A 57135-nucleotide genomic window follows, 5' to 3' on the forward strand; every position below is an offset into this window, starting at 1 on the left:
AGGGAAGGTGCGAGTTTGAAGTTGTACAGGTCACCGATACCACCCTGAGAGGCCGGGGTGTTGATCAGGATACGCGCAGTTTTCATCATCTGACCGAAGTAAGCAACGCGTTCTGGCTGGTTATCCTGGTCAGTGTACAGGCAGGAGGTGTGACCGATACCGCCCATAGCGACCAGTTTTTCTGCTTTTTCTACCGCTTCTTCGAAATCTTTCGCACGATACATCGCCAGAGTCGGAGACAGTTTTTCGTGTGCGAACGGTTCGCTTTCGTCAACGACTGTAACTTCACCGATCAGAATTTTGGTGGTTTCTGGTACGGAGAAGCCTGCCAGTTCAGCGATTTTGTAGGCTGGCTGACCGACTATAGCGGCGTTCAGAGCGCCATTTTTCAGGATAACGTTTTGAACCGCTTTCAGCTCCTGGCCCTGCAGCATGTAGCCGCCGTGGCTGGCGAAACGTTCGCGAACGGCATCATAGACGGAATCAACAACGACAACAGACTGTTCAGAAGCACAGATTACGCCGTTATCGAAGGTTTTAGACATCAGAACAGACGCCACAGCGCGTTTGATATCCGCGGTTTCATCAATAACAACCGGGGTGTTGCCTGCGCCTACGCCGATAGCAGGTTTACCGGAGCTGTATGCTGCTTTAACCATGCCTGGACCACCTGTCGCAAGGATCAGGTTAATATCCGGGTGGTGCATCAGCGCATTAGACAGTTCTACGGAAGGTTGATCGATCCAGCCAATCAGATCTTTCGGCGCGCCGGCAGCGATAGCCGCTTGCAGAACGATGTCTGCCGCTTTGTTGGTTGCTTCTTTAGCGCGCGGATGCGGAGAAAAGATGATGGCGTTACGGGTCTTCAGGCTAATCAGCGATTTGAAGATTGCGGTAGAGGTTGGGTTAGTGGTTGGAACGATACCGCAAATAATGCCGATAGGTTCAGCAATGGTGATGGTTCCGAAGGTGTCGTCCTCAGACAGCACGCCGCAGGTTTTTTCATCTTTATAGGCATTGTAAATATATTCAGAAGCGAAGTGGTTTTTAATCACTTTGTCTTCCACGATACCCATACCGGATTCGGCGACGGCCATTTTGGCCAGCGGAATGCGGGCATCAGCGGCGGCCAGAGCGGCGGCGCGGAAGATTTTGTCGACCTGTTCTTGAGTGAAACTGGCATATTCACGCTGGGCTTTTTTTACACGCTCTACGAGTGCGTTAAGTTCAGCGACATTAGTAACAGCCATAATGCTCTCCTGATAATGTTAAACTTTTTTAGTAAATCATCTGCGCGATACGTGAGTATAGACAGATCGACGATACTTTGTATAAATGCCTGAAATTCAGGTGGTTACTTAACGTCCGTTTCGCTCTGATTTACTAAAAGAGCTTCTGCGTTAGTATCATTTAACTCTAACGCGTTACGTCCAGGTGGCGTAAGCAAGATTACTCACTTCTGAGTAGCGATTGTGTGATCTAAATCAAGATTACGCAAAGCTGACACCTTTCAGCAGGCCATTTTAGCCTTTTATGTAAATTGTTAAGAAATCGTTGTCATGAAGAGTGAGTGGATTAGCATAACGAGTACATATAAATAACAGCGATGAATGGATGAAATTACGTGTAGATAAGAGGTGAACTATGCGAATAAAAGGCGTATCTTCTGCGCGTTTTGATCATTAACGAACATTGACTTCATCCGGCTAACGCTTCGGAGCTAACCGTGATTCAACCGCTTTTTGATTTTCCTGTTTACTTTAAGTTCTTTATCGGGCTCTTTGCGCTGGTTAACCCGGTGGGGATTATCCCCGTTTTCATCAGCATGACCAGCTACCAGACGGCCACGGCGCGTAATAAAACTAACCTCACCGCGAATCTGTCGGTTGCGATTATCTTGTGGAGTTCCTTATTCCTCGGCGATGGCATCCTGCAGCTGTTTGGTATTTCTATTGACTCGTTCAGAATTGCGGGCGGTATCCTGGTTGTCACCATTGCAATGTCGATGATCAGCGGGAAGCTGGGGGAAGATAAACAAAACAAGCAAGAAAAGTCAGAGACGGCCATACGCGAGAGCATTGGCGTTGTGCCGTTAGCGCTACCGTTAATGGCGGGGCCAGGGGCGATTAGCTCCACTATCGTCTGGGGGACGCGTTATCACAGCATCGCGCATTTGCTTGGTTTTTCAGTTGCCATTGCGCTTTTTGCGCTTTGCTGCTGGGGCGTGTTCCGTATGGCGCCGTGGCTGGTTCGTTTGCTGGGGCAAACCGGTATCAACGTTATTACCCGAATCATGGGGTTGTTGTTAATGGCGCTCGGCATCGAATTTATTGTCACAGGAATAAAAGGCATTTTCCCCGGCTTGCTCAACTAAACTCCCACCTGTTGATTTACAGGCGGCGCCCTAAGGGGGCCGCCTTGTGACATTCCCAGTGACATTCCCACGTAACACTTCTTACTTTGATAAGCATTCAGTGTTTTAATGATAAAAAATACTAATATAATCTAACGCTATTTATTTTTATTAATCAAACTATTATCAACATTACTGAGTCCGTGAGAAGCGGTAGGTCTGTTATTTTATTCACACCATACTCTGGGGCTTGATGAAGGATTATTGAAATGTTATTAGTTGTTTCAGCTCCATCGTAGATGAATGTGCTAAATAATGAGCATTTGTTAAATTTGTGTGTGTTTTATGGCGAAGGCATAACCTACGATGTGACAGAGAGATATTTTTCTTTCAACTTGTTGATTATAAATAATAAATTAAAATTTTTTAACATTCTTTAACTGTTTTTCTGGGCAGGAAATTTTCCATAAAAGAGAATTGGTTAACAAAATTGTAAAATGAATTGGCGGTTCAGAAACGCATTTGATACTTTTCGGCCAAACATTTTGCAGAAGATTTCACATTGTTGATAACTATTTTCATTTACATGGTTGTCAGAAATAACGTGCGACGTGGGCAGGTACGTCGTATACCGAATCGACGAAAGGCGATCGAACGAATCGTCAGAATAAATAAAGTCGGTGATAGCAAAAGCAGTGACAGACCTGGCAGTACACCACCAGTGCTGTACAGGAACCCTGACGGGATTAAACAGGCTGGTAAAAACCAGTAATTATAATGAGTGGAGTACAAACACAATGTCTAACATCACGAAAAAAAGTTTAATTGCAGTGGGAATACTCACTGCGCTCATCGCCGCCAGCGCCGCGACTGCGGCAGACGTGCCCGCCGGTGTTCAGTTAGCCGACAAGCAAACGTTGGTACGTAATAATGGATCAGAAGTGCAGTCTCTCGACCCGCATAAAATTGAAGGCGTGCCGGAATCGAACGTCAGCCGTGATCTCTTTGAAGGCTTATTAATTAGTGATGTCGAGGGGCATCCTTCACCGGGCGTCGCGGAAAAATGGGAAAATAAAGATTTTAAAGTCTGGACATTCCATCTACGTGAAAATGCGAAATGGTCAGATGGTACGCCCGTCACCGCCCATGATTTCGTTTATAGCTGGCAACGCCTGGCCGATCCTAATACGGCATCGCCGTACGCCAGCTATCTGCAATACGGTCATATCGCTAATATCGATGACATTATCGCCGGTAAAAAACCCGCCACCGATCTGGGGGTAAAAGCGCTTGATGATCACACCTTTGAAGTGACCTTAAGTGAGCCGGTGCCTTATTTCTACAAATTGTTGGTCCACCCTTCAGTGTCTCCTGTACCGAAATCGGCGGTCGAAAAATTTGGCGATAAATGGACACAACCGGCCAATATTGTCACTAACGGCGCTTATAAGTTAAAAAACTGGGTGGTGAACGAACGTATCGTGCTGGAGCGTAACCCGCAATACTGGGATAACGACAAAACCGTCATCAATCAGGTAACTTATTTGCCTATCTCTTCGGAGGTGACGGATGTTAACCGCTACCGCAGCGGCGAGATCGATATGACTTATAACAATATGCCGATCGAATTATTCCAGAAACTGAAAAAAGAGATCCCGAATGAAGTCCGCGTAGACCCTTATTTGTGTACCTATTATTACGAAATTAATAATCAAAAAGCGCCATTTAACGATGTCCGCGTGCGTACCGCGCTGAAACTGGCGTTAGATCGCGACATTATTGTTAATAAGGTTAAAAATCAGGGCGATTTACCCGCTTATAGCTACACGCCGCCGTATACCGATGGCGCAAAACTGGTAGAGCCTGAGTGGTTCAAATGGTCCCAGCAAAAGCGTAATGAAGAAGCGAAGAAATTGTTGGCTGAAGCCGGCTTTACGGCGGATAAGCCCTTAACATTCGACCTGCTGTATAACACCTCCGATCTACATAAAAAACTGGCCATTGCCGTGGCGTCTATCTGGAAGAAAAATCTGGGCGTCAATGTGAATCTGGAGAATCAGGAATGGAAGACCTTCCTGGATACCCGTCATCAGGGCACCTTTGATGTCGCCAGAGCCGGGTGGTGCGCAGATTATAATGAACCGACCTCATTCCTGAATACTATGTTGTCCGACAGTTCAAATAACACCGCGCATTATAAGAGCCCGGCGTTTGATAAGCTGATTGCTGACACGCTGAAAGTGGCGGACGATACGCAGCGCAGCGAACTCTACGCTAAAGCGGAGCAGCAGTTAGATAAAGACTCGGCTATTGTGCCGGTGTATTACTACGTTAACGCGCGCTTGGTGAAACCTTGGGTGGGCGGGTATACCGGTAAAGACCCGCTGGATAATATTTATGTGAAAAACTTATATATTATCAAACATTAATGGCAAGACATGGGACAACTGCGGTTGTCCCATGGTGTCTTTTTTCATCGCACTATAACTTTCCCTGGCGGATCTTTTGTCACATCCGGGAAGTAAAGGCACAGGCCAGAAGGTACGGGCAATGTTGAAATTTATTTTACGCCGCTGTCTGGAAGCGATTCCGACGCTGTTTATTCTTATTACCATCTCTTTCTTTATGATGCGCCTCGCGCCGGGTAGCCCTTTTACCGGCGAGCGCGCATTGCCGCCGGAAGTGCTGGCCAATATTGAAGCAAAATATCATCTGAACGATCCCATCATGACGCAGTACTTCAGCTACCTGAAACAGCTGGCGCATGGCGATTTTGGACCATCGTTTAAATACAAAGATTACACGGTCAACGATCTGGTTGCCGCCAGCTTCCCCGTTTCGGCGAAACTTGGCGCCGCCGCTTTTTTGCTGGCGGTCATTATTGGTGTCAGCGCTGGCGTGATTGCCGCGCTAAAGCAAAATACGCGATGGGATTATACGGTGATGGGATTTGCCATGACCGGCGTCGTTATCCCCAGTTTTGTGGTGGCGCCGTTACTGGTGATGGTCTTTGCGATAACCTTGCAATGGCTGCCTGGCGGCGGCTGGAACGGCGGGGCGTTAAAATTTATGATCCTGCCGATGGTCGCGCTTTCACTGGCCTATATTGCCAGCATCGCTCGTATTACGCGCGGCTCAATGATTGAAGTTCTGCATTCGAACTTTATTCGTACCGCGCGGGCAAAAGGATTACCGATGCGCAGAATCATCTTCCGCCATGCGTTAAAACCTGCGCTGCTGCCGGTTTTATCCTATATGGGGCCAGCCTTTGTCGGCATTATTACCGGCTCAATGGTGATTGAAACGATTTATGGCTTACCGGGCATTGGGCAGCTTTTCGTTAATGGCGCGCTCAACCGCGATTACTCGCTGGTGTTAAGTTTGACCATTTTAGTCGGGGCGCTGACCATATTGTTTAACGCCATTGTCGATGTGCTCTATGCCGTTATCGACCCGAAAATTCGCTATTGATACTGGAGCTCGCGATGATGTTAAGTAAGAAAAACAGCGAGACGCTGGAAAATTTCAGTGAAAAGCTGGAGGTGGAAGGTCGCAGCCTTTGGCAAGATGCCCGTCGGCGCTTTATGCATAACCGTGCGGCGGTGGCCAGTCTTATTGTCCTGTTTCTGATAGCCCTATTCGTGACAGTGGCGCCTATGCTGTCGCAATTTACCTATTTCGATACCGACTGGGGCATGATGTCCAGCGCGCCGGATATGGCGTCCGGCCACTATTTCGGCACTGACTCTTCCGGGCGCGATCTGTTGGTGCGCGTTGCCATCGGCGGGCGTATCTCATTAATGGTCGGGATTGCCGCCGCGCTGGTGGCGGTCATTGTCGGAACGCTGTATGGCTCGCTGTCCGGCTATCTGGGCGGCAAAATTGATTCTGTGATGATGCGGTTGTTGGAGATCCTCAACTCGTTCCCGTTTATGTTCTTTGTGATTTTGCTGGTGACGTTTTTTGGGCAGAACATTCTGTTGATTTTCGTCGCCATCGGCATGGTCTCCTGGCTTGATATGGCGCGTATCGTGCGTGGCCAAACCCTAAGTCTTAAACGTAAAGAGTTCATCGAAGCCGCGCAGGTGGGAGGTGTGTCGACCGCCAGCATTGTGATCCGCCATATTGTGCCTAACGTCCTGGGCGTAGTGGTAGTGTATGCATCGTTGCTGGTGCCCAGCATGATTCTGTTTGAGTCTTTCCTCAGTTTCCTGGGGCTTGGGACGCAGGAACCGTTAAGCAGTTGGGGAGCGTTGTTGAGCGATGGCGCAAATTCAATGGAAGTCTCACCGTGGCTGCTGCTGTTTCCGGCTGGCTTTCTCGTGGTGACGTTATTCTGTTTTAACTTTATTGGCGATGGCCTGCGTGATGCCCTCGACCCGAAAGATCGTTAAGGAGTACAGCCATGAGCTTATCAGAAACCGCAACTCAGGCGCCGCAACCGGCGAATGTACTGCTGGAGGTAAATGATCTTCGTGTTACGTTCGCTACGCCTGATGGCGATGTGACGGCGGTCAACGATCTGAACTTTACGCTTCGCGCTGGAGAAACGTTAGGCATTGTTGGCGAGTCTGGATCGGGGAAATCGCAAACGGCGTTCGCATTAATGGGACTGCTGGCGACGAATGGTCGAATCGGCGGTTCCGCGACCTTTAACGGACGTGAAATTCTTAATCTACCTGAGCGCGAACTGAATACGCTGCGCGCAGAACAGATTTCGATGATTTTTCAGGACCCGATGACCTCGCTAAATCCTTATATGCGCGTTGGGGAGCAGTTAATGGAAGTCCTGATGCTGCATAAAGGGATGAGCAAAGCGGAAGCTTTTGAAGAGTCCGTCAGAATGCTGGATGCCGTAAAAATGCCGGAAGCGCGCAAACGGATGAAAATGTACCCGCACGAATTTTCCGGCGGAATGCGTCAACGTGTGATGATTGCGATGGCGCTGTTGTGCAGGCCGAAACTGCTTATTGCCGATGAGCCTACCACCGCGCTTGATGTTACCGTGCAGGCGCAGATTATGACCTTGCTTAATGAGCTAAAGCGCGAATTTAATACCGCCATTATCATGATTACCCACGATCTGGGCGTGGTCGCGGGTATTTGCGATAAGGTCCTGGTAATGTATGCCGGGCGTACCATGGAATACGGTAAGGCGCGCGATGTTTTTTATCAGCCCGTCCATCCGTATTCGATAGGACTGCTTAATGCGGTGCCGCGTCTGGATAGCGAGGGGGCGGAAATGCTGACGATTCCGGGCAATCCTCCCAATTTATTGCGTTTGCCTAAAGGTTGTCCATTCCAGCCGCGTTGTCCTCATGCGATGGAGATCTGCAATAATGCGCCGCCACTTGAAGCGTTCAGTCCTGGTCGCTTGCGCGCCTGTTTTAAACCGGTGGAGGAACTGCTATGAATGCTGTGATTGAACAACGTAAAGTTCTCCTCGAAATCGCCGATCTGAAAGTACATTTTGATATCAAAGAAGGGAAGCAGTGGTTCTGGCAACCGCCGAAAACTGTGAAAGCGGTGGACGGCGTTACGCTACGCCTGTATGAAGGCGAAACGCTGGGCGTGGTGGGCGAATCCGGCTGCGGCAAGTCGACGTTTGCGCGCGCCATTATTGGTCTGGTGAAGGCGACAGACGGTAAAGTCGCCTGGCTGGGAAAAGATCTGTTGGGCATGAAAGCGGATGAGTGGCGCGAGGTGCGCAGCGATATCCAGATGATTTTCCAGGACCCGCTGGCGTCACTCAATCCGCGAATGACGATTGGCGAAATTATCGCTGAACCGCTGCGCACTTATCATCCTAAACTTTCGCGCCAGGACGTGCGTGACCGCGTGAAAGCCATGATGCTGAAAGTGGGGCTGCTGCCGAATCTCATCAACCGTTATCCCCATGAATTTTCCGGGGGGCAGTGCCAGCGCATCGGTATCGCCCGGGCATTGATCCTGGAACCTAAGCTCATTATTTGCGATGAGCCGGTGTCGGCGCTGGACGTTTCTATTCAGGCGCAGGTGGTGAATTTGCTCCAGCAGTTACAGCGAGAGATGGGGCTGTCGTTGATTTTTATTGCGCACGATCTGGCGGTCGTAAAGCACATATCCGATCGTGTCCTGGTGATGTATCTCGGTCATGCAGTAGAATTGGGCACCTATGATGAGGTGTACCATAATCCACTGCATCCTTATACCAAAGCGCTGATGTCGGCGGTACCGATTCCCGATCCCGATCTGGAGCGAAATAAGAAGATACAATTGCTGGAGGGCGAATTACCTTCGCCCATTAACCCGCCTTCCGGCTGCGTGTTCCGTACACGCTGTCCGCTAGCCGGGCCAGAATGCGCGCAAACGCGACCGGTGCTGGAAGGGAGTTTTCGCCATGCCGTTTCCTGCCTTAAAGTAGACCCGTTATAATCGCAAGGGCTGACAATTCGTCAGCCCTTCTTTTAGGTGAGGTTACCGTGTCACTTTCTTTGTCGTCGGTTCGCCGTCGTCTTTATCATAATCTGTTCGATTTGACTACGCGCTCAGGTCGCCGTTTTGAAGGGTTATGCGCGCTGTTTGCGCTGCTTAGCGTACTGGTCATTTTTGTTGAATCAGGCGTAGGAACGGAATATCACCTGACATTTGATGAATGGCATATTTTTGTCTGGCTGGAGCTCTGCGTTACCCTGATATTTACCGGTGAATACTTGCTCAGACTGTTTAGCTGGCCCGAACCGGCAAAATACGTTTTTAGTTTCTGGGGATTTATTGATCTGGTGACGATTTTGCCGCTGTACGTCATGTGGCTGTGGCCGGAAATTAGCCTGAACTATATGTTTGCCTGGCGCGCAATGCGAGCGATTCGCGTGCTGCGTATTCTTAAACTGCTACGCTTTATGCCATCTCTGCGGGTATTCTGGAGCGCCATTATTAGCGCGCGTCATCAGCTTATTCTGTTCTATTCATTTATTGCGATCGTGATGATTATTTTCGGTGCCCTGATGTATCTTATTGAAGGACCGAAATATGGCTTTACGACGCTTAATGCCTCGGTGTATTGGGCGATAGTGACAGTCACAACCGTGGGGTACGGTGATATTACGCCGCATACGCCGCTGGGACGTATTGTCGCGTCGGTGCTTATTTTGATTGGCTATTCGGTGATTGCGATTCCTACAGGACTGATTACCACGCACATGAGCAGCGCGTTTCAAAAACGTCACTGGCAGCGAAAATGTCCGCAGTGCCAGCAAAGCCAGCATGAACATAGCGCGCAATATTGTAACCGATGCGGCAGTAAGCTACCGGATTAAACAGGCTTGCCGGAGGGCGCAATCAGACGCCATCCGGCCTGAACCGCTTATTCGCGCCAGAGAATATGGCACAGCTTGTGGTCCTTTTCCCGGCACAGCAGAACGCGGGCAAAAATGTCGTTAATTTCGCCGTCTTCGGTATCCGCCAGGCCAATCACCACCTCGGCAAAAAAGTCTGGATTCAGGTCAAAATCGACGTGCTCTTGCCAGTCTTCAGCGGGATCAAACAACTCCGCGCCGCCGCGCTCCTCGAATTGCAAATTGAACAGAATGATATCAGCCGGATCAAGATTATCCGCCGCCAGCTCAAGAAAAATATCGTAAGCCTGCTCAAGTGTTTCGTCTTCAGTCAGGCGATTGTTCAGATCCATTTCCATAGTGACTACCTGTTTACTCATGTTGGTCACGTTTTACAGCAATGGACTAAAGAAGTAAAACAATCGCTCGGTAATACGCTGCCATAACGGACGTTTTACCCACAAACGCGCATCTAACAGGCGGGAGCGCGAAATATAATCGTCCTGTACCGCAGCCAGATCGGCGCCGAAACCCGTATCATCAATGACCAGCGTAATCTCGAAATTAAGCCACAGGCTACGCATGTCGAGATTCACGGTACCGACCAGGCTCAGTTCGCCATCGACCAGCACGCTTTTGGTATGTAACAGCCCGCCTTCGAACTGATAGATTTTCACGCCCGCCGCCAGTAACTCGCTAAAAAAGGCGCGACTGGCCCAGCCGACGAGCAGTGAATCATTTTTACGGGGCAGGATAATACTGACATCCACGCCGCGCTGCGCAGCGGTACAAATAGCGTGCAGCAGATCGTCGCTGGGGACGAAATATGGCGTGGTCATAATTAAATATTCGCGCGCAGCATAGGTGGCGGTTAATAGTGCCTGGTGAATGAGATCTTCCGGAAAACCAGGTCCGGAAGCAATGGTATGAATGGTATGCCCGCTGGCCTGCTCAAACGGCATAATATTCACATCCGGCGGGGGCGGCAGAATGCGTTTACCCGTCTCGATTTCCCAATCGCAGGAGTAAACAATCCCCATTGCTGTCGCCACGGGGCCCTCCATCCGCGCCATCAAATCGACCCATTGTCCAACGCCGGCATCCTGTTTGAAAAAACGCGGATCCACCATATTCATACTGCCGGTATAGGCGATGTAATTGTCAATCATCACCATTTTACGGTGCTGGCGAAGATCCATACGGCGTAAAAAGACGCGCATCAGATTCACCTTCAGCGCCTCTACGACTTCAATGCCAGCGTTACGCATCATGGCCGCCCAGGGGCTGCGGAAGAAAGCGACGCTACCCGCGGAATCCAGCATAAGCCGGCAGTGGATGCCGCGGCGGGCGGCGGCCATTAACGATTCAGCGACCTGATCCGCCATGCCGCCTGGCTGCCAGATGTAAAACACCATTTCGATATTATGCCGCGCCAGTTGGATATCGCGAATAAGCGCCTGCATGACATCATCGGAGTCGGTAAGCAATTGCAACTGGTTGCCTTTGACGCCCGCAATCCCCTGACGTCGTTCGCACAGCTTAAACAAGGACGATGCGACGCTACTGTTTTCTTGCGCGAAAATGTGTTTGCAGGCTTTGAGGTCATTCAACCATTTGGCGGTAGACGGCCACATGGCGCGGGCACGCTCGGCGCGACGTTTGCCTAAATGCAATTCGCCCACGGACAAATAGGCGATGATCCCGACCAGCGGAAGGATATAGATGATTAACAACCAGGCCATTGCGGAGGGAACTGCGCGCCGTTTCATTAGAATACGTAATGTGACGCCGGCAATGAGAACCCAGTATCCCAAAATGACCAGCCAACTCACCACGGTGTAGAAGGTTGTCATAACTTTAAAAATCCTTTAGAAAGCGTGTTGTTAAGAGTTTACGCGTCAGGATTCACATGGCAAATAAAAACACGGGAAAAGCGCTGGTCTGCATCCGGCGAGGGGGTATAATGGCGCTTCTGTTACAGTGAGAGTCGTAAACATGAAGCGTAGTAGAACGGAAGTGGGGCGCTGGCGAATGCTACGTCAGGCGAGCCGCCGTAAAGCGCGTTGGCTTGAAGGGCAATCACGCCGTAATATGCGTATCCATACCATCAGGAAATGCATCTTTAATCGTCAGCGTAATTCATTACTCTTTGCGATTCACGGTGTGTGAGCCAGAAAGGGCACCGTATGCGGTGCCCAACAGGCCATCCTTTTCAAAAGATCTTCTTATACGGTTTGACCGAAACCTGCGCATAGACGCCCGCTGCGACGTAGGGGTCCGCATCAGCCCAGGATTGCGCCGCTTCTAAAGATTCAAATTCAGCAATCACCGTTGACCCGGTAAATCCAGCTACTCCAGGATCGTTACTGTCCACTGCGGGCATCGGCCCGGCAGTTAATAATCGCCCTTCATCATGCAGAAGTTGCAGGCGCGCCAGATGCGCGGGCCGTACCGAGAGGCGTTTTTCAAGCGAGTTGGCATTGTCCTGAGCGTAAATAACATACAGCACGGGTAGAGCTCCTTAATCGGTAAAAGTTGCTGATTACGTTATTGGAAAGGGCATTTAACTGCAATGTAAAGATACCGACTTTGTTAAACATGCACATTTTGTGTGGTGTTTTTGCGCGATATCATCTTTTAAATGCCGCTATCGGCAATGCCTTATTGAATATGATTGCTATTTGCATTTAAAATTCAGCTCTGGTTTTTCAACTGAAACGATTATGACTTCAATGACCCTTGATTTACCTCGTCGCTTTCCCTGGCCGACACTCCTTTCCGTAGGCATTCATGGTGCTGTAGTGGCAGGTTTGCTCTATACCTCGGTACATCAGGTTATTGAATTGCCTGCGCCAGCGCAGCCTATCACGGTGACAATGGTTTCACCCGCCGACCTGGAGCCGCCCCAGGCGGTTCAGCCGCCGCCGGAGCCGGTGGTTGAACCCGAACCGGAGCCAGAGCCGATCCCTGAACCGCCTAAAGAAGCGCCCGTGGTGATTGAGAAACCCAAACCTAAGCCAAAACCCAAGCCGAAGCCGAAACCGGTGAAAAAGGTTGAAGAGCAGCCGAAGCGCGAAGTCAAACCGGCCGCGCCGCGTCCTGCCTCACCGTTTGAAAATAGCGCCCCGGCGCGGCCAACAAGCAGCACCGCCTCGGCGACCAGCAAGCCGGCGGTGAGCCTGCCCACTGGACCTCGCGCTCTGAGCCGTAACCAGCCGCAATATCCGGCGCGAGCACAGGCGTTACGTATTGAAGGCCGCGTAAAGGTGAAGTTTGACGTGACCTCTGCTGGGCGAGTGGAAAATGTACAGATTCTGTCCGCGCAGCCAGCCAATATGTTTGAGCGTGAAGTTAAGAATGCGATGCGCAAATGGCGCTATGAAGCAGGCAAGCCGGGTTCCGGGCTGGTGGTCAATATTATCTTCCGTCTGAACGGTACGGCGCAGATTGAGTAATCTCTGGCGCCGCCAGCCAGGAATATACCATCACCTGCTGGCGGCGTAAGCGGGTATACTTAACCCTGAACCGGGAGCGGGCGAGGTTTACCGTCCGGATCGACGGCAACATAAATAAACAGCGCCTCGGTGGCCTTGTAGCGCTGTCCAATCGGTTCTGACGCGACTTTTTTCACCCAGACTTCAATATTGATGCTAATAGACGTCGTACCGCGTTTAACGCAGCGCGCGTAGCAGCATACGACATCGCCAACCGCGACGGGGCGCAGAAATGTCATTCCTTCCACGCGTACGGTTACAACCCGACCGTGCGCGATCTCTTTGGCCAGTATCGCGCCGCCAATATCCATTTGCGACATCAGCCAGCCGCCAAAAATATCGCCGTTCGCATTGGTATCGGCAGGCATGGCCAATGTACGTAAAACCAGCTCGCCCTGAGGAGTATTATCCATTGTTGTCATTGTAAAACCGACTATCAGAAAAAATTACAGCCGCGATGCTACTATGAATTTTGTGTGGAGAATAGTGGGAATAAAGGTACTGACGGGAAAGCGCAGGGCGTCAAGGCGAAGAAAATATCGCCAGGCGTTCGCAGTCTGGCGATGATAAGTCACGGGAGGGTTATGATTTATCTTCCTGTGGAAGATGCCGGTAGATATAGACGCCGCTCAGCAGGGTAAAAATGAGCGTCAGCGCCGTGAGTCCAAAGACCTTAAAGTTGACCCAGATATTTTGCGGCAACCAGAAGGCGATATAAATGTTAGCCAGACCGCACGCAATAAAAAACAGCGCCCACGCCAGGTTCAGCTTTGACCAGACCTGCTGCGGCAACGCCAGTTCTTTACCTAACATACGTTGGATTAACGGTTTTTTCATCACCCACTGGCTTATTAACAGCGCGCCGGCGAACAGCGCATAAATAACCGTCACCTTCCATTTAATAAATTCATCGTTATGGAAGAAGAGCGTCAGACCGCCGAAGACGGCAACCAGAACAAAGGTAATCAGCGCCATCTTCTCTATTTTCCGATAGCGCACCCAGCTATAAATCAGCACGATTGCCGTCGCGACAATCAGTGCGGAGGTCGCCGCATAGATGTCATAAAGTTTATAAAACGCAAAAAAGACAACCAGCGGTAAAAAATCCAGAAACTGCTTCATTCTTCGATTCCATCATCAACGAGCGTCGAATGCGCCGCGTAACGGCGCATTGCGGATTATTGGCGAATCAACATATACAGGCGGAATAAGTAGATAAGCAATACTGCGGAAATCAGATTGCTCAACGTATTCGCCAGTACAGCGCCTACATTTGGGGTCAGTACAGCGAAGCTGGGCGCGAACAGCAATAGCAATGTTTTAGCCAGCAACCAGCCTATCACCGCAGGCGCGACCAGTCTCATGTTAGCCCAGGCTAAACGCATACTGCTGCGCATTGCGGCAAACACGCCCATTTTCTCTTCAACCAACATCACTGGCGCAAGCGCCAGCACAATGGCCATAATAATCCCCGGAACGACAATCAGCATTATACCGATTTGCACTAACAGGGTAGTCAGAAAAATAAGAATAAACAGTTTAGGCAATGCAGGGGCGCTGGCGCCGATAGCGCGCAGCGCGCTAACCCGATGTCCCGCTGAAACTAACTGAATCATCAGGATGATACCGCCGGCCAGAATAGCATTGCCGATAAGCCCGGAAAACGTCGAGGCGGCAGAGGCGCGCAACAGGATCTGCTGCTGCTCCGGCGTCATATTTTGTACCAGCTCAAACAGGCCAGCGCTGCCTGCCAGATGTTCTCCTTCACTGAGTTGCGCGATTTGCGCATCGCTGGGTGAAAAGGCATGACCTAAGACCACCGTGATAAATGCGCACAGCAACGAAACCAGCAAGATAGTAATAAATTGATTTCGGAAAAAATTTCCGGCGTCACGGTAAACGGACTTCGCCGTGATAGACATGCACTCTCCTTGAGTTTTGCAGGTGTTAATTTGCGGGCAATTGTACCCTGGATAACTCTACAGTGGCAGCATCAGCAGTTGTATGGAAAAGCATATCTTTGTAAAGCGGCGGTAATCCGTATCGCGCGCGGGCGCGATTGCACGCCTCATTCACTTCGCCTCCTTCGCCCGATATCGAAAATTCGCGACAGGTTGAAGGGCGGTTTTCATAAATAGCGCAACTGACGTTTTCACCCGGCGTGCCAATTAGCGCTTTACAGTGCGGCTGTTTTTGGTTGGTACCGGCCATACAACGTAAAAAAGGGGTAACGGGCTCGGTTAATGACGCCGGAACGCATCCGCTGGCATCGTCGCCTTCAGCCCAATAAAAGGAGACACGAAAATAGGCACAACAGGCACCGCATGTCATGCATGGGTTAAGAACGCTCATGATTCACCTGCAAAAACTCACGTATCAATAGATTACAACGGAAATTAATCTGTCCCGCAGTGTTCGCGAATCTTAACGCCACGCGCCATTGCGGGACATTGATTACCTTAGCCAGCCTTTATCGCTAGGGCAACAGAGCAGACAAATATTTGCATAGCGTGAATATGTCAAAATTGATCTGAATTCCTATAACCAGGATTTTCAATACAAGTTCTAAATTAATCTGGATCAATAAATGTTAAATTATAAGAACAAATGTGATCTGTGTTAGATCACTTATTACTTCATTGTGGGTATATTCATCACGCTTTTATAACCATAACGATGGAGCGGGTATGAAAAAATTTACAGTGGCGGCACTGGCGTTAACAACTCTTCTCTCAGGCAGCGCGTTCGCGCACGAAGCCGGAGAATTCTTTATGCGTGCAGGTCCGGCAACCGTCAGACCTACAGAAGGGGCGGGTGGTACGCTGGGGCATTTAAACGGGTTTGATGTGAGTAATAACACGCAACTCGGCCTGACATTCACTTACATGGCGACGGACAATATCGGGGTTGAATTGCTGGCGGCCACGCCGTTCCGCCATAAGGTGGGTACGGGCGCGACGGGTGATATCGCCACGGTCCACCTGTTACCGCCAACGTTAATGGCGCAGTGGTACTTCGGCGATTCCAGCAGCAAAGTGCGTCCTTATGTCGGCGTGGGGGTGAACTACACCACCTTCTTCGATAACGACTTTAACGATAATGGTAAAAAGACCGGGCTGTCCGATCTGAGCTTTAAGGATTCCTGGGGCGCGGCAGGGCAAGTTGGGGTAGATTACCTGATTAACCGCGACTGGTTAATTGGCGCCTCTGTCTGGTACATGGATATTGATACTACCGCCAATTATAAAATGGGCGGCGTGCAGCAGCATGACAGCGTGCGTCTGGACCCATGGGTATTTATGTTCTCGGCAGGCTATCGTTTCTAATCGCGTGATGTTGTGACGAAAAAAGACCCCGCCAGGCGGGGTCAAAAAAGGACATGACACACGGATTTTACTTGTCGGAACTCACTTGTCTTCTTTCGGTTCGCCGCAGCCTAGTTCTGCGCCAGTGAGAGGATCAACGGTGGGGTCCGATTTCGTTCTTTCTGCCATCGCTTTGAGCAGCGCCATCTGCTCGCGCGGCAATTTCACTGTCGCCAGGCCATCGCCGCCATCAACAGCAGGCATCGGTTCTGCGACATAGTTGAAGTTCTCATCGCTATTCCAGCTACCTCGCGGATCGTCGCCTTGCGACATGTTGTAGTACACGTCGGTATACTGTTCTACCGGCGGTAATTTACCCGGCGGGAAGTTGTTACGAATCGAATACAGCGCCTTTTCAAAAGAGAGCTGGTGCGCGACTTCACGGGTCATTAAGAAACTGAGCGTGTCTTTTACGCCAGGATCGTCGGTCAAATTAATCAGGCGTTCATAAATGATCTTCGCTCGCGCCTCTGCCGCGATGTTTGAGCGTAGATCGGCTGTGACTTCGCCGATAGTATCAATATAAGCCGCGGTCCACGGTACGCCGCCGGAGTTTGTCAACGCCGGGCCGCCGCCATACAACAGAGAGGTGATATGGCTGTCATTACCATTCTGCGTCAGCGAGCGATAAAGTTCCGCTTCGTTTTAGGTACCTTCCGCCAGCTCGCCTTTAGCGCCTTTATTAAGCATTCCTACCAGTGAGCCGATAATTTCCAGATGACTCAGCTCCTCGGTGGCGATGTCCATTAACATCTCTCTACGACCGGCATCATCATCGCTTAAACCTTGCGTGAAGTAGCGGCAGGCGGCCGCCAGTTCGCCCTGCGGGCCGCCAAACTGTTCCAGCAGCAGGTTCGCTAATCTAGGATTAGGTTCGCTCACTCGCACAGTATATTGAAGTTGTTTTACGTGTCGAAACATATTGCCTCCTGCTTATTATTTATTTTTTGGCTTCAACGCCATCTGCTTCAGATCGCAGTAAAAATTGTTCCGTTGTCTGCGGAATATGTTTGATAAGCCAGTCAGCCATTTGCATTTCTTCTTTCAGAATGGCTTCAATCGTTGGAATTGAGGCAGTGTCGCCAGCTTTTTTTGCCGCCGCCAGCAGGGAGGTATAACAAGCAATTTCGAACTGCTCGAAAACATAACCGCTAATTGAGCCTTTGACAATTTCATCGGAAGGGAACATGCCACCGATAGATTGCCCCATTGCTGCCATTTTACTCATGGAGTCTTTCAACACCGAACGGGAAATGCCATTACGGTCCAACACTTCCTCGAGCATGGTAATTTGATGTTTGGTTTCACTAATATGTTGTTCAATTCTGGCTTTTATATCAGGATAATTTTCAATACGGCTGGCCATAGATTCAAGCATCGATTCTGCCTGTTTTTCCATGGCATGGGCGTCACGAAGCCAGTCATGATAATGTTCAGTATAATTCATTTTACATTCCTCAATGCGTGATAATCTGCTCCGATAATAAAATCGGAATCATGCAAGCTGATAATTAAAAATATTATTTCGATTTGCGTTCAGCACTTTTATTAACATTGCTGACTGCTAAATCGGTAAGTTTTAAATCAGTTTGTTTTTCCTCGTCGAGGGTTTCTTTGAGCAGTTTTAATGCTTTGCTATAGCCGAGCTGCTCGGCCAGGGTGGCTAGCGTGCCGTAGCTGGCGATTTCGTAATGCTCGACTTTTTGCGCCGCGGCGATAAGCGCTGCATCGCGTACTTCGTTTTTCTCCGTACTTTCGATGACTTCATTGGCTTCTTCAATCAGCCCTTCCATAGCGACGCATTTCATTCTTTTCAGTTTAATGCCAGATTCAGATTCGACGATCTGATCAATACGTTCAATCTGACCCTGGGTTTCTTCAAGATGAGATTGAAAGGCCTGGCTTAATTTTTCATTGGACGTGGCTCTGGCAAGTTTAGGAAGAGCCTTGGTTAATTGTTTTTCTGCACTATAGGTATCTGAAAGTAGATGGATAAAAAGGTCTTCAACGGTTTTGATATTCATAAATCTAATTCTCCTGGGCAAAATACTGCGAGCCAGAAGACTCGCAGATTGCTTGATAAAAGCATGTGTTATAATTACATTACAGTAAATCAGGAATTATCGGATTTACGTCCGCCGTGACTATTCTGACCACCTTTTTTACCGGCTTCAGAAGCGCGTTGCGGATCGTTTTTGAAATTCCCGCCGCTATGCTGACCGCCTTTGCGGCCCGCTTCAGATGCTTTTTCACGATTCTCGGCGAAATTTCCTGAACCACCACGATGTTCGGCCATATTATTTCTCCTGTCTCGTTGCTTGCTGAAAAAATCGGTTTTAACCGTGTCGACACCCTATTAAAATTAGTTGGTTAAACCGATTAGTCAAATTGACGGAAATAGTTGTGATTTACCGCGTAAATAACGCACAAAAAATGGTTTAGAGATAATATATTCTATATTTTCTTTTAGAATAAGCGATTTAACAGAAAATGCTTTGCATTGCTATTAATAACAAGCGTCACTATCTGCGGCCATAGAAACGTTAATGCATTGTTTATTGACATTTCTTTACATAAAGGCGGGGGAAATTGACGTGAAAACGCTAAATTTTTCGGCGTGATTAGGAGTTTTCTTAGCAAAAATTGACTTCAGACTTTTTGAAAGCTGGACAGGGAACAACACCAAAAAGATTGATGATCTACGTCTGAATCGTGATTCTGGTTCGGCGCCAAGCTCTCATTAAGCCGCCAGCGTTATGCTGACGGCTTAACCCGTTATGCGCGGCTGGCGGCTTTCATCGCTGAGACAAAGGACCTGAGCTCCGCCAACATCTGTTCGGGAGACGCGTGGTTTTTCTCGATAATGTTGACAATGGCTGAGCCGGAGATAGCGCCAGCCGCCCCGGCACGCACGGCCGCAGACACCTGTTCCGGCAAGGAGATACCGAAGCCCTGTAACGCAGGCGCGGCATGGTACTCTTTAAGCTTCTCAATGAGATGATGCAACGGCAATGCGCCACGGTTTTCCGCGCCGGTGACGCCCGAACGCGAAAGCAGGTAGGTATAACCGCGGCCGTAAGATGCGACCTGGCGCAGAAGATCGTCATCCGCATTTGGCGGGCAGATGAAGATCGGCGCGATATTATGCCGTAACGCCGCCTGGCGGAAGGGGGCCGACTCTTCAACCGGGACATCTGCGACCAGCACGGAATCTACGCCAACCTGTTCACAACGGGCATAGAATGCATCTATGCCGTTATTGAACACCAGATTCGCGTACATTAGCAGGCCAATCGGAATGGTCGGGTGTTTTTCACGAATCAGCGCCAGCATTTCAAAACACTGAGCCGGCGTGACGCCAGCGGCGAAGGCGCGTAAGTTCGCATTCTGGATGGTAGGGCCATCGGCCAGCGGATCGGAGAAGGGAACCCCCAGTTCCAGAGCGTCGGCGCCAGCGTCAATCAGTGTGTCGATAATTTTCAGTGACTGTTCAATGCCAGGGTCGCCCAGAGTTACGAAGGGAACAAAAGCGCCTTCCCGGCGATCGTTGAGTTGGGCAAATAAATTTTCGTAGCGTTCCATCAGATTTCCCCTCGCGCTTTCAGGATATCGTGTACGGTAAAGATGTCTTTATCTCCGCGGCCAGAGAGATTGACCACCAGCAGTTGCTCTTTTTCCGGCTGCTCGCGCATCATTTTCAGAGCGTGCGCCAACGCGTGGGAGGATTCCAGCGCCGGGATAATTCCCTCATGGCGGCACAACGTTTTGAAGGCTTCCAGCGCTTCATCATCAGTAATGGAGACATAATCCGCGCGTCCGATGCTGTTCAGGTACGCATGTTGCGGCCCAACGGACGGGAAATCGAGCCCGGCGGAAATGGAATAGGACTCTTCAATTTGCCCGTCCGCTGTTTGCATCATCGGCGCTTTCATCCCGAAATAGATGCCAACGCGACCATGTTTAAGCGGCGCGCCATGCTCGCCGGTTTCAATACCGTGACCGCCAGGTTCAACGCCTATTAGCCCGACGTCGGTATCATTAATAAAATCCGCAAACATCCCGATAGCGTTTGAGCCGCCACCGACGCAAGCGATAACGGCATCTGGCAGACGGCCCTCTTTGTCGAGGATTTGCGCTTTCGTCTCTTCGCCAATCATGCGTTGGAACTCGCGAACGATGGTGGGATAGGGATGCGGTCCTGCCGCCGTGCCGAGCATATAGTGCGCGGTTTCGTAACTACCGGACCAGTCGCGCAGCGCCTCGTTACAGGCATCTTTTAGCGTAGCGGAGCCGCTATGAACCGGGATGACCTCAGCGCCCATCAGACGCATACGGAAGACGTTCGGCGACTGGCGCTCAACGTCTTTGGCGCCCATATAGATACGGCATTTCAGACCCAGCAGGGCGCTGGCGAGCGCAGAGGCGACGCCGTGCTGGCCGGCGCCGGTTTCAGCGATAATCTCGCTTTTCCCCATCCGTTTGGCCAGCAGCGCCTGACCCAGTACCTGATTGGTTTTGTGTGCGCCGCCGTGCAGTAAATCTTCGCGCTTTAAATACAACGTGGTACGCGTACCGGCGGTAATGTTCTGGCATTTCGTCAGTGCGGTGGGGCGTCCCGCGTAGTTTTTTAGCAGATCGGCGAATTGCGCCTGAAATTCAGGATCTTTTTGCGCGCTGACGAAGGCCTCTTCAAGCTGGTTCAGCGCAGGCATCAGGATCTGCGGCACATACATGCCGCCGAATTCACCAAAGTAGGGATTGAGAAGTGTTGTCATGTTTTTTCCTTAATATGCGCGCAGTGTCTGAAAAACTGAGGCCAGAAGACGAGCATCTTTGATGCCCGGCTGTGACTCCACACCTGAATTAAAATCGAGACCGGCACAGCCGACTTGCGCCGCCTGGACGCAGTTATCGGCCGCCAGCCCGCCCGCCAGTAATACATTATCCAGCGGTTGCCCCTGTAGCAGTGACCAGTCGAAGCGCTGCCCGCTGCCGCCTTGCCCATTGTCGAAAATGTATTTATCGACATGGTGATAATCGCGTGCGGGAAGGGCATCGCTAACGCTCAGCGCCTTCCAGATTTGCACATTGCGCGGCAACGCCTCACGCAGCGCGTTGACATACGCCTGGTCTTCGCTGCCATGTAGCTGTACGGCAGAAAGCGACAGGACGGCGGCTTTCTGGCAAACATCGGCGATATCAGCGTCCTGGAAAACGCCGACATACTGTAATGGCGCGCCGCTTATCACTTCTCGCGCCTGCTCAACGCTCACCGCGCGCGGAGATGAGGGCACAAAAATCAACCCGCCATATATTGCGCCAGCGTCACAGGCCGCTTTAGCGTCCTGGGCGCGGGTCAGGCCGCAGACTTTATTTTCGCCAAGCAGCACGCGACGGACGGCGGCGTTAAGATCGTCATGCGCCATTAACGCCGAGCCAATTAAAAAACCGTTGGCGAAGTGGCTCAGTTCGCGTACCTGACCATAGGTGTTAATCCCGGACTCGCTGATGACAGTCACGCCGTGGCCCAGTTTTGGCGCCAGCTGGCGGGTGCGATTCAAATCAATCGACAGATCGCGCAGATCGCGATTGTTGATACCTACCACTTTTGCGCCTAACGCTATCGCGCGCTCCCGTTCTTCGTCATTACTGACTTCCGTGAGCACGCCCATTTTCAGACTGTGCGCGACGGCGGAGAGTTGGCGATACTGTTCGTCATCCAGAACCGAGAGCATCAGTAAACAGGCATCGGCCTGATAGTAACGGGCAAGGTAGATCTGATAGGGATCGATAATAAAATCCTTACACAGAATCGGCTGCGGCGCGCTTTGGCTAACGACCGGCAGAAAATCGAAGCTCCCCTGAAAATATTTTTCGTCGGTGAGCACCGAGATCGCCGAGGCGTAATGTTTATAAATACTGGCAATACGCGCCGGATCGAAATCGTCGCGAATCACGCCTTTTGATGGCGATGCTTTCTTACACTCCAGAATAAAGGCGGTACGCGCGCCCTGGAGCGCATCATAAAAATGGCGTGTACTTGGCTGGATCTCATTTTGAAAGCTGGCCAGCGGCTGTTGCTGTTTGCGGGCTTCTACCCAAATCGCCTTGTCTGCGACGATTTTCGCTAAAACGGTTTGCATTATTTACCCTCTTGCCGCCAGTGCGGTGACTCTGTCATATGCGGTGCCGTTGCGCAGAACATCAAGCACGGTTTGCGCGTTGGCCTTGAGATCTTCCTGACCATGCAGACGCATCAGCATCGCCACGTTGGCGGCGACGGCGGCCTCATGCGCGGCATCGCCTTTACCTTGTAATAACCGCGTCAGAATGTCACGGTTTTCTTCCGGCGTGCCGCCAGCCAACTGATCCTGATGGTAAGGCGTCAGGCCAAAATCCTCCGCCGTAAGTTGATAGCTTTTAATTTCGCCGTCATGCAGCTCCGCGACAATCGTCGGCGCATGGAGCGAAACCTCATCCATGCCGCCGCTATGTACCACCGCCGCGCGCTGATAGCCCAGTACCCTTAAGGTTTCCGCAATCGGCAGCACCAGTTCCGGGCTATAGACGCCAATCAATGCCAGCGGCGGATGCGCCGGGTTGATCAGCGGGCCGAGTACGTTGAACAGGGTTCGCGTTTTTAACTGTTGGCGAACCGGCATCGCGTGACGGAATCCGGTGTGATATTTCGGCGCAAACAGGAAACAGACGCCCAGTTCATCTAACGCCTGACGTGATTTATCGGCGTTCATATCCAGATTAATACCGAACGCCGCCAACAGATCGGATGACCCAGATTTGCTGGACACGCTACGGTTGCCGTGTTTCGCCACTTTCAGTCCACAGGCCGCTGCGACAAAGGCGCTGGCGGTAGAGATATTGATACTGTTACTGCCATCGCCGCCGGTACCAACGATATCCGCAAACAGATAGTCCGGGCGCGGGAACGGGGCGGCATTTTCCAGCAACGCAGTGGCGGCGCCGGCAATTTCATTGGGATGCTCGCCGCGAATTTTCATGCTCACCAGCGCGGCGGCGAGCTGTTCAGGCTTAAGTTCGCCGCGGACGACCGCCGAAAACAACTGGTGGCTCTCTTGTTGCGTCAGAGTTTGCGCCTGATAGAGTTTCTCCAGAATCGGCTGTAGGGTGTTGGTCGGTTCCAGCTTTTGCTGCGCCCAGGCTAATGTTTGCTCCAGCAGACGCGCGCCCTGTGTCGTCAGGATGGACTCAGGATGAAATTGAAAACCGCAAACGCGATCCGCATCATGACGTACCGCCATCACCATGCCGTTGAAATGGGCGTTAATGGTCAGCCCGGCAGGAACATTACTGCCGACCAGCGAATGATAACGCGCGACCGGTAGCGGATTCGCCAGCCCGGCGAACATCGCCTGACCGTCATGCTCAATGCTGGAGGCTTTGCCATGCAGGATTTCTCCCGCCTGACCGACATAACCGCCGTAAGCTTCGACAATCGCCTGATGCCCCAGACAAATGCCGATGATCGGTAACTTGCCGCGTAGTCGGGTCAGCAGCTCCGGCATACAGCCTGCCTCGCTGGGAACGCCCGGACCGGGGGAGAGCATTAGTACCGGATTTTTCATTGTCGCCAGGCGATCGATAAGCGTCTGCGCCGGAATATGGTTACGGTAAATCACCACGTTATGACCGTTGGTCCGTAGCTGATCTGCCAGGTTCCAGGTAAACGAGTCGATGTTATCGAGCAGCAGAATATCAGCCATCAGAAGGTCTCCTGTGCATGATGCGCGGTGGCGATAGCACGCAATACGGCGCGCGCTTTATTACGGGTTTCATCGGCTTCAGACTGCGGAACAGAGTCCAGCACAATTCCGGCGCCCGCCTGTACGGTGGCGATACCGTTCTCCACCAGCGCGGAGCGGATAACAATACAGGTGTCCAGATCGCCGTGGGCGGTGAAGTAACCGACCGCGCCGCCATAGCTGCCGCGGCGCTGTCCTTCCGCATCGGCAATCAACTGCATGGCGCGTACTTTCGGCGCGCCGCTCAGGGTGCCCATGTTCATGCAGGCGCGATAGGCGTGCAGCGCGTCGAGATCGTGACGCAGTTCGCCCACCACCCGGGAAACCAGATGCATCACGTACGAATAGCGGTCAACTTTTGTCAGATCGGCAACGTAGCGACTGCCCGGCGTACAGATGCGCGCCAGGTCATTGCGCGCCAGATCGACCAGCATCAGATGTTCGGAAAGCTCTTTATGGTCGGTACGCATATCCAGCTCAATACGGCTGTCGAGATCTCTGTCCAGCGTACCATCGGCGCGGCGACCGCGTGGACGGGTACCCGCGATGGGATAAATCTCAATCTGACGGCTGGCTGCGTCATATTTCAGCGAGCTTTCCGGCGACGCGCCGAAAAGCGTGAAATCATTATCCTGCATAAAGAACATATACGGGCTGGGGTTGCTCTTTTTCAGCACGTAGTAGGCAGCCAACGGCGACGGGCAGGGCAGTGAAAAGCGGCGCGACGGCACCACCTGAAATATCTCGCCCGCGCGGATGGCTTTTTGCAACTGGCGTACCACCGCGCCGAACGCGTCATCGCTCTGATTGCATTCGCAGCGCATGTCCGGCACCGGCGTGACCGGCAACGGCGGCGCAGGCTGGGTTAACTGTTGGCTAAGGTACGCCAGGCGGGCGTTCAGGCGCTGTTTTTCCCGGTCGCTGGCGGTGAACAGACTGGTCTGAATACGGGTGCTTTTTTTCTGATGGTCTATCACCATCAGCGTTTCCGCTAAATAAAAGCAGTAGTCCGGGCAGTTATTGCCAGCCTCAAGGTGTGGCAGCGCTTCAAAGCCAGCGACCAGGTCGTAGGCAAACAGACCGCCGAAAAACATAGCCTCCCGCTCGTGCGTCGGTATGTTCACCACTCCCTGTAACAGGCGGAACGCATCAAATACCGACAGAGAGCATAAACGGGCGTCTTCATCTAATAATGGGCTGACGGGCGGAAAGCGTAGAATGCGACCGGCAGGCAGGACTTCGTTCTCCACGCCAGCGGGGAGGGCGGTATCCAGTAGCGGCAATAACGAGGCGCCATTATCAGATAACGCCTGAATAGTGACAGTGTCACCTAAAGCGGTAATGCGCAGCGCGCTATCTACCAGCAGCAGGCTTTTTAAATCGTCTTTACTGTCGATATCTGCGGATTCCAGCAGCAGCGTTGCCGGGCGATCGCCGCAGACCTGGTGAAAAAGCGCCGTTGGGTTTTCCCGGTAGGCGGCATCGCAGGTCAACAGTTCGAGCGTGGGTTTTGGTGTTTGCATGGTTATTCTCATTATTTTGTTCAAAAAAAAGCCCGCTTAACAGGCGGGCCGGGTATCGTTTGGCTGATTACAGCTGTTCATACACCGCCCGCTATCAGGAAGTGCGCCACCAACCGTGTAATGCAAATGTCGCTGCCATTTTAGATACCCTCTTCATGTGAACTTTCGTACTAGTTAACTAGTTCGATGGAATAATGTCAACACCTATTTCAGTATATTTGCCGGAACCGTTATGATGTACATGACATACCTTTATCTCTATGGGAGCCGCCTTGAGCGACACGAATTACGCAGTGATTTACGATCTGCACAGTCATACCACGGCGTCCGATGGACTGTTGACGCCAGAAACATTAGTACACCGTGCGGTAGAGATGCGAGTCGGCACGCTGGCGATTACCGATCATGACACCACAGCCGCGATTCCTGCGGCAAGAGAAGAAATTTCACGTTCCGGGCTGGCCCTGAATCTTATTCCCGGCGTGGAGATTTCAACGGTCTGGGAGAATCATGAGATTCACATTGTGGGTCTGAATATTGATATTGCGCACCCGGCAATGCGCGATTTTCTGGCGCAGCAGACACAGTGGCGTCAGGCACGCGGTCGGCTCATTGCGGAGCGTCTGGAAAAAGCCCATATTCCCGGCGCGTGGGAAGGGGCATTGAGACTGGCCAATGGCGGCGCGGTGACGCGCGGCCACTTCGCCCGCTTTCTGGTGGAGTGCGGCAAAGCCGCGACCATGGCGGATGTTTTTAAAAAATATCTCGCGCGTGGGAAAACCGGTTACGTTCCGCCGCAGTGGTGTACAATAGAACAAGCTATTGATGTCATTCATCATTCTGGCGGTAAGGCGGTGTTGGCCCATCCGGGACGCTACGACCTTAGCGCTAAGTGGCTGAAAAGATTAGTGGCGCATTTTGCCGACCATCACGGCGACGCGATGGAAGTGGCGCAGTGCCAACAATCGCCCAATGAACGCACCCAACTGGCGACGCTTGCGCGTCAGCATCATTTATGGGCATCGCTTGGATCTGATTTCCATCAGCCCTGCCCGTGGATTGAGTTGGGGCGTAAACTCTGGCTGCCCGCTGGCGTTGAAGGCGTATGGCAGACATGGGAACAGCCGCAAATATCACAGTGAGGGAAGTATGAGCCAGTTTTTTTATATCCATCCGGATAACCCACAGCAACGGCTGATTAATCAGGCCGTCGACATTGTGCGTAAAGGCGGTGTTATTGTTTATCCAACCGATTCCGGCTATGCCCTGGGTTGTAAAATTGAAGACAAAGGCGCAATGGAGCGCATTTGCCGCATCCGTCATCTGCCGGACGGCCACAACTTCACGCTGATGTGCCGCGATTTGTCCGAGTTGTCGACCTACTCCTACGTCGACAACGTGGCGTTTCGTCTGATGAAAAACAATACGCCGGGTAACTACACCTTTATCCTGAAGGGGACAAAAGAGGTGCCGCGCCGTCTGTTGCAGGAAAAGCGTAAAACTATCGGCCTGCGCGTACCGTCAAACCCGATTGCGCTGGCGTTATTGGATACGCTGGGCGAACCAATGCTCTCGACGTCGTTGATGCTGCCTGGCAGCGACTTTACCGAGTCGGACCCGGAGGAGATTAAAGATCGGCTGGAGAAGCAGGTGGATCTGATCATCCACGGCGGTTACCTCGGTCAACAGCCTACCACGGTAATCGATTTGACCAATGACTCCCCGGTGGTGCTGCGCGAAGGCGTCGGCGACGTTACACCTTTCTTATAAGGGCGTAAGCCTGTATACTACGCGGCCTTAAAATGGCGCGGTAACGCGCCGTTCATTCTCCTGTTCGACGCCTGTGAAGGCGACACCTGAAGGAAGCTCTATGAGCGAAAAGTTACAAAAAGTGCTGGCGCGCGCTGGCCACGGCTCTCGCCGTGAAATCGAATCCATTATTGAAGCGGGACGTGTCAGCGTTGACGGTAAAATCGCCACGCTTGGCGATCGTGTTGAAGTCACTCCCGGTTTGAAAATCCGTATTGACGGTCACCTGATTTCGGTGAAAGAGTCGGCGGAACAAATTTGCCGCGTTCTGGCCTATTACAAACCAGAAGGTGAACTGTGTACCCGCAATGACCCTGAAGGGCGGCCAACCGTTTTTGATCGCTTACCGAAACTGCGCGGCGCGCGGTGGATTGCGGTAGGACGTCTGGATGTCAACACCTGCGGGCTATTGTTGTTTACCACCGACGGTGAACTGGCGAACCGCCTGATGCACCCTAGTCGTGAAGTTGAACGTGAATATGCCGTGCGCGTGTTCGGTCAGGTGGATGAATCGAAACTGCGTGATTTAAGCCGTGGCGTACAGTTGGAAGATGGCCCGGCGGCATTTAAGACCATTAAATTCAGCGGCGGCGAAGGCATTAACCAGTGGTATAACGTGACGCTGACGGAAGGGCGGAACCGCGAAGTTCGCCGACTGTGGGAAGCGGTAGGCGTTCAGGTCAGCCGTCTGATCCGCGTTCGTTACGGCGATATCCCGCTGCCGAAAGGCCTGCCGCGCGGCGGCTGGACTGAGCTCGACCTCGCGCAAACGAACTATCTGCGTGGTCTGGTAGAGCTCCCGCCGGAAACCTCGTCGAAGGTTGCCGTCGAAAAAGACCGTCGTCGTATGAAAGCGAACCAGATCCGTCGGGCGGTAAAACGCCACAGCCAGATAGCTGGCGGACGCCGCTCCGGTGGGCGTAATAACAACGGGTAATCTCTACCGTGGTTTATAGGCCGAGAGTCATCAGACAAGAGGGTTTGTGCCGGATGGCGGCGCAAACGCCTTAATCCGGCCTACGGTTAATAATCAATTCCCATCTGGGCTTTTACGCCCACGTCGAAAGCATGTTTAACCGGACGCAGTTCGCTGACGGTATCCGCAAGATCAAGAATATCCCGATGACAGCCGCGACCTGTAATAATCACCGTCTGGTGACCAGGGCGCGCGTTTAGCGCGCTTATGACCTCTTCCAGCGGCAAATAGTCATACGCCACCATATAGGTCAGCTCATCCAGGACCACCATATCAAGCAGCGGATCGGCCAGCATTCGTTTCCCATGCTGCCAAACGGCCATACATGCTGCGGTGTCTGCCTCGCGATTTTGCGTCTCCCAGGTAAATCCCGTTGCCATCACCTGAAATTCGACGCCATGCGGTTCCAGCAGATTACGCTCGCCGTTGGGCCAGGTGCCCTTAATAAATTGCACCACGCCTACGTTTTTACCGTGTCCTACGGCGCGGGCGGCAGTCCCGAAAGCCGCCGTGGTTTTGCCCTTACCATTGCCAGTAAACACGATAATAATACCGCGCTCTTCCTGTGCCTGGGCGACACGGGCGTCAACCCGATCTTTTACCTTCTGCTGGCGCTGCTGATAACGTTCATCACTCATTGGGCGATTCCTGGTTTACGGCCCGGTTGGGCGTCAAAGGTCATACCGGTTTTACGGCGACTGTCGTCGCCCATAAGCCACAGGTAAAGCGGCATAATATCGGCAGGCGTTTTTAATTTCTGTGGATCTTCCGTCGGAAAGGCGCTGGCGCGCATACTGGTGCGCGTGCCGCCCGGGTTAATGCAGTTAACACGCAGAGAACGGTTCTGGTATTCGTCCGCCAGCACCTGCATCATTCCTTCAGTAGCAAACTTCGAGGTGGCATAGGCGCCCCAGTTGGCGCGTCCCTGACGGCCAACGCTTGATGACGTAAAGACCAGCGAGCCGGCATCGGACTTCAGCAATAACGGTAACAGCGCCTGGGTGAGCATAAAGGTGGCGTTAACATTCACCTGCATGACATCCTGCCAGATCTGCGGATCTTGTTCGCTCATTGGACCGATTTCCCCCAGTAACCCGGCATTGTGCAGGACGCCATCCAGGCGGGGATAGTGCGCGGCGATGCGGTCGGCCACTTGCCGGCACTCTTCAGCGGTGCAGGTCAGCAGATCGAGCGTAAACCACTGTGGTTGAACATGTTGCTCGTCAGCAATGTGCTGCGCGACCCGACGCAGTTTCTCTTCGTTACGTCCCAGCAGAATCACTGTTGCGCCGTAACGCGCATACGTGAGCGCGGCTTCCCGCCCAATGCCATCGCTGGCGCCAGTGACCAGAATAATGCGGTTTTGCAATAGATCTTGTTTCGGTTGGTAATGCATGGCTACTCCTCAACGGCGTGGTGCACCGTCCTGCCAGGTTGTCTTATCTTCGCGTTAACTTTTCGGGTTTATGCCTGAAAGCGCCTTTTTTTTCAATCAGACAGGAGCGATAACGCCGTAAAATGAACGTCTTGTCATACTTTTTCTTCCTCAACAGGCATACGGATGAAGAGAGACTGACTTCGATGCCTGTTGTACACTGAGCGCAAGTCGCGTTATTTAATCAAGGTGGGAGTCGTGGAATTGTTGTCTGAATATGGCTTATTTTTGGCAAAAATCGTCACCGTTGTGGTGGCCATTGCCGTCATTGTGCTGCTGATCGTGAATGCTACGCAACGCAAACGTCAGCGCGGCGAGCTGCGCGTGACCAATTTGAGCGAGCAGTATCAGGAGATGAAGGATGACCTTGCTGCGGCGTTGATGGATGGCCATCAGCAAAAACTGTGGCATAAAGCGCAGAAAAAAAAGCATAAGCAGGAGGCGAAAGCCGCCAAAGCAAAAGCGAAGCTGGGGGACATTGCGACATCGGACAAACCGCGTGTATGGGTGATAGATTTCAAAGGCAGTATGGATGCTCACGAAGTTAATGCGTTACGCGAAGAGGTCACGGCGGTGCTGGCAGTGGCGAAACCCGGCGATCGGGCGGTTGTGCGTCTGGAAAGCCCCGGTGGCGTTGTGCATGGCTATGGCCTGGCGGCATCGCAATTGCAGCGCCTGCGCGATAAAAATATTCCGCTGACCGTGACGGTGGATAAAGTCGCGGCAAGCGGAGGCTACATGATGGCCTGCGTGGCGGAAAAAATTATCGCGGCGCCGTTCGCTATTGTGGGGTCAATTGGTGTTGTCGCGCAAATCCCGAACTTTAACCGCTTTCTCAAAAGTAAAGACATTGATATTGAACTGCATACCGCAGGGCAGTACAAACGTACCCTGACATTGTTAGGCGAGAATACGGAAGAAGGGCGGCAGAAGTTTCGTGAAGATCTCAACGAAACGCACCATCTGTTCAAAGAGTTTGTGCAGCGGATGCGTCCGGCTCTGGACATTGAACAGGTGGCCACGGGCGAACACTGGTACGGTCAGCAGGCGCTGGAGAAAGGACTGGTTGATGAGATTAACACCAGCGATGAGGTTATCCTCGGCCTGATGGAAGGGCGCGAGGTGCTGAATGTGCGCTATATGCAGCGTAAAAAACTGATCGATCGTGTTACCGGCAGCGCGGCGGAAAGCGCGGATCGGCTGCTGCTGCGCTGGTGGCAGCGTGGACAAAAACCGTTGATGTAAACCGCTATTGCCGGATGGCATTCAGCGCCATCCGGCATGGATTAATCCACCAGGTGATACTTCTCAGACAGCACATGCGCCAGGTGTTTAAACATGTTAAACACCGCGGTGCTTTTAGGGGTCGGTAACCCTTGCTCGTCTAAAAAGTAATCGCCGCTGAAAACCAGCACGCCATTTCTCTGCGTTACGCCGGTGGCGACAATACCTGCCATCGTGTCTTCATGTTCCCGAATAATTTTGTTGGCTTCAAGCAACAGTGTTTCGCGATCGATAGGTTGCGTCTCTTTATGCATTTTTTACTCCTTAAACAAGGAGATTAGTCTACGCTGAGCACTTCTGATGGGCAAATATTCTCACAGGAAATTGATGGATTTGTCATGTTGCGTTCACTGGCAAGATTTGTTTTTGCATGCTAATAAAGTTGCGTATCGAATTTTATCAGGTACAGTGTGACGCTTTCGTCAATCTGGCAACAGAATTGCTTGACATTCGACCAAAATTCCGTCGTGCTATAGCGCGTGTGTGCAAAAAAGCCTGTTAACTCAGTCACCTGAGGGTTACATTTCGTACACAAAGCCAGTACAAGGGGTTGATATCCGCAGACGCAGAGACCATATATCGTTGTCTCGTCGCCAGTGGAAGGTGAATCAACGTGCGACGCATTCCTGGAAGAATCAACTTAGGTAAAGGTGAATATGGGTAAAGCTCTTGTCATCGTTGAGTCCCCGGCAAAAGCCAAAACGATCAACAAGTATCTGGGTAATGACTACGTGGTGAAATCCAGCGTGGGTCATATCCGTGATTTGCCGACCAGTGGCTCAGCAGCTAAAAAGAGCGCCGACTCTACCTCCACCAAAACGGCTAAAAAGCCCAAAAAGGATGAACGTGGCGCTCTCGTCAACCGTATGGGGGTTGACCCGTGGCACAACTGGGATGCGCACTATGAAGTGCTGCCCGGTAAAGAGAAGGTCGTCTCTGAACTGAAACAGTTGGCGGAAAAAGCCGACCACATCTATCTCGCAACCGACCTTGACCGCGAAGGGGAAGCCATTGCATGGCACCTGCGGGAAGTGATCGGCGGCGATGACGCGCGCTACAGTCGCGTAGTCTTTAACGAAATAACCAAAAATGCCATTCGCCAGGCGTTTGAACAGCCGGGCGAGCTGAACATTAACAGGGTCAACGCCCAGCAAGCGCGCCGCTTTATGGATCGCGTGGTAGGCTATATGGTCTCGCCGCTGCTGTGGAAAAAGATTGCCCGTGGTTTGTCGGCAGGCCGCGTTCAGTCTGTCGCGGTCCGTCTGGTCGTTGAGCGCGAGCGCGAGATTAAAGCGTTTGTTCCGGAAGAGTTCTGGGAAATTGACGCTAATACGACGACGCCGTCTGGCGAGGCGCTACCGCTACAGGTGACGCATCAGAACGACAAGCCATTCCGGCCGGTAAATCGCGAGCAGACGCTTGCCGCCGTCAGCTTGCTGGAAAAAGCGCGCTATAGCGTACTGGAGCGTGAAGACAAACCGACCAGCAGCAAACCTGGCGCGCCGTTTATCACCTCCACGCTACAACAGGCGGCCAGCACCCGGCTGGGCTTTGGCGTGAAGAAAACCATGATGATGGCGCAGCGTCTGTATGAGGCGGGCTACATCACCTATATGCGTACAGACTCCACCAACCTGAGTCAGGATGCGGTCAACATGGTGCGTGGTTATATTGGCGATAATTTCGGCAAGAAATACCTGCCGGATAACCCGAACCAGTACGCCAGCAAAGAAAACTCTCAGGAAGCGCACGAAGCGATCCGTCCTTCCGACGTTGCTGTCATGGCGGAGTCGCTGAAAGACATGGAGGCTGACGCGCAGAAGTTGTATCAACTAATTTGGCGTCAGTTTGTCGCCTGTCAGATGACGCCAGCACAATATGACTCTACTACGCTTACCGTTGGCGCAGGCGAATTCCGTCTGAAAGCGCGTGGGCGTATTTTGCGCTTTGACGGCTGGACAAAAGTGATGCCGGCGCTGCGTAAAGGCGATGAAGATCGCACATTGCCTGCCGTGAATAAGGGCGATGCGCTGACGCTACTTGAATTGACGCCTGCTCAGCACTTTACTAAACCGCCAGCCCGTTTTAGCGAGGCTTCTCTGGTTAAAGAGCTTGAGAAGCGCGGTATTGGTCGTCCGTCTACCTATGCGTCGATTATCTCGACCATTCAGGATCGCGGCTATGTTCGCGTTGAAAACCGTCGCTTCTATGCGGAAAAAATGGGTGAAATCGTCACCGATCGGCTGGAAGAAAACTTCCGCGAATTGATGAACTACGATTTTACCGCGCAGATGGAAGATAGTCTGGATCAGGTTGCGAATCACCAGGCCGAGTGGAAAGCGGTACTGGATAACTTCTTCAGCGATTTTACTCAGCAGCTCGATAAAGCCGAGAAAGATCCGGAAGAAGGGGGGATGCGTCCTAACCAGATGGTGCTGACCAGCATCGACTGTCCAACCTGTGGCCGTAAAATGGGAATTCGTACTGCCAGTACGGGCGTTTTCCTTGGGTGTTCAGGTTATGCGCTTTCGCCGAAAGAGCGTTGTAAAACGACCATTAACCTGGTGCCGGAAAATGAAGTTCTGAACGTGCTGGAAGGCGACGACGCCGAAACCAACGCCCTGCGCGCCAAGCGTCGCTGTCAGAAGTGCGGTACGGCGATGGACAGCTATCTGATCGATCCGAAGCGTAAATTGCATGTGTGTGGTAATAACCCGACCTGTGACGGCTACGAGATTGAAGAAGGCGAGTTCCGCATCAAAGGGTATGACGGCCCGATCGTTGAGTGTGAGAAATGTGGTTCCGAAATGCACCTGAAAATGGGGCGTTTTGGTAAGTACATGGCCTGTACTAACGACGAATGTAAAAATACCCGTAAGATCTTGCGTAACGGCGAAGTTGCGCCGCCGAAGGAAGATCCTGTTCCATTGCCGGAACTGCCGTGTGAAAAATCGGACGCGTACTTTGTGCTGCGCGATGGCGCCGCAGGGATATTCCTGGCGGCCAATACGTTCCCGAAATCACGTGAAACGCGCGCGCCATTAGTCGAGGAGCTTTACCGGTTTCGCGATCGCCTGCCGGAAAAACTGCGTTATCTGGCGGATGCGCCGCAGCAGGATCCAGAAGGCAATAAAACCGTTGTTCGCTTTAGCCGCAAAACAAAACAGCAGTACGTTGCGGCGGAAAAAGACGGGAAGGCGACGGGATGGTCAGCGTTCTTCGTCGACGGCAAGTGGGTTGAAGGCAAGAAATAATCCCTGCCTGTCGCCACTATAGTCAAGCGGGCCGCGTAAGCGGCCCTTTTTTATATACCCTTCATATTTCAAGTGGCTGATGTGTTGGCTACGGATTACTCGCCCCATCCATGGGCCTCGCCCTGACGGACCGTCGCACGCGACGTTCAAATCTGCTTCCGGCAGATTTGTCGCTCCCCCCAGTCACATCGTTATCTATGCTCCTGGGAACTCACTCCCTTGTTGCCTTTAATCACTCGAATTATTTTGGGTATAGCGGGCTTATTATTTTATCGCGCTGGCTATACAGTTCAGATATAAATGATATAGTGGTTATAGTTAACACCTTTTTTATTATTAAATCGTATTAGCAGCCCAATGATGTCTGCAGATAAACGATGGCCTGATGGCGCTAATCTGGATGATGTATTATGAAATTGCAGCAGCTTCGTTACATTGTTGAAGTGGTTAATCATAACCTTAACGTCTCCTCTACCGCTGAGGGGTTGTATACTTCCCAGCCGGGGATCAGTAAGCAGGTTAGGATGCTGGAAGATGAGCTTGGCATCCAGATTTTCGCCCGCAGCGGTAAGCATCTGACTCAGGTGACGCCCGCAGGTCAGGAGATTATTCGTATTGCGCGTGAGGTGCTTTCCAAAGTCGATGCCATTAAGTCGGTCGCCGGCGAGCATACCTGGCCGGATAAAGGCTCGCTCTATATTGCCACTACCCATACTCAGGCGCGTTACGCATTGCCAGGCGTGATTAAAGGCTTCATCGAGCGTTACCCGCGCGTTTCGCTGCATATGCACCAGGGGTCGCCAACGCAGATTGCGGAAGCGGTATCGAAAGGGAACGCCGATTTCGCGATTGCCACGGAAGCGCTGCATTTATATGACGATCTGGTGATGTTGCCATGCTATCACTGGAACCGTTCGATAGTGGTGACGCCGGATCATCCATTGGCGGCAACGTCTTCCGTAACGATTGAAGCGCTGGCGCAGTATCCGCTGGTGACGTATACCTTCGGCTTTACCGGGCGTTCCGAACTGGATACCGCTTTTAATCGCGCAGGATTAACGCCGCGGATCGTCTTTACTGCAACCGATGCGGATGTGATTAAAACCTATGTCAGGTTGGGGCTGGGCGTTGGCGTCATTGCCAGCATGGCGGTCGATCCGCTTGCCGATCCTGATTTAGTGCGGATTGACGCGCACGATATTTTTAGCCACAGCACCACAAAAATTGGTTTTCGCCGTAGTACTTTTTTACGCAGCTATATGTATGATTTTATCCAGCGTTTTGCGCCGCATCTGACGCGTGACGTGGTGGATACGGCGGTGGCGTTGCGTTCTAATGAAGAAATTGAAGCGATGTTTCAGGATATAAAGCTGCCTGAAAAGTAATAGCATCGTCGGTTTGTGTCGTAGTGGCATCGCAGACAAAGCCGCCTTTTGCAATATCCCTCTAAGTATTACGGGTAATGATCAGCAAAATAGTGTTGAATTACCCGTCCCGCCAGTTTCTTTTTCCAAATAGTTATCTTGAGTCAAAAGATTGATTTATTCACTGGCAACGATTCGTAAATTGACTGGATTTTTGACTAAAGTTTATTTAGGATTTGTCTCATCTGATGATTAATTGTACCGATTGTTTGGTGCTGAAATGATAAGTGATACCGATAGCATGAGGTTAGTAATGCCTTCTGAAAACCAGGAACCGCGCCGCGACCCTGAGCTCAAACGTAAAGCATGGCTGGCGGTTTTTGTGGGTTCTGCGCTGTTCTGGGTAGTGGTAGCGCTTGTTATCTGGCATTGGTGGGGCTAAGTGAGCATTACGTCGGAACGCGAGCGCGTGATCGCGCCCCCGATTCAATCGTGTGACGATGATAACACCCCGGATACGACCGTTTTTCGGTCTGTTCCGCAACACTGGACGCTCACACCGCAGCAGCGGGCATTTATTGATGCTTTTGCTGATGAGGTGTCACAAAAATAATATCCGTCTTTTTATTGGCGTTACTGTTTTATTAACGCTGTCTTATTACACCGCAGCAACCGTGTGCTGAGCGCCTCTCAGTATTGATTAAACACAGTTGGTGTCGCCTATGTTAACGTCAAATATAAAGTATTGGTCATGGACTGGCGCGTTTATATTATCGCTACTGTTCTGGGTCGAGTTAATCTGGATTGCCGTCTAATCTCGTCAAAGCCCGATAATGCGTTATTTATCGGGCTTTTTCATCTTCGTTCCTCGCCTGTTAGGTTTCTCCTCTTTTAGCAATTTGGGTTGTTATCAAAACGTTACATTTTGTTTGTGTTATCTTTAATACAACCCTGTGGAGAATCAGGGTAACGCAACCCTGTCATTTAAGGAGGAGCTATGTCGTCAACCCTACGAGAAGCCAGTAAGGATACATTGCAGGCCAAAGATAAAACGTATCATTACTACAGTCTGCCGCTGGCTGCCAAATCCCTGGGCGATATCGCCCGTTTGCCCAAATCACTTAAAGTGTTACTGGAAAACCTGTTGCGCTGGCAGGACGGCGAATCTGTGACTGATGAAGATATTCAGGCGCTGGCCGGTTGGCTTAAAAATGCCCATGCCGATCGTGAAATTGCCTGGCGGCCCGCCCGTGTCCTGATGCAGGACTTTACCGGCGTGCCTGCCGTTGTCGACCTGGCGGCGATGCGTGAAGCCGTTAAACGCCTCGGCGGCGATACGTCGAAAGTGAACCCGTTATCGCCGGTTGATCTGGTTATTGACCACTCTGTGACGGTCGATCATTTCGGCGATGACGATGCGTTTGAAGAAAACGTGCGGCTGGAAATGGAACGTAACCATGAGCGTTATATGTTCCTGAAATGGGGAAAGCAGGCATTCAGCCGTTTCAGCGTGGTGCCGCCCGGAACCGGCATTTGCCATCAGGTTAACCTGGAATACCTGGGTAAAGCCGTCTGGAGCGAATTACAGGACGGGGAGTGGATTGCTTACCCGGACTCGCTGGTGGGGACTGACTCCCATACGACCATGATTAATGGTCTGGGCGTATTGGGGTGGGGCGTGGGCGGTATCGAAGCGGAAGCGGCGATGCTTGGTCAGCCCGTGTCGATGCTTATCCCGGATGTCGTCGGCTTTAAGTTAACCGGTAAACTTCGGGAGGGGATCACCGCCACTGACCTGGTGCTAACCGTCACGCAAATGCTGCGTAAGCATGGTGTCGTGGGTAAATTTGTTGAATTTTATGGTGATGGTCTGGATTCGCTGCCGTTGGCGGATCGCGCGACCATCGCTAATATGTCGCCGGAATATGGCGCCACCTGTGGTTTTTTCCCCATTGACGCCATCACCCTGGAATATATGCGATTAAGCGGGCGTAGCGACGATCTGGTCGAGCTGGTTGAAGCCTACGCGAAGGCGCAGGGAATGTGGCGCAATCCCGGAGACGAACCGGTATTTACCAGTACTCTGGAACTGGATATGGGCGATGTCGAGGCCAGTCTGGCCGGGCCGAAACGCCCGCAGGATCGCGTGGCGTTAGGCGATGTGCCGAAAGCCTTTGCCGCCAGCGCCGAGCTGGAGCTGAATACCGCGCAAAAAGATCGCCAGCCGGTTGACTATACGATGAACGGACAGCCATATCAGCTTCCGGATGGCGCTGTCGTCATTGCCGCCATCACCTCCTGCACGAATACCTCGAATCCCAGCGTGCTGATGGCGGCGGGATTACTGGCGAAAAAAGCAGTAACGCTGGGGTTGAAGCGTCAACCGTGGGTCAAGGCTTCTCTGGCGCCGGGGTCAAAAGTGGTATCTGACTATCTGGCGCAGGCCAAACTTACGCCTTATCTGGATGAGCTCGGTTTTAACCTGGTCGGTTATGGCTGTACGACCTGTATCGGGAACTCCGGTCCGTTGCCTGAGCCTATTGAGACCGCGATTAAAAAAGGCGATCTGACGGTAGGGGCCGTACTTTCCGGTAACCGAAATTTTGAAGGGCGTATCCATCCGTTGGTGAAAACGAACTGGCTGGCGTCGCCGCCGCTGGTGGTCGCGTATGCGCTGGCCGGAAACATGAATATTAACCTCGCGACAGACCCGCTGGGGTACGATCGTAAAGGCGATCCGGTATACCTGAAGGATATCTGGCCTTCGGCGCAGGAAATTGCCCGCGCCGTTGAACTGGTATCATCGGATATGTTCCGTAAAGAGTATGCGGAAGTGTTTGAGGGCACGGAAGAATGGAAATCGATTCAGGTTGAATCGTCCGATACCTACGGCTGGCAGTCGGATTCAACCTATATTCGCCTGTCGCCTTTCTTTGATGAAATGCAGGCCCAGCCTGCGCCAGTCAAAGATATCCACGGCGCGCGTATCCTGGCGATGCTGGGGGATTCGGTAACGACCGACCATATTTCTCCGGCCGGCAGTATCAAGCCGGACAGTCCCGCCGGACGCTATCTGCAAAACCACGGCGTTGAGCGGAAGGATTTTAACTCTTATGGATCACGGCGCGGCAACCATGAAGTGATGATGCGCGGTACGTTCGCCAATATTCGTATTCGCAACGAAATGCTGCCCGGCGTCGAAGGTGGGATGACGCGGCATTTGCCGGGTACGGAAGCGATGTCGATTTATGATGCCGCGATGCTCTACCAGCAGGAAAAAACGCCGCTGGCGGTAATTGCCGGGAAAGAGTATGGGTCGGGATCGAGCCGTGACTGGGCGGCAAAAGGTCCGCGGCTGTTAGGTATTCGCGTGGTGATCGCCGAGTCGTTCGAACGTATCCACCGCTCAAACCTGATTGGGATGGGGATCCTGCCGCTGGAGTTTCCACAGGGCGTAACGCGTAAAACGCTGGGACTGACCGGGGAAGAGGTGATTGATATCGCGGATCTGCAAAACCTGCGCCCTGGCGCGACCATTCCGGTTATGTTAACGAGAGCGGACGGCAGCAAAGAAACGGTGCCTTGTCGCTGTCGCATTGATACCGCCACCGAGCTGACTTACTACCAGAATGACGGCATATTGCACTATGTCATTAGAAATATGCTGAACTAAAGCCGTTTATCGGGCCTGCCGTAAACAGGCAGGCCCGCGCTTTAATACCGGTGGCTTACTTGCTTAGCAGGTGGCCCATTTTGGCCGCTTTAGTATCGAGATAATGCTCATTATTTGGATTACGACCCACAATGAGCGGAACGCGTTCGACGATATTAATTCCCGCCTCGGTCAGTATTTCGACTTTCTTCGGATTATTGGTCAGCAGGCGAACTTCATCCACGCCCAGTAATTTGAACATATCCGCGCACAGGGTGAAATCACGCTCATCGGCGGCAAAGCCGAGCTGATGATTAGCCTCCACCGTGTCATAGCCTTGATCCTGTAACGCATAAGCGCGAATTTTATTAAGCAGGCCGATATTGCGGCCTTCCTGACGGTGGTAAATCAGAATACCGCGTCCTTCTTCCGCAATATGCGTCAGCGCGGCTTCCAGTTGAAAACCACAATCACAGCGCAGACTAAAAAGCGCGTCCCCGGTAAGACATTCGGAATGAACGCGAGCCAAGACCGGCGTTTTACCTGAAATATCGCCAAAAACCAGCGCGGCATGGTCGTGTCCGGTTGCCAGTTCTTCAAATCCCACCATCAGAAAGTCACCCAATGGGGTTGGCAGTTTGGCTTCTGCCACACGTTTAAGCTGCATGTATTTCTCCAGATTATGCTGACGCCTGCGGTGTCGTCGCCTGTTGGCTTGTATCCCGCTATTTTGCCATAAGGCGGCGGACATCACCTAATCACTACCACGTAATTGCTCAGGAATGGCACAAATTTGTCAATTTTCCAGTCCGGCGAGAATTTTCAGTTATGATTGTGATACTTACTTATAAAAGGAGCATCCATGCTTTCAATTGCGAAGCGCACCGCGGCAGGAGCCGCCCTGTTGCTTATCATGCCGCTTGCCGTATGGGTATCAGGCTGGCAGTGGCAGCCAGGACACCAGGTCTGGTGGCTAAAAACGCTATTCTGGATAACGGAAACCGTGACCAAACCCTGGGGCGTTATCACGCATGTGATTCTTTGTGGATGGTTCTTATGGTGCCTGCGATTTCGCCTGCGCGCCGCCATTATGCTGTTTGCGATTCTCGGTGGGGCGATTATCGTCGGGCAGGGCGTGAAGTCATGGGTAAAGGAGCGCGTACAGGAGCCGCGGCCATTTGTGGTCTGGCTTGAAAAAACGCACCATATTCCCGTCGATGAGTTCTACACTTTAAAGCGTACAGAACGCGGACATTTAGTGAAAGAGCAGTTGGCCGGGCAACAGAACATCCCCGTTTTCCTGCGTCAGCACTGGCAAAAAGAGACGGGCTTTGCGTTTCCCTCCGGACACACCATGTTTGCAGCGAGCTGGGCGCTTTTGGCCGTGGGTCTGTTATGGCCGCGCAGACGGACTTTCACCATCGCGTTTTTGTTAGTCTGGGCGACCGGCGTAATGGGCAGCCGTTTGCTTCTGGGAATGCACTGGCCGCGAGATTTAGTGGTCGCCACGCTCATCTCCTGGCTATTAGTTACCCTGGCGACCTGGCTGGCGCAGCGAATTTGCGGGCCGCTTATGCCGCCTCGTGAAGAAGCGCAAGAAATTGCTGAACGCGAGCAGGAAAGCTGACAACGGTTGATTTTCTGACTATTGCCCTTAAATCATCTGATGGCGGGCGCATTTCCATTTCGCGCGAGGCGGGAAAATGGTAATTTAGAAGGCTGGATGCGGTAAGTTGGACACGATTTATTCGCGCAAACCACATAACGGGAAGTAATGTGAAATATTTACTCATTTTCTTACTGGTATTGGCGATTTTTGTTATTTCGGTGACGCTGGGCGCGCAGAATGATCAACAGGTGACGTTTAACTACCTGCTGGCGCAAGGGGAGTATCGTATCTCCACGTTGCTTGCTGTGTTGTTCGCCGTCGGTTTTGCGATTGGCTGGCTGATTTGCGGCCTGTTCTGGCTGCGGGTCCGCGTTTCCCTTGCCCGCGCTGAACGTAAAATTAAACGACTGGAAAACAAGCTCTCGCCAGCAACCGACGTTGCGGTCCCTGCCGATTCGTCGGTTGTAAAGGAATAATCATTTATGTTGGAGTTGTTATTTCTGCTGTTGCCTGTAGCCGCTGCCTATGGGTGGTATATGGGTCGCAGAAGTGCGCAACAAACAAAACAGGATGAAGCTAACCGCCTGTCGCGCGATTATGTCGCAGGGGTTAACTTCCTGCTGAGTAACCAACAAGATAAAGCGGTGGATCTGTTCCTCGATATGCTTAAAGAGGATACGGGCACCGTTGAGGCTCATCTCACTCTCGGTAATCTGTTTCGCTCTCGCGGCGAAGTCGATCGCGCCATTCGTATTCATCAAACGCTTATGGAAAGCGCTTCATTGACCTATGAACAGCGTTTACTGGCTGTTCAGCAACTGGGGCGCGACTATATGGCCGCCGGTTTATATGACCGCGCGGAAGATATGTTTAACCAACTTACCGACGAAACGGAATTTCGCGTAGGCGCGTTACAGCAGCTCTTGCAAATCTATCAGCTAACCAGCGACTGGCAAAAGGCGATCGAAGTAGCAGAACGGCTGGTGAAACTGGGCAAAGATAAACAGCGTATCGAAATCGCCCACTTTTACTGTGAGTTAGCGTTACAGCAGATGGGCAACGACGACATGGATCGCGCGATGGCGTTGCTGAAAAAAGGTGCCGCCGCAGATAAAAATAGCGCCCGGGTGTCTATCATGATGGGGCGCGTTTATATGGCGAGAGGGGATTACGCCAGAGCGGTCGAAAGCCTGCAACGGGTGATCGTTCAGGATAAAGAGCTGGTCAGCGAAACGCTGGAGATGCTGCAAACCTGTTATCAACAGCTCGGTAAAAATGCCGAGTGGGCGGAGTTTTTACGTCGCGCCGTTGAGGAGAATACCGGTGCTGGCGCTGAGTTAATGCTTGCCGATATTCTGGAAGCGCGTGAAGGTAGTGACGCAGCTCAAGTCTATATCACGCGTCAGCTACAGCGACATCCTACCATGCGGGTGTTCCATAAGCTGATGGATTACCATCTCAACGAGGCGGAAGAAGGGCGAGCGAAAGAGAGCCTGATGGTACTGCGTGATATGGTTGGCGAGCAGGTGCGCAGTAAACCGCGGTATCGTTGTCAGAAATGCGGTTTTACCGCCTATACCTTGTACTGGCACTGTCCGTCCTGCCGGGCATGGTCGACCATTAAACCTATTCGCGGACTTGATGGGCAGTAGTATATAAAAAAAGCTTCAATTTAGTTACAACATACTTAATGATGTAAAGCTAGAAACGACGCTGGCATCGGCAGGCAGGGCTTATCAGGTTGTCAATCGAACCTGTTAATTTCCCTGCGCCGCAGGTAGAATGCACGCCGTTTATCCAATTTGCGCCACTTCCGGTGCCCATCATCAAGAAGGTCTGGTCATGACGTTTACTGCTTCATCTTCTTCCTGCGCTATTACTGAATCGCCTGTCGTTGTGGCGTTGGATTACCATGAACGCGATAAAGCCCTGGCGTTTGTCGATAAAATCGATCCTCGCGATTGTCGCTTAAAAGTGGGCAAAGAGATGTTCACGCTGTTTGGTCCACAGCTCGTTCGGGATCTCCAGCAGCGTGGGTTTGATGTCTTTCTTGATCTAAAATTTCATGATATTCCCAACACCACGGCCCGGGCAGTCGCCGCAGCGGCAGACCTGGGTGTCTGGATGGTAAACGTTCACGCGTCTGGCGGGGCGAGAATGATGGCCGCAGCGCGCGACGCGCTGGCGCCATTCGGTAAAGATGCGCCGTTACTCATTGCCGTGACCGTGTTGACCAGTATGGAAACCAGCGATCTGCGCGATCTGGGCGTGACGTTGTCACCGGCGGAACATGCGGAGCGGCTGGCGCGCCTGACGCAGCAATGCGGGCTGGATGGCGTAGTCTGTTCCGCTCAGGAAGCGGTCAGATTTAAACAGGCCTTTGGCGCTGCATTTAAGCTGGTGACGCCGGGCATTCGGCCCGCAGGCAGCGAGGCAGGCGACCAGCGACGCATTATGACGCCCGAACAGGCATTATCCGCCGGCGTCGACTATATGGTGATTGGCCGCCCGGTTACGCAATCGGTAGATCCGGCGCAAACGCTCAAGGATATTAACGCGTCACTGAAACGGGAGGCATAATGAGCGATTCCAATAGTCGTCTGGTTTATTCAACACAGACGGGGCGCATTGAAGAACCTAAAACGGCGCCGGTTCGTCCCAAAGGGGATGGTATCGTTCGCATTCAGCGTCAAACCAGTGGCCGTAAGGGTAAAGGCGTATGTTTGATTACCGGTATCGAGATGAATGATGCTGAATTAACCAAACTGGCGGCTGAACTGAAGAAAAAATGCGGCTGTGGCGGGGCAGTAAAAGAAGGAATTATTGAAATTCAGGGTGATAAACGCGACTTGATAAAATCATTGCTGGAAGCTAAAGGAATGAAAGTAAAATTAGCTGGCGGCTAATGAAAACGCCACGGTTGTAAATTACCGTGGCGTAAAAGTCAACTTTGTCTATTTTTGTAATCCAGACCTGAAAAGAATAAACGTATTATTTTGAGCCGTTCAATATTTAAACGTCTGGATTATTTTCCAACCTGGTGACCAATCACGCCGCCGACCGCCGCGCCGCCCAGGGTGCCTAATGTACTGCCGTCCGTTAACACTGCGCCGCCTAACGCCCCCGCACCTGCGCCAATAGCCGTGTTGCGATCGCGCTTGGACCAGTTTGAGCAGGCGCTCAGAGACATTGCTACGGTGATTGCCAGCACAGCAGCGGCCATTTTTTTGCTCGTCATAAACATAATACTCTCTCCTGAATTAACGATTCACGGAATTAAGCTCACTATAACTATAGTTAAAATAAAACCTGTTAAGAGATTTTCCGTAAAACCTGATTGCGCAGGGGTATATCACGCAGGTGATAGTCACTTCCTGTTATTTCGCTAATATTAATTTTACGACGTTACGCTCGTTACAACAGGTAAATAGTCTTAATTGGGATGTCAGAAAAGTCTTAGAGAGAGGATGATTTGCCATAGGGCAAACCATCGGGAAATATTTTAAACGGATGAGCCAATAACATTGACTAGCAGCCCCGCATGTTCTAACTGCATTTGATCGCTGGCGGAAATTCTGGAATCCGTAATGACACGATGGAAGCGAGAGAGCGGGCCCAGGGGATAGGGATGCACACAGCCAAATTTGGAGCTGTCGGTGAGGACAATCGCTTCTGAGCCTTTTTCCAGAACAGCGTTAACCACATCCGATCGCATCATATCGCGTCCGGTAAAGCCGGTATCAGCCTGCCAGCCATCAATACCGATAAATGCTTTGCTGAAATGCACTTGATGGATAAACTGTCGCGTCAACGGCCCTACCATGCTTTCACTTTTTTTCTGATAGATTCCACCGAGGAGAATGACTTCGCAAGGGGTCTCTTTGAGCAGATGCGCGATATAACTGCTCACGGTGATGATCGTGACATCTTTTTGTTCCGCCAGCGTCCGGGCCAATAGCGCATTGCTGCTGCCATTTTCAATAAAAACGGATTCCCCTGGACTGACCAGCGAGGCGGCGAACTCCGCCAGTCGGCGTTTTAGCGTGTAGTTCGTCATCATGCGAGTCTCTACGTCATCGCTCTCAAGCGAAACGGCGAAACCGTGCGCACGGCGTAAATAGCTCTGCTTTTCCAGGGTATTCAGATCCTGACGAATCGTGACTTCAGATACGCCGGTAATTTTCGCCAGTTCAGCAACGCTCATCTGGCCTTTATCAACCACCATTTGCAAAATTGATTGTTGTCGGGAGTTCATAGTATTAATTTTATACGTTAAGAGGAGTCAACAGACAGTCAGAGAGCCGGGAAGGGCTAACGGCCATCCCGGACAAATAATCGCTATCAGATTTCCCAGGGCGACCCGGGAGCCTGGGATGGCGAGATACCGTCTTTAACCTGATCTAACAGCTCTGCTCTCAATATTTCAAGGTTATTGATGGCCGAGTGGTAATCGCCAGCAACAAGGATATCCAGCACGGTATCAATGCGTGCGGCAATTCGTTGTGCTTCGATATCAGACATGTTTGTCATCCTTAATGTCAGAAAAGGTTTCAATTCATGATGCAGAAATTAATCTGAAAAGAGAAGGGAAAAATAGGGCTATACCTGTCTGCACAGGCTGTTCTCCCTATTATCGCCGCCATTAACGCATTTTTCTCGTCTGATAACGTTTGTACCAGCGTTCAAAAGAAACGGCGGGCATAGGTTTGGCGAATAAAAAGCCCTGTCGTTCATTGACGCCGTTTTTTGTCAGGAAGGCATCTTCTTTAGCATTTTCTACGCCTTCGGCAATCACTTGTAAATTTAGCGCCTGAGCCACCGCGACAATCGCCCGAACCAGAGATTGCGACAGCGGTTGTTTATGGATATCTCTGACGAAAGCCTGATCCAGTTTAACGGCATCAATAGGGAACCGGGCGAGTTGAGAAAGCGAAGAATACCCGGTGCCAAAATCATCCAGATGAATCTGAGCGCCGAGCTGACTAAATTGCTGGATAACCGATAGCGCCAGCGTGTCGTTTTCAATCAGGCAGCTTTCCGTTAGCTCGACATCGATCGGGCAATACTCAAAATTCAGATCGTACAAAGCCTGTTTAAGCGCAGTAAAAAGCGTCTGGTCGGCCAGTTGTCGCGCCGAAAAGTTAACGGCTACGCGCAAGTTAATCCCCTTATCGCGCCATTTCGCAATCTGGCGAACCACATCAAGAATCACCCAGCGGCCCAGCGGGACGATGAGTCCTGACTCTTCGGCATATGAGATGAACTCCAGCGGCGGAATTAATCCGCGTTCCGGCGATTGCCAGCGTACCAGCGCTTCCAGGCTACGTACTTCGCCGCGCCAGGTAATTTTGGGCTGATAGTGAATAAGTAACTGGTCGTTTTCCAGCGCTTTTCGCAGGTTTGTATCCAGCCAGTGATAGTCAAATACGCGCTGATTCATTTCCGGCGAAAAAACGCAGAACTGACCGCGGCCGCCTTCTTTGGCGTTATACATTGCGGTGTCGGCAGTGCGAATGAGACTGTCGCTGTCCTGTCCGTGCCGGGGGGCCAACGAAATGCCAATGGCGCATCCCGTGTAAACTTCAATGAGTCCAATACGAAACGGTTGCCGCAGACGGGTAAGGATTCGTGAGGCTACTGCTTCCAGCGCGGCCTGAGACGTATGGGCAGCGAGGACAATGAATTCATCTCCCCCCAGTCTGGCCAGCAATTGATCTTCCTCCAGACAACTCAACAGCGCCAGCGAAACGGCCTGTAAGAGCTGATCGCCAAACATATGCCCATAGGCGTCATTAATTTTCTTGAAGTTATCCAGATCGAGATAAACGATACCCACCTGCGACTCGCCAGCCGAGGCAATAGCATGATTAATAAATTCATGAATAGCATTGCGATTGGGCAGGCCGGTGACGGTGTCTGTATTCGCCAGTATGCGTAAACGCTCCTGAGCCCGCCTTTCTTCGGTGATATCCGTGCCTGCGCAGATCAGGAAAATTTCGTTTTTTCCGCTACCGTTATGGACGAATTTATTACGAAATAAGAACAGGCGTTGGCCTTTACGGGTCTTTATCCAGCGTTCGATTTCATAGGCATTGCCATTGCGAAAAAAATTCTCAATGTAGTGCCGGGAGGCAACCGCCTCCCGGCGGCTCATAAATAATTTAAAGACGCTTTGACCAATTACATCTCGCTCTTTTAAGCCTGTGTACTCTTCGCATAACCGATTAAATCGACAGATTTTTCCCCGACTATCCAGTATCGCAATGACTGAGTTGGCTTCTGATACGATTTGCTCGGCAAAAGAGAGCTCTTGCGCCTGCGTTGGCGCGACGGCAGGCGTATCAGGCCAGGTTGCCAGGCTGCCAGCCCATTCACGGTTATTAATCTTACGGCCTACCAGGTGCACAGCGGTAACCTGTTTTTCTATCAACAACGTTATCAGCAGACTGGACGTAATCGCCGTTATTTCCCGGATACGCCCGGCTTGTTCCGGCGATAGCTCAACCGTTTTTTCTGCATCCGTTTCACCTGTCGGGGAGAGATACAGCACGTTGCGGTCATCAGCCAGACGCCAGTAAGAGTGAAGGGGATTTAGCGCCGTTTGTTCCTGAATCTGTTTCATCATGCGTACCATCCCATTTAAGCGCCAGGTGCCCGAAAAGAAAGGTTAGCCATGTTATAAATAAGGGTAATTATGGCTGAACGTATTGTTTTATCTATGTATTCATATGTAATCCAGATTCTGGAAAAAGCATAGTCGCCAGCTAAAAATAACAAGAAATGGGGCGCTTGAATAAGATTAAACTTAGAGCATGACGGAAGGGAGAAGAAGAAAAGAAACGGCCTTTGCCTTCTCAGCAAAGGCCGTTGAGCGAGCTAAGCGTGGTTACGCTGCCGGTCGGGCAATAATGCTGCGGGTTTCCATGCGAACTTCCGCAATAGTGACATCAATGACATCCGTCACTTTATAAACCGTCTCACCTTTAATCTGTACCGTACCGTTTTCCTGGCTGCATACCAGTTCATCGCGAACGGCGTGCAGGAACGGGGCAGGGATAAAGGCGATAGCGCCGTTATCGACCAGTCGCACACGCATACCACCACGGCTGACGTCAATAATTTCTGCCGCGAAACGGGTATTTGTCCCCGCCTTATCGTTAAGGAAGCGTGCATATAACCAGTCGCCGACATCGCGCTCCGCCATGCGGTTCAGGCGACGGCGTTCCGCCATTTGCTGGGTGATATCTTCCTGCGGACGCGCAATAGCTTCCCCCTTGATGACCGCTTTCAGCAGGCGATGGTTAATCATATCGCCATACTTACGGATGGGAGAGGTCCAGGTGGCATAAGCCTCAAGACCAAGACCGAAATGCGGCCCCGGCTCGGTACTGATTTCCGCAAAAGACTGGAAGCGACGAATGCGGCTGTCAAGGAAACCGGAGGGCTGCGCATCCAGTTCGCGACGCAGTTTACAGAAGCCTTCCAGCGTCAGCACCTCTTCGGCATCGACATGCAGACCATGCGTTTTCAGCAGCGCGGCCAGCGCGTCGGCATTCGCGGGATCGAAGCCCGTATGTACGTTGTAAATACCGAAACCGAGCTTATCGCGCAGTACGCGCGCGGCACAAAGGTTAGCGGCGATCATCGACTCTTCTACGATACGGTTAGCGATACGGCGCGGTTCCGCCACAATATCCAGTACTTCGCCTTTTTCGCCAAGCACAAAGCGGTAATCCGGGCGGTCTTTAAAGACTAACGCATGATGATGACGCCACTCACTGCGGCTTAGACAAATACGGTGCAACAGACGAATCTGCTGGGCAATGCCTTCGTTATCCGGCTGCCAGGTGCCGTTATTTTCCAGCCAGTCGGAGACATTGTCGTACGCCAGCTTGGCCTTCGATTCGATGGTGGCCGCAAAAAAGGCGATATCATCGTCAATGGTGCCGTCCGCGGCGATTATCATGCGACAGGCGAGCGCCGGACGCACTTCGTTGGCGCGCAGTGAGCACAGATCGTCAGACAGCTCACGTGGCAGCATAGGAATATTGAAGCCCGGCAGGTAGTTGGTGAAGGCGCGAATTTTCGCGGCGTTATCCAGCTTACTGCCTTCGGCAATCCAGGCGGTAGGATCGGCGATAGCCACCGTAAGCTGGAGTCTGCCGTCCGCTAATTCCTCAGCATAAAGCGCGTCATCCATATCTTCAGTGCTGGCGCTATCGATAGTGACGAAATTCAGCGCGGTAAGATCCTGGCGCTCCAGCCCTTCGTCCAGCATCTCCGTCGCTACGCCGTTCGGCGCTTCTTTTTCCAGGTTATGGCGGGCAAGCGTAACCCACCAGGGAACAAAGTGATCGTCGGCAAAGGTGATGTACTGCGTTAAATCGGCGTAAAACGAACGGTCGCCTTTAAGCGGATGGCGGCGCATTTCGGCAACCGCCCAGTCACCTTCTTTGAACTCATGCTGAACGCCGCGCGCGGCGCGGCAGGGAATCGCGTCTTTCAGCAACGGATGATCCGGCACGATGGACAGGCGGTCATTTTTACCCTGAACTTTTCCCACAAAGCGCGTCAGGAACGGTTCGATCAGTTCTTCCGGCTCGGCAGACTCCCGTTCTTTTTCCGTGTGGATGACCGCGACGATACGATCGCCATGCATCACTTTTTTCATCTGCGGCGGAGGAATGAAATAGCTTTTTTGCGCGTCAACTTCAAGGAAGCCAAAGCCTTTTTCCGTGGCTTTTACGACCCCTTCAGCGCGCGGCGTCTGGGAATGCAGTTGCTGTTTAAGCTGCGCTAGCAGCGGGTTGTCCTGAAACATATTCGTCTATTTTCGTAGCCAAAAGAGCGGCTGACAGTTTTACGCGATTCTGCCTGGCGCAGCAAGCGCTCTTTCAGTAATGGATGAGTTAATAGGTTTCGCCCAACGCGATTTTTAAACGATTTAACCATCCGCACACGCCGCACCAGCCTAACATATTAATGGCCTGCTCCGATGAAACTCCCCTGGTGAGTAGCGGGAAAAAATGCGCGGCGCTAAAGCGATCGGGCGCTCTGGTGAGCCATTGTATCGCCTGTGTCAGCGCAGGCTCAAGTTCCCAACGAGCGATGTCGTCGTCTTCCTGGCGTAACGTGATGACAGCGCGACGCCACGCGCCAGGTTGGGTTGCCTGTTCGTTAAAGCAGGCGGCGCTGCCGTTGATACGTGATGTGAGGAGCGTGATAAGTGGAAGTAAAGAAGGGGGCGACGCAGTGTGTAATGTGCTGGTCAGTATGCGTTCGAGTAACGCGAATGAAGACGGATCGCGCATGAGTACCGGCGCCATCATTTGGCATTGTGAAGACGAATATTGCCGCCGAACTTTGGTATGGGCGGGATGATATTCTACCAGACTGGCGGCGGGCCGCCATATCGTCTGGGGGTTTTGAAACCGCGCGGCCCTGGCAAAGCGCTGCATCTCCTGGCCGGGCAGCTCACGCACGGGCAGACGGCAAAACGCCTGAAATATCGCCGCTACCCGCGCCTGAAAACCGATAAACCCAATGATCTGATTGATGAGTACGGTATCCCGGGCGGTTAATCCCACCTCTGCAAGCTGTTCGCGGGCTCGCGTATTGATAACGGAGGGGGAGCCGGCAAGCTGACGAGCGTATTGCGTAATTTGCGCCAGCCGTTGATTGCTCTCTCTTGAGGCGTCAGGGCCAGGTAGCGGCGCCAGACGCGCGGCATAATAGCGGCACAAACGCTGAACCCCAAATACCTGAGCGGCGGTCAGCGCGGTGCTCATACGTTCATAGGCGCTAAACGTATGAAGCCGGTCGTTGAGAACCGTGCGGGGAAATAAGATATCCGCCAACTGGCGAGCTGGCTTTAACCATGACTCAAAAGGCACCAACGCGGTTTCTGCTACCGTTAAATCCAGTAAAAAACGATCGTTAACATACGCGGCTTCCGGCATCAGCGAAAGCGGGGTTTGTGACGACATAGTGGATTGTGTTTCATGATACCAGTGGCTTTTACCCGCTTTTCGGCATTGTTCCATAGGGTTTCCCGAGGATGAAATGGCGATCGATAATGATTCGGCGTCGGATCGTTTATGCTGGATTATCCTGGCGTATGCGGGAAAGGGATGAAAGATTGTTAGGTGATAACAAATATCAGAACGCTATATAACGAGATGAGCGGTGAGTGAGGGGAATGGGGCAGCACAGCCGTGCTGCCCGCTAATAAACTTAATGCGCTTACTTCAGTTCCAGTTCATTCATTGCCGCAATGCTGAACCCGCCGTCAACATGAACGACTTCGCCAGAAATGCCTGCCGAGAGATCGGAGCACAGAAACGCCGCTGAGTTACCCACATCTTCAATAGTCACGGTGCGACGAATTGGCGTAACGGCTTCACAATGCGCCAGCATTTTACGGAAGTCTTTAATACCGGACGCCGCCAGCGTGCGGATTGGACCCGCAGAGATGGCGTTGACGCGAACCCCTTCCGGTCCCATAGCGTTTGCCATATAACGCACGTTGGCTTCCAGAGAGGCTTTCGCCAGACCCATGACATTGTAGTTCGGGATGGCGCGCTCCGCTCCCAGATAAGACAAGGTCAACAGCGCAGAACCCGGATTCAGCATGGTGCGGCAGGCTTTCGCCATGGCAACAAAGCTGTAAGAGCTAATATCGTGAGCGATTTTAAAGCCTTCGCGGGTAACCGCATTAACATAATCGCCGTCCAGCTGATCGCCAGGCGCGAAACCGATCGAGTGTACGAAACCGTCAAATTTCGGCCAAACGTTACCCAGCTCTGCAAACATAGCGTCAATGCTGGCATCTTCAGCGACATCACACGGTAAAACGATGCTGGAACCCAGCTGGGCAGCAAATTCTTCTACGCGGCCTTTCAGTTTGTCGTTCTGGTAGGTGAACGCCAGTTCAGCTCCTTCGCGGTGCATCGCCTGTGCGATACCGTAGGCGATGGACAGTTTACTGGCCACGCCAGTGACCAGAATGCGCTTACCGGAAAGAAAACCCATAGCTTTAATCCTTATAGTCATTGCTTATTTTTTGCTTTTACGAACAATGGTTAACAGCAACTTTTCAACATTATTCGAAATTAGTCTGAAATTATATCCCACTCCTGGCCCCGTGTGTCACGCTATTTTTCCGCCGCTATCTCCGGCAGGTGACGTTCTAAAACCACACGGTAACGAAGTCCCTGAGGATTTTGAGCACTCCCCAGGGCCAAACTGGCAAATCAAAGAGTCTAATGGGACAGGCCCTACGGTGCAGTATACCAGCTGGTGTAAGGTTCGCCTCATCCAACCAGAGACACAGGGACGGATAGCAAGTACGATAGCGATGCGCCTTCCACCAGACAAATAAAGGTTCTGTAGGAAGCCAGAATATTCATCCGAATGGTTTACCTCACCTATTAGCGATGTTATATACCCTTCATACTTCAAGTTGCTTATGTGTTGGCTACGGATTACTCGGCCCATCCATGGGCCTCGCCCTGACGGGCCGTCGCACGCGACGTTCAAATCTGCTCCCGGCAGATTTGTCGCTCACCCCAGTCACATAGTTATCTATGCTCCTGGGGACTCACTCCCTTGCCGCCTGTAAGCAACTCGAATTATTTTGGGTATAGACATGTAATTTTAACCAGCAAATGCTTAACAAAAATAATTTCTTTTTTAGGCGCTGTAAGTTTTCTCTATTTATTGATGCAGAGTAATACTGGATATGAAAAATTTTGGAAATCAGGTGATTACAGTAGTTACAAATCAGGTTTTTATATGTTTGCATGTGTATTATAATAAATTTTCAGAGGATGAGACATATGCCGTTTACATTTCATATCGGAAATCATAGTTGTCAGATATCAGAAAAGTATTTAAGAGATATCATCGATAATAAAAGAGAGCATGTTTTTTCAACGTATGAGAAATTCATAGATTTTTTCAGAAATATATTTACCAGTCGAAGTTTAATTTCTGATTATAGAGAGATATATAATCTACTGTGCCAAAAAAACGAGCGTCCAGATATTACGAAGCCTTTCTCGCTACGACCATTTTCGAGGCGAGATGAAGACTGTACACGATGGCGCCCCCTTCTTGGATATATTAAACTTATTGATGCCTCCAGACCTGAAACAATAGATAAATACACTGTAGAGGTATTAGCGTATCAAGAAAATACGTTACTACTAAAACTGTTTTACGATGGAGTATTAGTGACCGAGACGGAGTGTTCTGAGCGTTGCGTCGATTTTTTAAAAGAAACGATGTTTAATTATAATTCCGGGGAAATTACGCTTGCCGCTTTGGGTAATAATCACCTGACGCCGAGCGAAGCTGGTAGTAATGGGATCTATGAGGCTTTTGAGCAACGTTTGATAGACTTCCTGACCACGCCCGCCACGGCGTCTGGTGATGAGAGCTGCGCTACTGATCAGACGGATGCATCACAACCAGCGGCAATAGAGGCGTTTATTAACTCGCCGGAGTTTCAGAAAAATATTCGCATGCGTGATATTGAAAAAAATAAAATAGGTAGCGGAAGTTATGGGACAGTCTATCGGTTACATGAAGACTTTGTTGTTAAAATTCCAATTAATGAGCGGGGAATAAAAGTGGATGTTAACTCTCAGGAACATCGTAATTGTCATCCTGATCGTGTCAGTAAGTATTTGAATATGGCCAATGGCGACAAGAATTTTTCTCGTTCGGCCATCATGAATATTAATGGTAAAGACGTTACGGTTTTAGTTTCAAAATATATTCAAGGTCGGGAGTTAGATGTTGAAGATGAAGATAACTATCGAATGGCGGAGGCGCTTCTTAAATCCCGGGGGGTTTATATGCATGATATAAATATCTTAGGTAATATTCTGATTAAAGAAGGGGTTCTTTTCTTTGTGGATGGCGATCAAATCGTGTTGTCACAAGAATCCCGGCAACAGCGAAGCGTTTCTCTTGCAACAAGGCAACTGGAAGAGCAAATTAAGGCCCATCACCTGATAAAATTAAAGCGGGCAGAGACCGAAGAAAATACTGAAGATATTGAATATTATAAGTCACTTATTGCGGATCTTGATGCGTTAATCGGAGAGGAAGAACAGACACCTGCGCCAGGAAGACGTTTTAAACTAGCCGCGCCTGAGGAAGGGACTCTTGTGGCTAAGGTATTAAAGAATGAATTAAAAAAATAGCATTTAGTTCAGTTCTTTTCTGCGAATCGCCGGGGGCTCATTCGCTACAGATTTGCCGATCAATTATTGAGAGTTGCTATTCGCTTAAAGGTCGTTCGGGGGATCTGGACAGCCTGTAGCGGAGATGCAACTCGCCATTAGGGTTGGCGATGCCGCGCTGCCATAGTGGGTGAAATGCCACGCGATGGTGCAACACCATTAACTCGCCTTGATTTTTCCCCTCTGTCTGACAAGAAAAACCTGGCTTTACGGATGGTCTCATGCCGTCGTATTAGCGTTGTTCGGCGTAGTATGTAAATTTCCTTATAGCAATAGAAGAACATTCTCAAAACATAAAATTAGCAAGTTATCATGAAGTTAACATATATTGTTTTTTTCGATCATTTTTTATATATTGATCGTTTTTATTGATTGATTTGCGTTAAAAGCGCATTATCAGGGAGTTAAGATCAAGTGGAGTGGTCACATGCGCTATTTTTTTATGGCAGAGCCGATAAGGGCAATGGAGGGGGATTTACTGGGTGTCGAAATTATTACCCATTTTGCATCGTCGCCAGCTCGTCCGCTACACCCTGAGTTTGTTATCTCGTCATGGGACAATTCGCAGAAGCGCCGTTTTCTGCTTGATCTGTTGCGGACAATCGCGGCCAAACATGGCTGGTTTCTACGCCACGGCCTGTTCTGTATCGTTAATATCGATCGGGGTATGGCGCAGCTTGTCCTTCAGGACAAAGATATTCGCGCATTACTACACGCCATGCTATTTGTGGAGCTGCAGGTCGCTGAACATTTTTCATGTCAAAATAACGCCTTAATCGATCCTTTAATACACGCGCTTCATAAGCAACCTAATCTATTATGGCTGGGCGACCTGGGCGTAGGGAACGCAACCGCTGCGCCATTAGTTTGCGGGTGTTTTAGCGGCGTAAAACTTGATCGCAGCTTTTTTATCTCACAAATTGAAAAAATGACGTTTCCGCTGCTCGTCAAACATATCCGGCGTTATTGTGACAAGATCGTGGTGGGTGGCCAGGAAAACGCACGCTATTTGTCGGCGTTAAAAACGGCAGGCATTTGGGCAACCCAGGGCACGTTATTTCCTTCCGTTGCGTTAGAAGAGGTTGAAACATTGCTGTTGGGCAGTCGCATGAACACCCTCAGAGAATCGAACTGAGGGTATTTGTGTCGCTTAGCGATCCTTTCGCCATGCGTCAGCGGTCAGCGCCTCGCCAAAATGGCCTGCGATTAAACGGCGGGTAAGCTCATGTAGCGGAGAGGCGAGCACATCGGCGGTGCTGCCGCGTTCAACCACTTCCCCCTGATGCATCACTAATACCTGATCGCTAATATGCTTCATCATGCCGATATGCTGCGTGACATAGATATAGGAGATGCCTTGCTTTTCCTGCAATTCAAGCATCAGATTGATGAGCTGCGAGCGCATGGACATATCAAGCGAAGCCAGCGCTTCGTCCGCGATAATGACTTTAGGGCGTAAAATCAGCGCGCGGGCCAGGCCCAGACGCTGTTTCTGCCCCGGCGCCAGCATATGCGGGTAGTAGCTCACGTGATCGGGCAATAGCCCCACCATACGCATCGTCTCGACAATCTGTTTGCGCCGCTGTTCCGGCTCCAGATCGGTATTAAGGCGCAGGGGGAAGTCAAGGATCTGCGAAATACGTTGACGTGGATTCAGTGACGTTGAGGGGTCCTGAAAAATCATTCGAATACGTTGGCTTCGAAACGAATAGTCGCCGTAATGCAGGGGATGATCGTCAATGAGAAGCTCGCCGCTGGTGGGTTCAATCATGCCGGCCAGCATCTTTGCCAGCGTGGATTTGCCGGAACCGTTTTCGCCGATAATGGCCAGAGTCTGACGCTCACGAAGCGTAAAGCTTAATGGTTTCACGGCGTCGACGGTCTGGCGGCGAAACCATCCTGTCCGGTAGCGAAAGGTTTTACTCAGGTTGCGCACTTCAAGCAGAGTTTCCACCATATCACTCTCTCTCCATATTCAGCGGAAAATGACAGGCATAGAGATGATTTTTCGCGCCGGTTAAGCGTGGCGTGATAATGCATTCTCGTTGCGCGTAAGGGCAGCGCGGCCCCAGACGACAACCTATCGGTAACTGTTCCAGTAGCGGGATCGCACCCGGCAGCGTATTCAGACGGCTTTTATGCGGCATCGCGCTGCCAAAATCCGGAATCGCGCGGATAAGCGCCTGCGTATAAGGATGATGTGGCGTCGTCACCAGATCTTTACTTGGCGCGGTTTCTACCGTCTGGCCGCAGTATAAGACGTTGATTTTGTCAGCCCACTGACTCAGCATTTGCAGGTCGTGGCTAATCAACAGAATGGTGGTATTACTGTTTTGATTCAGTCGGGTCAGCAGGCGAAAAATTTGCGCCTGCGTCGTTGGTTCCATTGAGTTGGTGGGTTCATCAGCGATCAGGAGTCGCGGTTGATTCGCCAGCGCGATAGCGATCATAACTTTCTGACATTCGCCATCGGTCAGTTCATAGGGAAAACTGCGCATCGCGTCTTTATGATCTTTAATTCCCACCCGGTGCAGTAATTCAATTGCACGCCGTTTACGCCAGCCAAAACGCTGCCACCAGCGGCCTTTATAGGTCCAGGCGGGAATATTTTGCATTAACTGGCGGCCGACGCGTTCGGAAGGATCAAGGCACGACTGCGGCTCCTGGAAG

Annotated in this window: 57 protein-coding genes, 2 pseudogenes and 1 other annotated feature (1 of these 60 only partly in view); of the genes and pseudogenes, 26 read left to right on the forward strand and 33 right to left on the reverse strand. The window is 51.4% G+C overall.

Going from position 1 to position 57135, the window contains the following annotated elements:
• Window positions 1-1250: aldehyde dehydrogenase family protein (locus NA330_RS00005; protein ID WP_114443355.1), on the reverse strand; the 1250-nt coding region annotated here is incomplete at its 3' end.
• Window positions 1251-1726: 476 nt separating this feature from the next.
• On the opposite strand from NA330_RS00005, the gene NA330_RS00010 reads away from it, so the two are divergent.
• From NA330_RS00010 to NA330_RS00040, 7 genes are all read left to right on the forward strand, one after another.
• Window positions 1727-2374 (forward strand): YchE family NAAT transporter, encoded by a 648-nt coding sequence (locus tag NA330_RS00010; RefSeq protein ID WP_000615840.1) that lies wholly within the window; start codon window positions 1727-1729, stop codon window positions 2372-2374.
• Between the two features lie 776 nt (window positions 2375-3150).
• The gene (oppA, locus tag NA330_RS00015; protein ID WP_001518218.1) at window positions 3151-4782 is read left to right on the forward strand and encodes an oligopeptide ABC transporter substrate-binding protein OppA; all 1632 of its coding nucleotides are present in this window, start codon (window positions 3151-3153) and stop codon (window positions 4780-4782) included.
• 121 nt (window positions 4783-4903) lie between these two features.
• The gene (gene oppB, locus NA330_RS00020) at window positions 4904-5824 is read left to right on the forward strand and encodes an oligopeptide ABC transporter permease OppB (RefSeq protein WP_000911097.1); all 921 of its coding nucleotides are present in this window, start codon (window positions 4904-4906) and stop codon (window positions 5822-5824) included.
• A gap of 14 nt (window positions 5825-5838) precedes the next feature.
• Window positions 5839-6747: an oligopeptide ABC transporter permease OppC gene (oppC, locus tag NA330_RS00025; RefSeq protein WP_000979653.1), complete on the forward strand. Its 909-nt coding sequence runs from the start codon at window positions 5839-5841 to the stop codon at window positions 6745-6747.
• An 11-nt stretch (window positions 6748-6758) separates the two neighbouring features.
• Window positions 6759-7766, forward strand: coding sequence for an ABC transporter ATP-binding protein (locus NA330_RS00030; protein WP_000058857.1), 1008 nt, complete (start codon window positions 6759-6761; stop codon window positions 7764-7766).
• Complete coding sequence (oppF, locus tag NA330_RS00035) at window positions 7763-8767, forward strand: murein tripeptide/oligopeptide ABC transporter ATP-binding protein OppF (protein WP_017441280.1); 1005 nt, start codon at window positions 7763-7765, stop codon at window positions 8765-8767. The genes NA330_RS00030 and oppF overlap by 4 nt, the downstream gene beginning before the upstream one ends.
• 47 nt (window positions 8768-8814) lie before the next feature.
• Complete coding sequence (locus NA330_RS00040; RefSeq protein WP_000059074.1) at window positions 8815-9651, forward strand: ion transporter; 837 nt, start codon at window positions 8815-8817, stop codon at window positions 9649-9651.
• Between the two features lie 47 nt (window positions 9652-9698).
• Here NA330_RS00040 and NA330_RS00045 read toward each other — a convergent pair whose 3' ends face one another.
• Together NA330_RS00045 and cls are read right to left on the reverse strand one after the other, a co-directional pair.
• Window positions 9699-10028: an HI1450 family dsDNA-mimic protein gene (locus tag NA330_RS00045; RefSeq protein ID WP_000425070.1), complete on the reverse strand. Its 330-nt coding sequence runs from the start codon at window positions 10026-10028 to the stop codon at window positions 9699-9701.
• Window positions 10029-10061: 33 nt separating this feature from the next.
• Window positions 10062-11522: a cardiolipin synthase gene (gene cls / locus NA330_RS00050; RefSeq protein WP_000206886.1), complete on the reverse strand. Its 1461-nt coding sequence runs from the start codon at window positions 11520-11522 to the stop codon at window positions 10062-10064.
• A 142-nt stretch (window positions 11523-11664) separates the two neighbouring features.
• On the opposite strand from cls, the gene NA330_RS00055 reads away from it, so the two are divergent.
• The gene (locus NA330_RS00055) at window positions 11665-11838 is read left to right on the forward strand and encodes a YciY family protein (protein WP_001531561.1); all 174 of its coding nucleotides are present in this window, start codon (window positions 11665-11667) and stop codon (window positions 11836-11838) included.
• A 43-nt stretch (window positions 11839-11881) separates the two neighbouring features.
• Here NA330_RS00055 and NA330_RS00060 read toward each other — a convergent pair whose 3' ends face one another.
• Window positions 11882-12178 carry a YciI family protein gene (locus NA330_RS00060; protein ID WP_000967605.1) on the reverse strand — a complete coding sequence of 99 codons (297 nt, stop codon included), beginning with the start codon at window positions 12176-12178 and terminating at the stop codon, window positions 11882-11884.
• 223 nt (window positions 12179-12401) lie between these two features.
• Between NA330_RS00060 and tonB the strand changes: the two genes are divergently transcribed.
• Window positions 12402-13124: a TonB system transport protein TonB gene (gene tonB, locus NA330_RS00065; protein WP_023242281.1), complete on the forward strand. Its 723-nt coding sequence runs from the start codon at window positions 12402-12404 to the stop codon at window positions 13122-13124.
• Window positions 13125-13183: 59 nt separating this feature from the next.
• Here the strand turns inward: tonB and yciA are convergent, their stop codons facing one another.
• The 4 genes from yciA to NA330_RS00085 form a co-directional block, all read right to left on the reverse strand.
• Window positions 13184-13585 (reverse strand): acyl-CoA thioester hydrolase YciA, encoded by a 402-nt coding sequence (gene yciA / locus NA330_RS00070; RefSeq protein WP_000210317.1) that lies wholly within the window; start codon window positions 13583-13585, stop codon window positions 13184-13186.
• A gap of 160 nt (window positions 13586-13745) precedes the next feature.
• Window positions 13746-14285, reverse strand: coding sequence for a septation protein A (locus NA330_RS00075; protein ID WP_000808682.1), 540 nt, complete (start codon window positions 14283-14285; stop codon window positions 13746-13748).
• 56 nt (window positions 14286-14341) lie between these two features.
• On the reverse strand, window positions 14342-15085 hold the full coding sequence (locus NA330_RS00080; protein WP_000028507.1) for a YciC family protein: 744 nt from the start codon (window positions 15083-15085) through the stop codon (window positions 14342-14344).
• Window positions 15086-15110: 25 nt separating this feature from the next.
• On the reverse strand, window positions 15111-15515 hold the full coding sequence (locus NA330_RS00085) for a YkgJ family cysteine cluster protein (RefSeq protein WP_000114954.1): 405 nt from the start codon (window positions 15513-15515) through the stop codon (window positions 15111-15113).
• A gap of 335 nt (window positions 15516-15850) precedes the next feature.
• Between NA330_RS00085 and ompW the strand changes: the two genes are divergently transcribed.
• Window positions 15851-16489 carry an outer membrane protein OmpW gene (gene ompW / locus NA330_RS00090; protein ID WP_000714798.1) on the forward strand — a complete coding sequence of 213 codons (639 nt, stop codon included), beginning with the start codon at window positions 15851-15853 and terminating at the stop codon, window positions 16487-16489.
• An 81-nt stretch (window positions 16490-16570) separates the two neighbouring features.
• On the opposite strand, the pseudogene NA330_RS00095 reads toward ompW, so the two are convergent.
• The 10 genes and pseudogenes from NA330_RS00095 to trpL all read right to left on the reverse strand — a co-directional run bounded on the left by NA330_RS00095 (window position 16571) and on the right by trpL (window position 25971).
• A pseudogene (locus NA330_RS00095) lies at window positions 16571-17449 on the reverse strand (manganese catalase family protein).
• A gap of 19 nt (window positions 17450-17468) precedes the next feature.
• Entirely contained in the window at window positions 17469-17975 is a 507-nt protein-coding gene (locus NA330_RS00100) for a ferritin-like domain-containing protein (RefSeq protein WP_001109977.1), read from the reverse strand.
• A gap of 73 nt (window positions 17976-18048) precedes the next feature.
• Entirely contained in the window at window positions 18049-18552 is a 504-nt protein-coding gene (locus tag NA330_RS00105) for a YciE/YciF ferroxidase family protein (protein ID WP_001022822.1), read from the reverse strand.
• Between the two features lie 89 nt (window positions 18553-18641).
• Window positions 18642-18824 (reverse strand): general stress protein, encoded by a 183-nt coding sequence (locus NA330_RS00110; RefSeq protein ID WP_000807657.1) that lies wholly within the window; start codon window positions 18822-18824, stop codon window positions 18642-18644.
• Between the two features lie 479 nt (window positions 18825-19303).
• On the reverse strand, window positions 19304-20110 hold the full coding sequence (gene trpA, locus NA330_RS00115; protein ID WP_023242282.1) for a tryptophan synthase subunit alpha: 807 nt from the start codon (window positions 20108-20110) through the stop codon (window positions 19304-19306).
• Window positions 20110-21303, reverse strand: coding sequence for a tryptophan synthase subunit beta (gene trpB, locus NA330_RS00120; RefSeq protein WP_000209483.1), 1194 nt, complete (start codon window positions 21301-21303; stop codon window positions 20110-20112). Before trpB ends, trpA begins: the two co-directional genes overlap by 1 nt.
• A 9-nt stretch (window positions 21304-21312) precedes the next feature.
• The gene (trpCF, locus tag NA330_RS00125; protein ID WP_023242283.1) at window positions 21313-22671 is read right to left on the reverse strand and encodes a bifunctional indole-3-glycerol-phosphate synthase TrpC/phosphoribosylanthranilate isomerase TrpF; all 1359 of its coding nucleotides are present in this window, start codon (window positions 22669-22671) and stop codon (window positions 21313-21315) included.
• A gap of 3 nt (window positions 22672-22674) precedes the next feature.
• Window positions 22675-24270, reverse strand: a complete 1596-nt coding sequence (gene trpD / locus NA330_RS00130) for a bifunctional anthranilate synthase glutamate amidotransferase component TrpG/anthranilate phosphoribosyltransferase TrpD (protein WP_000763489.1) — start codon at window positions 24268-24270, stop codon at window positions 22675-22677.
• Window positions 24270-25832, reverse strand: coding sequence for an anthranilate synthase component I (gene trpE / locus NA330_RS00135; protein WP_023242284.1), 1563 nt, complete (start codon window positions 25830-25832; stop codon window positions 24270-24272). The genes trpD and trpE overlap by 1 nt, the downstream gene beginning before the upstream one ends.
• A 22-nt stretch (window positions 25833-25854) precedes the next feature.
• Window positions 25855-25950, reverse strand: a sequence feature (Trp leader region).
• Window positions 25927-25971 carry a trp operon leader peptide gene (gene trpL, locus NA330_RS00140; RefSeq protein WP_010989026.1) on the reverse strand — a complete coding sequence of 15 codons (45 nt, stop codon included), beginning with the start codon at window positions 25969-25971 and terminating at the stop codon, window positions 25927-25929. Its footprint overlaps the feature before it by 24 nt.
• A gap of 121 nt (window positions 25972-26092) precedes the next feature.
• On the opposite strand from trpL, the gene rnm reads away from it, so the two are divergent.
• The 3 genes from rnm to rluB all read left to right on the forward strand — a co-directional run bounded on the left by rnm (window position 26093) and on the right by rluB (window position 28578).
• Complete coding sequence (gene rnm / locus NA330_RS00145) at window positions 26093-26974, forward strand: RNase RNM (RefSeq protein ID WP_023242285.1); 882 nt, start codon at window positions 26093-26095, stop codon at window positions 26972-26974.
• A gap of 7 nt (window positions 26975-26981) precedes the next feature.
• Entirely contained in the window at window positions 26982-27602 is a 621-nt protein-coding gene (locus NA330_RS00150; protein ID WP_000077250.1) for an L-threonylcarbamoyladenylate synthase, read from the forward strand.
• A 100-nt stretch (window positions 27603-27702) separates the two neighbouring features.
• On the forward strand, window positions 27703-28578 hold the full coding sequence (rluB, locus tag NA330_RS00155) for a 23S rRNA pseudouridine(2605) synthase RluB (RefSeq protein WP_001291233.1): 876 nt from the start codon (window positions 27703-27705) through the stop codon (window positions 28576-28578).
• A gap of 86 nt (window positions 28579-28664) precedes the next feature.
• Here rluB and cobO read toward each other — a convergent pair whose 3' ends face one another.
• Both cobO and NA330_RS00165 read right to left on the reverse strand, forming a co-directional pair.
• The gene (cobO, locus tag NA330_RS00160; RefSeq protein WP_001278858.1) at window positions 28665-29255 is read right to left on the reverse strand and encodes a cob(I)yrinic acid a,c-diamide adenosyltransferase; all 591 of its coding nucleotides are present in this window, start codon (window positions 29253-29255) and stop codon (window positions 28665-28667) included.
• Window positions 29252-30013 carry a YciK family oxidoreductase gene (locus NA330_RS00165; RefSeq protein WP_000559310.1) on the reverse strand — a complete coding sequence of 254 codons (762 nt, stop codon included), beginning with the start codon at window positions 30011-30013 and terminating at the stop codon, window positions 29252-29254. Before NA330_RS00165 ends, cobO begins: the two co-directional genes overlap by 4 nt.
• A gap of 237 nt (window positions 30014-30250) precedes the next feature.
• Here NA330_RS00165 and sohB point away from each other — a divergent pair, with 237 nt between their 5' ends.
• The gene (gene sohB / locus NA330_RS00170) at window positions 30251-31297 is read left to right on the forward strand and encodes a protease SohB (protein WP_000422082.1); all 1047 of its coding nucleotides are present in this window, start codon (window positions 30251-30253) and stop codon (window positions 31295-31297) included.
• A gap of 41 nt (window positions 31298-31338) precedes the next feature.
• On the opposite strand, the gene NA330_RS00175 is transcribed toward sohB, so the two are convergent.
• Window positions 31339-31590 carry a YciN family protein gene (locus NA330_RS00175; protein ID WP_000548616.1) on the reverse strand — a complete coding sequence of 84 codons (252 nt, stop codon included), beginning with the start codon at window positions 31588-31590 and terminating at the stop codon, window positions 31339-31341.
• A 402-nt stretch (window positions 31591-31992) separates the two neighbouring features.
• On the opposite strand from NA330_RS00175, the gene topA reads away from it, so the two are divergent.
• From topA to acnA, 5 genes are all read left to right on the forward strand, one after another.
• Complete coding sequence (gene topA, locus NA330_RS00180; RefSeq protein WP_000513593.1) at window positions 31993-34590, forward strand: type I DNA topoisomerase; 2598 nt, start codon at window positions 31993-31995, stop codon at window positions 34588-34590.
• A 410-nt stretch (window positions 34591-35000) separates the two neighbouring features.
• Window positions 35001-35975: an HTH-type transcriptional regulator CysB gene (gene cysB / locus NA330_RS00185; RefSeq protein ID WP_000776233.1), complete on the forward strand. Its 975-nt coding sequence runs from the start codon at window positions 35001-35003 to the stop codon at window positions 35973-35975.
• 280 nt (window positions 35976-36255) lie between these two features.
• Window positions 36256-36396: a YmiA family putative membrane protein gene (locus NA330_RS00190; RefSeq protein ID WP_213083417.1), complete on the forward strand. Its 141-nt coding sequence runs from the start codon at window positions 36256-36258 to the stop codon at window positions 36394-36396.
• Window positions 36397-36676: 280 nt separating this feature from the next.
• Entirely contained in the window at window positions 36677-36769 is a 93-nt protein-coding gene (gene ymiC, locus NA330_RS00195) for a small membrane protein YmiC (protein ID WP_223156441.1), read from the forward strand.
• 182 nt (window positions 36770-36951) lie between these two features.
• Window positions 36952-39627: an aconitate hydratase AcnA gene (gene acnA, locus NA330_RS00200; protein WP_023242286.1), complete on the forward strand. Its 2676-nt coding sequence runs from the start codon at window positions 36952-36954 to the stop codon at window positions 39625-39627.
• A gap of 55 nt (window positions 39628-39682) precedes the next feature.
• On the opposite strand, the gene ribA is transcribed toward acnA, so the two are convergent.
• Entirely contained in the window at window positions 39683-40273 is a 591-nt protein-coding gene (gene ribA / locus NA330_RS00205; RefSeq protein ID WP_001176284.1) for a GTP cyclohydrolase II, read from the reverse strand.
• Between the two features lie 195 nt (window positions 40274-40468).
• Between ribA and pgpB the strand changes: the two genes are divergently transcribed.
• The 5 genes from pgpB to yciH all read left to right on the forward strand — a co-directional run bounded on the left by pgpB (window position 40469) and on the right by yciH (window position 44121).
• Entirely contained in the window at window positions 40469-41233 is a 765-nt protein-coding gene (gene pgpB / locus NA330_RS00210; protein ID WP_000948636.1) for a phosphatidylglycerophosphatase B, read from the forward strand.
• A 149-nt stretch (window positions 41234-41382) separates the two neighbouring features.
• Window positions 41383-41691, forward strand: coding sequence for a LapA family protein (locus tag NA330_RS00215; protein ID WP_000876301.1), 309 nt, complete (start codon window positions 41383-41385; stop codon window positions 41689-41691).
• Window positions 41692-41697: 6 nt separating this feature from the next.
• Window positions 41698-42867, forward strand: a complete 1170-nt coding sequence (gene lapB, locus NA330_RS00220; protein WP_023242287.1) for a lipopolysaccharide assembly protein LapB — start codon at window positions 41698-41700, stop codon at window positions 42865-42867.
• A gap of 190 nt (window positions 42868-43057) precedes the next feature.
• Complete coding sequence (gene pyrF, locus NA330_RS00225) at window positions 43058-43795, forward strand: orotidine-5'-phosphate decarboxylase (RefSeq protein WP_001537903.1); 738 nt, start codon at window positions 43058-43060, stop codon at window positions 43793-43795.
• A complete protein-coding gene (gene yciH / locus NA330_RS00230; protein WP_001285199.1) occupies window positions 43795-44121 on the forward strand; it encodes a stress response translation initiation inhibitor YciH in 327 nt (108 codons plus the stop codon). The genes pyrF and yciH overlap by 1 nt, the downstream gene beginning before the upstream one ends.
• A gap of 119 nt (window positions 44122-44240) precedes the next feature.
• Here the strand turns inward: yciH and osmB are convergent, their stop codons facing one another.
• The 9 genes and pseudogenes from osmB to NA330_RS00275 all read right to left on the reverse strand — a co-directional run bounded on the left by osmB (window position 44241) and on the right by NA330_RS00275 (window position 53018).
• Entirely contained in the window at window positions 44241-44459 is a 219-nt protein-coding gene (osmB, locus tag NA330_RS00235; RefSeq protein ID WP_000481166.1) for an osmotically-inducible lipoprotein OsmB, read from the reverse strand.
• 258 nt (window positions 44460-44717) lie between these two features.
• Window positions 44718-45470: a DNA-binding transcriptional regulator YciT gene (gene yciT / locus NA330_RS00240; RefSeq protein ID WP_001088594.1), complete on the reverse strand. Its 753-nt coding sequence runs from the start codon at window positions 45468-45470 to the stop codon at window positions 44718-44720.
• A gap of 86 nt (window positions 45471-45556) precedes the next feature.
• Window positions 45557-45736 carry a YciZ family protein gene (locus NA330_RS00245; RefSeq protein WP_001279854.1) on the reverse strand — a complete coding sequence of 60 codons (180 nt, stop codon included), beginning with the start codon at window positions 45734-45736 and terminating at the stop codon, window positions 45557-45559.
• 121 nt (window positions 45737-45857) lie between these two features.
• Complete coding sequence (gene pdeR, locus NA330_RS00250; protein ID WP_077943778.1) at window positions 45858-47840, reverse strand: cyclic di-GMP phosphodiesterase; 1983 nt, start codon at window positions 47838-47840, stop codon at window positions 45858-45860.
• A 261-nt stretch (window positions 47841-48101) separates the two neighbouring features.
• On the reverse strand, window positions 48102-50036 hold the full coding sequence (locus NA330_RS00255; RefSeq protein ID WP_000485041.1) for an exoribonuclease II: 1935 nt from the start codon (window positions 50034-50036) through the stop codon (window positions 48102-48104).
• 244 nt (window positions 50037-50280) lie between these two features.
• A pseudogene (locus NA330_RS00260) lies at window positions 50281-51258 on the reverse strand (carboxymuconolactone decarboxylase family protein); the annotation flags it as partial.
• A gap of 199 nt (window positions 51259-51457) precedes the next feature.
• A complete protein-coding gene (fabI, locus tag NA330_RS00265) occupies window positions 51458-52246 on the reverse strand; it encodes an enoyl-ACP reductase FabI (RefSeq protein WP_000506501.1) in 789 nt (262 codons plus the stop codon).
• A 117-nt stretch (window positions 52247-52363) separates the two neighbouring features.
• Entirely contained in the window at window positions 52364-52711 is a 348-nt protein-coding gene (locus NA330_RS00270; RefSeq protein WP_049828068.1) for a hypothetical protein, read from the reverse strand.
• 103 nt (window positions 52712-52814) lie between these two features.
• A complete protein-coding gene (locus NA330_RS00275) occupies window positions 52815-53018 on the reverse strand; it encodes a hypothetical protein (protein ID WP_001518100.1) in 204 nt (67 codons plus the stop codon).
• Window positions 53019-53052: 34 nt separating this feature from the next.
• Here NA330_RS00275 and steC point away from each other — a divergent pair, with 34 nt between their 5' ends.
• Window positions 53053-54426, forward strand: a complete 1374-nt coding sequence (steC, locus tag NA330_RS00280) for an SPI-2 type III secretion system effector kinase SteC (protein ID WP_024149220.1) — start codon at window positions 53053-53055, stop codon at window positions 54424-54426.
• A gap of 466 nt (window positions 54427-54892) precedes the next feature.
• Entirely contained in the window at window positions 54893-55600 is a 708-nt protein-coding gene (locus tag NA330_RS00285) for an EAL domain-containing protein (RefSeq protein ID WP_023241600.1), read from the forward strand.
• Window positions 55601-55615: 15 nt separating this feature from the next.
• Here the strand turns inward: NA330_RS00285 and sapF are convergent, their stop codons facing one another.
• Together sapF and sapD are read right to left on the reverse strand one after the other, a co-directional pair.
• Entirely contained in the window at window positions 55616-56422 is an 807-nt protein-coding gene (gene sapF, locus NA330_RS00290; protein WP_000230462.1) for a peptide ABC transporter ATP-binding protein SapF, read from the reverse strand.
• 1 nt (window position 56423) lies between these two features.
• Window positions 56424-57135 carry the 3' portion of a peptide ABC transporter ATP-binding protein SapD gene (sapD, locus tag NA330_RS00295; RefSeq protein ID WP_001649208.1) on the reverse strand. 281 nt of this gene lie beyond the right edge of the window, so 712 of the gene's 993 nt are visible here — the last part of the coding sequence; its start codon lies beyond the right edge, outside the window — the gene reads right to left on this strand; the stop codon is at window positions 56424-56426.

Source organism: Salmonella sp. NW722 (assembly GCF_051702785.1).
GTDB lineage: Bacteria > Pseudomonadota > Gammaproteobacteria > Enterobacterales > Enterobacteriaceae > Salmonella > Salmonella enterica.

Excerpts from the sequence above, each read along its gene's own strand:
- trpA (WP_023242282.1), bottom strand. The coding sequence starts at position 20,110 with ATGGAACGCTACGAAAATTTATTTGCCCAACTCAACGATCGCCGGGAA.
- oppF (WP_017441280.1), top strand. The coding sequence starts at position 7,763 with ATGAATGCTGTGATTGAACAACGTAAAGTTCTCCTCGAAATCGCCGAT.
- NA330_RS00100 (WP_001109977.1), bottom strand. The coding sequence starts at position 17,975 with ATGAATTATACTGAACATTATCATGACTGGCTTCGTGACGCCCATGCC.
- yciH (WP_001285199.1), top strand. The coding sequence starts at position 43,795 with ATGAGCGATTCCAATAGTCGTCTGGTTTATTCAACACAGACGGGGCGC.
- ribA (WP_001176284.1), bottom strand. The coding sequence starts at position 40,273 with ATGCAGCTTAAACGTGTGGCAGAAGCCAAACTGCCAACCCCATTGGGT.
- steC (WP_024149220.1), top strand. The coding sequence starts at position 53,053 with ATGCCGTTTACATTTCATATCGGAAATCATAGTTGTCAGATATCAGAA.
- NA330_RS00105 (WP_001022822.1), bottom strand. The coding sequence starts at position 18,552 with ATGAATATCAAAACCGTTGAAGACCTTTTTATCCATCTACTTTCAGAT.
- cls (WP_000206886.1), bottom strand. The coding sequence starts at position 11,522 with ATGACAACCTTCTACACCGTGGTGAGTTGGCTGGTCATTTTGGGATAC.
- NA330_RS00190 (WP_213083417.1), top strand. The coding sequence starts at position 36,256 with ATGAGGTTAGTAATGCCTTCTGAAAACCAGGAACCGCGCCGCGACCCT.
- tonB (WP_023242281.1), top strand. The coding sequence starts at position 12,402 with ATGACCCTTGATTTACCTCGTCGCTTTCCCTGGCCGACACTCCTTTCC.
- cobO (WP_001278858.1), bottom strand. The coding sequence starts at position 29,255 with ATGAGTGATGAACGTTATCAGCAGCGCCAGCAGAAGGTAAAAGATCGG.
- osmB (WP_000481166.1), bottom strand. The coding sequence starts at position 44,459 with ATGTTTATGACGAGCAAAAAAATGGCCGCTGCTGTGCTGGCAATCACC.
- pdeR (WP_077943778.1), bottom strand. The coding sequence starts at position 47,840 with ATGATGAAACAGATTCAGGAACAAACGGCGCTAAATCCCCTTCACTCT.
- NA330_RS00285 (WP_023241600.1), top strand. The coding sequence starts at position 54,893 with ATGCGCTATTTTTTTATGGCAGAGCCGATAAGGGCAATGGAGGGGGAT.
- NA330_RS00110 (WP_000807657.1), bottom strand. The coding sequence starts at position 18,824 with ATGGCCGAACATCGTGGTGGTTCAGGAAATTTCGCCGAGAATCGTGAA.
- ompW (WP_000714798.1), top strand. The coding sequence starts at position 15,851 with ATGAAAAAATTTACAGTGGCGGCACTGGCGTTAACAACTCTTCTCTCA.
- rnm (WP_023242285.1), top strand. The coding sequence starts at position 26,093 with ATGGGAGCCGCCTTGAGCGACACGAATTACGCAGTGATTTACGATCTG.
- pyrF (WP_001537903.1), top strand. The coding sequence starts at position 43,058 with ATGACGTTTACTGCTTCATCTTCTTCCTGCGCTATTACTGAATCGCCT.
- yciT (WP_001088594.1), bottom strand. The coding sequence starts at position 45,470 with ATGAACTCCCGACAACAATCAATTTTGCAAATGGTGGTTGATAAAGGC.
- NA330_RS00245 (WP_001279854.1), bottom strand. The coding sequence starts at position 45,736 with ATGTCTGATATCGAAGCACAACGAATTGCCGCACGCATTGATACCGTG.
- sapF (WP_000230462.1), bottom strand. The coding sequence starts at position 56,422 with ATGGTGGAAACTCTGCTTGAAGTGCGCAACCTGAGTAAAACCTTTCGC.
- NA330_RS00175 (WP_000548616.1), bottom strand. The coding sequence starts at position 31,590 with ATGCATAAAGAGACGCAACCTATCGATCGCGAAACACTGTTGCTTGAA.
- fabI (WP_000506501.1), bottom strand. The coding sequence starts at position 52,246 with ATGGGTTTTCTTTCCGGTAAGCGCATTCTGGTCACTGGCGTGGCCAGT.
- NA330_RS00270 (WP_049828068.1), bottom strand. The coding sequence starts at position 52,711 with ATGGGCCGAGTAATCCGTAGCCAACACATAAGCAACTTGAAGTATGAA.
- acnA (WP_023242286.1), top strand. The coding sequence starts at position 36,952 with ATGTCGTCAACCCTACGAGAAGCCAGTAAGGATACATTGCAGGCCAAA.
- rluB (WP_001291233.1), top strand. The coding sequence starts at position 27,703 with ATGAGCGAAAAGTTACAAAAAGTGCTGGCGCGCGCTGGCCACGGCTCT.
- NA330_RS00165 (WP_000559310.1), bottom strand. The coding sequence starts at position 30,013 with ATGCATTACCAACCGAAACAAGATCTATTGCAAAACCGCATTATTCTG.
- trpD (WP_000763489.1), bottom strand. The coding sequence starts at position 24,270 with ATGGCTGATATTCTGCTGCTCGATAACATCGACTCGTTTACCTGGAAC.
- pgpB (WP_000948636.1), top strand. The coding sequence starts at position 40,469 with ATGCTTTCAATTGCGAAGCGCACCGCGGCAGGAGCCGCCCTGTTGCTT.
- NA330_RS00075 (WP_000808682.1), bottom strand. The coding sequence starts at position 14,285 with ATGAAGCAGTTTCTGGATTTTTTACCGCTGGTTGTCTTTTTTGCGTTT.
- lapB (WP_023242287.1), top strand. The coding sequence starts at position 41,698 with ATGTTGGAGTTGTTATTTCTGCTGTTGCCTGTAGCCGCTGCCTATGGG.
- oppA (WP_001518218.1), top strand. The coding sequence starts at position 3,151 with ATGTCTAACATCACGAAAAAAAGTTTAATTGCAGTGGGAATACTCACT.
- topA (WP_000513593.1), top strand. The coding sequence starts at position 31,993 with ATGGGTAAAGCTCTTGTCATCGTTGAGTCCCCGGCAAAAGCCAAAACG.
- NA330_RS00055 (WP_001531561.1), top strand. The coding sequence starts at position 11,665 with ATGAAGCGTAGTAGAACGGAAGTGGGGCGCTGGCGAATGCTACGTCAG.
- NA330_RS00275 (WP_001518100.1), bottom strand. The coding sequence starts at position 53,018 with ATGCAAACATATAAAAACCTGATTTGTAACTACTGTAATCACCTGATT.
- NA330_RS00045 (WP_000425070.1), bottom strand. The coding sequence starts at position 10,028 with ATGGAAATGGATCTGAACAATCGCCTGACTGAAGACGAAACACTTGAG.
- trpCF (WP_023242283.1), bottom strand. The coding sequence starts at position 22,671 with ATGCAAACCGTTTTAGCGAAAATCGTCGCAGACAAGGCGATTTGGGTA.
- oppC (WP_000979653.1), top strand. The coding sequence starts at position 5,839 with ATGATGTTAAGTAAGAAAAACAGCGAGACGCTGGAAAATTTCAGTGAA.
- trpE (WP_023242284.1), bottom strand. The coding sequence starts at position 25,832 with ATGCAAACACCAAAACCCACGCTCGAACTGTTGACCTGCGATGCCGCC.
- cysB (WP_000776233.1), top strand. The coding sequence starts at position 35,001 with ATGAAATTGCAGCAGCTTCGTTACATTGTTGAAGTGGTTAATCATAAC.
- NA330_RS00085 (WP_000114954.1), bottom strand. The coding sequence starts at position 15,515 with ATGAGCGTTCTTAACCCATGCATGACATGCGGTGCCTGTTGTGCCTAT.
- ymiC (WP_223156441.1), top strand. The coding sequence starts at position 36,677 with ATGTTAACGTCAAATATAAAGTATTGGTCATGGACTGGCGCGTTTATA.
- yciA (WP_000210317.1), bottom strand. The coding sequence starts at position 13,585 with ATGACAACAATGGATAATACTCCTCAGGGCGAGCTGGTTTTACGTACA.
- NA330_RS00080 (WP_000028507.1), bottom strand. The coding sequence starts at position 15,085 with ATGTCTATCACGGCGAAGTCCGTTTACCGTGACGCCGGAAATTTTTTC.
- oppB (WP_000911097.1), top strand. The coding sequence starts at position 4,904 with ATGTTGAAATTTATTTTACGCCGCTGTCTGGAAGCGATTCCGACGCTG.
- NA330_RS00030 (WP_000058857.1), top strand. The coding sequence starts at position 6,759 with ATGAGCTTATCAGAAACCGCAACTCAGGCGCCGCAACCGGCGAATGTA.
- NA330_RS00150 (WP_000077250.1), top strand. The coding sequence starts at position 26,982 with ATGAGCCAGTTTTTTTATATCCATCCGGATAACCCACAGCAACGGCTG.
- NA330_RS00255 (WP_000485041.1), bottom strand. The coding sequence starts at position 50,036 with ATGTTTCAGGACAACCCGCTGCTAGCGCAGCTTAAACAGCAACTGCAT.
- trpB (WP_000209483.1), bottom strand. The coding sequence starts at position 21,303 with ATGACAACACTTCTCAATCCCTACTTTGGTGAATTCGGCGGCATGTAT.